This is a genomic window from Streptomyces sp. NPDC058662, assembly GCF_042716255.1.
Lineage (GTDB): Bacteria > Actinomycetota > Actinomycetes > Streptomycetales > Streptomycetaceae > Streptomyces.
In genome coordinates, this window is sequence record NZ_JBHXRU010000007.1 from 1 (window position 1) to 55734 (window position 55734).

Annotated in this window: 53 protein-coding genes (1 of these 53 only partly in view); 22 read left to right on the forward strand and 31 right to left on the reverse strand. The window is 72.9% G+C overall.

Going from position 1 to position 55734, the window contains the following annotated elements:
• Positions 1 to 153 precede the first annotated feature (153 nt).
• On the forward strand, positions 154 to 1839 hold the full coding sequence (locus ACFWUQ_RS04810) for a hypothetical protein (RefSeq protein ID WP_384532811.1): 1686 nt from the start codon (positions 154 to 156) through the stop codon (positions 1837 to 1839).
• Between the two features lie 49 nt (positions 1840 to 1888).
• Here the strand turns inward: ACFWUQ_RS04810 and ACFWUQ_RS04815 are convergent, their stop codons facing one another.
• The gene (locus ACFWUQ_RS04815) at positions 1889 to 3172 is read right to left on the reverse strand and encodes an adenylosuccinate synthase (protein ID WP_384532812.1); all 1284 of its coding nucleotides are present in this window, start codon (positions 3170 to 3172) and stop codon (positions 1889 to 1891) included.
• Between the two features lie 184 nt (positions 3173 to 3356).
• Here ACFWUQ_RS04815 and ACFWUQ_RS04820 point away from each other — a divergent pair, with 184 nt between their 5' ends.
• The gene (locus ACFWUQ_RS04820) at positions 3357 to 4148 is read left to right on the forward strand and encodes a diacylglycerol kinase (protein ID WP_384533071.1); all 792 of its coding nucleotides are present in this window, start codon (positions 3357 to 3359) and stop codon (positions 4146 to 4148) included.
• Positions 4149 to 4267: 119 nt separating this feature from the next.
• Here the strand turns inward: ACFWUQ_RS04820 and ACFWUQ_RS04825 are convergent, their stop codons facing one another.
• The 5 genes from ACFWUQ_RS04825 to ACFWUQ_RS04845 form a co-directional block, all read right to left on the reverse strand.
• Complete coding sequence (locus tag ACFWUQ_RS04825; RefSeq protein WP_384532814.1) at positions 4268 to 5476, reverse strand: cytochrome P450; 1209 nt, start codon at positions 5474 to 5476, stop codon at positions 4268 to 4270.
• A 65-nt stretch (positions 5477 to 5541) separates the two neighbouring features.
• Positions 5542 to 6201 (reverse strand): response regulator, encoded by a 660-nt coding sequence (locus tag ACFWUQ_RS04830; RefSeq protein ID WP_384532817.1) that lies wholly within the window; start codon positions 6199 to 6201, stop codon positions 5542 to 5544.
• A complete protein-coding gene (locus tag ACFWUQ_RS04835; RefSeq protein ID WP_384532820.1) occupies positions 6198 to 7526 on the reverse strand; it encodes a sensor histidine kinase in 1329 nt (442 codons plus the stop codon). The genes ACFWUQ_RS04830 and ACFWUQ_RS04835 overlap by 4 nt, the downstream gene beginning before the upstream one ends.
• Positions 7527 to 7636: 110 nt before the next feature.
• Positions 7637 to 8218 carry a MarR family winged helix-turn-helix transcriptional regulator gene (locus ACFWUQ_RS04840; protein ID WP_384532823.1) on the reverse strand — a complete coding sequence of 194 codons (582 nt, stop codon included), beginning with the start codon at positions 8216 to 8218 and terminating at the stop codon, positions 7637 to 7639.
• Complete coding sequence (locus tag ACFWUQ_RS04845) at positions 8211 to 8840, reverse strand: DJ-1/PfpI family protein (RefSeq protein WP_384532826.1); 630 nt, start codon at positions 8838 to 8840, stop codon at positions 8211 to 8213. Before ACFWUQ_RS04845 ends, ACFWUQ_RS04840 begins: the two co-directional genes overlap by 8 nt.
• Before the next feature lie 204 nt (positions 8841 to 9044).
• Between ACFWUQ_RS04845 and ACFWUQ_RS04850 the strand changes: the two genes are divergently transcribed.
• From ACFWUQ_RS04850 to ACFWUQ_RS04860, 3 genes are all read left to right on the forward strand, one after another.
• Positions 9045 to 10406: an aspartate aminotransferase family protein gene (locus ACFWUQ_RS04850; RefSeq protein ID WP_384532829.1), complete on the forward strand. Its 1362-nt coding sequence runs from the start codon at positions 9045 to 9047 to the stop codon at positions 10404 to 10406.
• A 129-nt stretch (positions 10407 to 10535) separates the two neighbouring features.
• The gene (locus ACFWUQ_RS04855; RefSeq protein WP_384532831.1) at positions 10536 to 11207 is read left to right on the forward strand and encodes a GntR family transcriptional regulator; all 672 of its coding nucleotides are present in this window, start codon (positions 10536 to 10538) and stop codon (positions 11205 to 11207) included.
• Positions 11208 to 11316: 109 nt separating this feature from the next.
• Positions 11317 to 11967 carry a hypothetical protein gene (locus tag ACFWUQ_RS04860; RefSeq protein WP_384532834.1) on the forward strand — a complete coding sequence of 217 codons (651 nt, stop codon included), beginning with the start codon at positions 11317 to 11319 and terminating at the stop codon, positions 11965 to 11967.
• 303 nt (positions 11968 to 12270) lie between these two features.
• On the opposite strand, the gene ACFWUQ_RS04865 is transcribed toward ACFWUQ_RS04860, so the two are convergent.
• The gene (locus ACFWUQ_RS04865; protein WP_384532836.1) at positions 12271 to 13020 is read right to left on the reverse strand and encodes an SLATT domain-containing protein; all 750 of its coding nucleotides are present in this window, start codon (positions 13018 to 13020) and stop codon (positions 12271 to 12273) included.
• A gap of 275 nt (positions 13021 to 13295) precedes the next feature.
• Between ACFWUQ_RS04865 and ACFWUQ_RS04870 the strand changes: the two genes are divergently transcribed.
• The 7 genes from ACFWUQ_RS04870 to ACFWUQ_RS04900 all read left to right on the forward strand — a co-directional run bounded on the left by ACFWUQ_RS04870 (position 13296) and on the right by ACFWUQ_RS04900 (position 19551).
• Positions 13296 to 13643, forward strand: a complete 348-nt coding sequence (locus tag ACFWUQ_RS04870) for a YbaB/EbfC family nucleoid-associated protein (protein ID WP_384532839.1) — start codon at positions 13296 to 13298, stop codon at positions 13641 to 13643.
• 116 nt (positions 13644 to 13759) lie between these two features.
• Positions 13760 to 14359, forward strand: a complete 600-nt coding sequence (gene recR, locus ACFWUQ_RS04875) for a recombination mediator RecR (protein WP_073917308.1) — start codon at positions 13760 to 13762, stop codon at positions 14357 to 14359.
• Positions 14352 to 14999, forward strand: coding sequence for a DUF5063 domain-containing protein (locus tag ACFWUQ_RS04880; RefSeq protein WP_384532842.1), 648 nt, complete (start codon positions 14352 to 14354; stop codon positions 14997 to 14999). The genes recR and ACFWUQ_RS04880 overlap by 8 nt, the downstream gene beginning before the upstream one ends.
• Positions 15000 to 15169: 170 nt before the next feature.
• A complete protein-coding gene (locus ACFWUQ_RS04885) occupies positions 15170 to 16444 on the forward strand; it encodes an aspartate kinase (RefSeq protein ID WP_384532845.1) in 1275 nt (424 codons plus the stop codon).
• The gene (locus tag ACFWUQ_RS04890) at positions 16441 to 17514 is read left to right on the forward strand and encodes an aspartate-semialdehyde dehydrogenase (RefSeq protein ID WP_384532847.1); all 1074 of its coding nucleotides are present in this window, start codon (positions 16441 to 16443) and stop codon (positions 17512 to 17514) included. Before ACFWUQ_RS04885 ends, ACFWUQ_RS04890 begins: the two co-directional genes overlap by 4 nt.
• 169 nt (positions 17515 to 17683) lie before the next feature.
• Complete coding sequence (locus tag ACFWUQ_RS04895; protein ID WP_384532849.1) at positions 17684 to 18454, forward strand: SigE family RNA polymerase sigma factor; 771 nt, start codon at positions 17684 to 17686, stop codon at positions 18452 to 18454.
• On the forward strand, positions 18451 to 19551 hold the full coding sequence (locus ACFWUQ_RS04900) for a hypothetical protein (RefSeq protein ID WP_384532851.1): 1101 nt from the start codon (positions 18451 to 18453) through the stop codon (positions 19549 to 19551). Before ACFWUQ_RS04895 ends, ACFWUQ_RS04900 begins: the two co-directional genes overlap by 4 nt.
• A 31-nt stretch (positions 19552 to 19582) precedes the next feature.
• Here ACFWUQ_RS04900 and ACFWUQ_RS04905 read toward each other — a convergent pair whose 3' ends face one another.
• Positions 19583 to 20446, reverse strand: a complete 864-nt coding sequence (locus ACFWUQ_RS04905; protein ID WP_384532853.1) for an SURF1 family protein — start codon at positions 20444 to 20446, stop codon at positions 19583 to 19585.
• 42 nt (positions 20447 to 20488) lie between these two features.
• Entirely contained in the window at positions 20489 to 22327 is a 1839-nt protein-coding gene (locus ACFWUQ_RS04910) for a S9 family peptidase (protein ID WP_384532856.1), read from the reverse strand.
• 100 nt (positions 22328 to 22427) lie between these two features.
• Between ACFWUQ_RS04910 and codA the strand changes: the two genes are divergently transcribed.
• Together codA and ACFWUQ_RS04920 are read left to right on the forward strand one after the other, a co-directional pair.
• Entirely contained in the window at positions 22428 to 23771 is a 1344-nt protein-coding gene (codA, locus tag ACFWUQ_RS04915) for a cytosine deaminase (protein ID WP_384532859.1), read from the forward strand.
• Positions 23768 to 24352 (forward strand): HD domain-containing protein, encoded by a 585-nt coding sequence (locus tag ACFWUQ_RS04920; RefSeq protein WP_384532862.1) that lies wholly within the window; start codon positions 23768 to 23770, stop codon positions 24350 to 24352. The genes codA and ACFWUQ_RS04920 overlap by 4 nt, the downstream gene beginning before the upstream one ends.
• Positions 24353 to 24482: 130 nt before the next feature.
• On the opposite strand, the gene ACFWUQ_RS04925 is transcribed toward ACFWUQ_RS04920, so the two are convergent.
• Positions 24483 to 24653, reverse strand: a complete 171-nt coding sequence (locus tag ACFWUQ_RS04925; RefSeq protein ID WP_384532864.1) for a hypothetical protein — start codon at positions 24651 to 24653, stop codon at positions 24483 to 24485.
• A 396-nt stretch (positions 24654 to 25049) separates the two neighbouring features.
• Between ACFWUQ_RS04925 and ACFWUQ_RS04930 the strand changes: the two genes are divergently transcribed.
• Positions 25050 to 26033 (forward strand): helix-turn-helix transcriptional regulator, encoded by a 984-nt coding sequence (locus ACFWUQ_RS04930; protein WP_384532867.1) that lies wholly within the window; start codon positions 25050 to 25052, stop codon positions 26031 to 26033.
• A 70-nt stretch (positions 26034 to 26103) separates the two neighbouring features.
• Here the strand turns inward: ACFWUQ_RS04930 and ACFWUQ_RS04935 are convergent, their stop codons facing one another.
• The 12 genes from ACFWUQ_RS04935 to ACFWUQ_RS04990 all read right to left on the reverse strand — a co-directional run bounded on the left by ACFWUQ_RS04935 (position 26104) and on the right by ACFWUQ_RS04990 (position 39859).
• Entirely contained in the window at positions 26104 to 26580 is a 477-nt protein-coding gene (locus ACFWUQ_RS04935) for a rhodanese-like domain-containing protein (protein WP_384532869.1), read from the reverse strand.
• Positions 26531 to 27640, reverse strand: coding sequence for a hypothetical protein (locus ACFWUQ_RS04940; RefSeq protein ID WP_384532872.1), 1110 nt, complete (start codon positions 27638 to 27640; stop codon positions 26531 to 26533). Before ACFWUQ_RS04940 ends, ACFWUQ_RS04935 begins: the two co-directional genes overlap by 50 nt.
• A complete protein-coding gene (locus ACFWUQ_RS04945) occupies positions 27637 to 29277 on the reverse strand; it encodes a methionine--tRNA ligase (RefSeq protein ID WP_384532875.1) in 1641 nt (546 codons plus the stop codon). Before ACFWUQ_RS04945 ends, ACFWUQ_RS04940 begins: the two co-directional genes overlap by 4 nt.
• Entirely contained in the window at positions 29274 to 29930 is a 657-nt protein-coding gene (epsC, locus tag ACFWUQ_RS04950; RefSeq protein ID WP_384532877.1) for a serine O-acetyltransferase EpsC, read from the reverse strand. The genes ACFWUQ_RS04945 and epsC overlap by 4 nt, the downstream gene beginning before the upstream one ends.
• The gene (locus ACFWUQ_RS04955) at positions 29917 to 31125 is read right to left on the reverse strand and encodes an NAD(P)/FAD-dependent oxidoreductase (RefSeq protein ID WP_384532881.1); all 1209 of its coding nucleotides are present in this window, start codon (positions 31123 to 31125) and stop codon (positions 29917 to 29919) included. Before ACFWUQ_RS04955 ends, epsC begins: the two co-directional genes overlap by 14 nt.
• Positions 31122 to 31556 (reverse strand): cupin domain-containing protein, encoded by a 435-nt coding sequence (locus ACFWUQ_RS04960; RefSeq protein ID WP_384532884.1) that lies wholly within the window; start codon positions 31554 to 31556, stop codon positions 31122 to 31124. Before ACFWUQ_RS04960 ends, ACFWUQ_RS04955 begins: the two co-directional genes overlap by 4 nt.
• Before the next feature lie 23 nt (positions 31557 to 31579).
• A complete protein-coding gene (locus tag ACFWUQ_RS04965; RefSeq protein ID WP_384532887.1) occupies positions 31580 to 32917 on the reverse strand; it encodes a SidA/IucD/PvdA family monooxygenase in 1338 nt (445 codons plus the stop codon).
• Positions 32917 to 34320, reverse strand: a complete 1404-nt coding sequence (locus ACFWUQ_RS04970) for a diaminobutyrate--2-oxoglutarate transaminase family protein (protein ID WP_384532890.1) — start codon at positions 34318 to 34320, stop codon at positions 32917 to 32919. Before ACFWUQ_RS04970 ends, ACFWUQ_RS04965 begins: the two co-directional genes overlap by 1 nt.
• Before the next feature lie 18 nt (positions 34321 to 34338).
• The gene (locus ACFWUQ_RS04975) at positions 34339 to 35691 is read right to left on the reverse strand and encodes a SidA/IucD/PvdA family monooxygenase (RefSeq protein WP_384532893.1); all 1353 of its coding nucleotides are present in this window, start codon (positions 35689 to 35691) and stop codon (positions 34339 to 34341) included.
• Positions 35688 to 37205, reverse strand: a complete 1518-nt coding sequence (locus ACFWUQ_RS04980; protein WP_384532895.1) for an ABC transporter substrate-binding protein — start codon at positions 37203 to 37205, stop codon at positions 35688 to 35690. The genes ACFWUQ_RS04975 and ACFWUQ_RS04980 overlap by 4 nt, the downstream gene beginning before the upstream one ends.
• Positions 37206 to 37289: 84 nt before the next feature.
• Positions 37290 to 38576, reverse strand: coding sequence for an acetyl-CoA carboxylase biotin carboxylase subunit family protein (locus tag ACFWUQ_RS04985; protein ID WP_384532897.1), 1287 nt, complete (start codon positions 38574 to 38576; stop codon positions 37290 to 37292).
• Positions 38573 to 39859 carry an ATP-grasp domain-containing protein gene (locus ACFWUQ_RS04990; RefSeq protein WP_384532899.1) on the reverse strand — a complete coding sequence of 429 codons (1287 nt, stop codon included), beginning with the start codon at positions 39857 to 39859 and terminating at the stop codon, positions 38573 to 38575. Before ACFWUQ_RS04990 ends, ACFWUQ_RS04985 begins: the two co-directional genes overlap by 4 nt.
• A gap of 368 nt (positions 39860 to 40227) precedes the next feature.
• Between ACFWUQ_RS04990 and ACFWUQ_RS04995 the strand changes: the two genes are divergently transcribed.
• The 6 genes from ACFWUQ_RS04995 to ACFWUQ_RS05020 all read left to right on the forward strand — a co-directional run bounded on the left by ACFWUQ_RS04995 (position 40228) and on the right by ACFWUQ_RS05020 (position 44778).
• Positions 40228 to 41502 (forward strand): MFS transporter, encoded by a 1275-nt coding sequence (locus ACFWUQ_RS04995; protein ID WP_384532901.1) that lies wholly within the window; start codon positions 40228 to 40230, stop codon positions 41500 to 41502.
• A 77-nt stretch (positions 41503 to 41579) separates the two neighbouring features.
• Positions 41580 to 42215 carry a DinB family protein gene (locus ACFWUQ_RS05000; RefSeq protein WP_384532903.1) on the forward strand — a complete coding sequence of 212 codons (636 nt, stop codon included), beginning with the start codon at positions 41580 to 41582 and terminating at the stop codon, positions 42213 to 42215.
• A gap of 166 nt (positions 42216 to 42381) precedes the next feature.
• Positions 42382 to 43158, forward strand: a complete 777-nt coding sequence (locus ACFWUQ_RS05005) for a 2OG-Fe dioxygenase family protein (RefSeq protein WP_384532906.1) — start codon at positions 42382 to 42384, stop codon at positions 43156 to 43158.
• On the forward strand, positions 43158 to 43622 hold the full coding sequence (locus ACFWUQ_RS05010) for a GNAT family N-acetyltransferase (protein ID WP_384532908.1): 465 nt from the start codon (positions 43158 to 43160) through the stop codon (positions 43620 to 43622). The genes ACFWUQ_RS05005 and ACFWUQ_RS05010 overlap by 1 nt, the downstream gene beginning before the upstream one ends.
• Positions 43610 to 44455, forward strand: coding sequence for an AzlC family ABC transporter permease (locus tag ACFWUQ_RS05015; RefSeq protein ID WP_384532911.1), 846 nt, complete (start codon positions 43610 to 43612; stop codon positions 44453 to 44455). Before ACFWUQ_RS05010 ends, ACFWUQ_RS05015 begins: the two co-directional genes overlap by 13 nt.
• Positions 44452 to 44778, forward strand: a complete 327-nt coding sequence (locus tag ACFWUQ_RS05020) for an AzlD domain-containing protein (RefSeq protein WP_384532913.1) — start codon at positions 44452 to 44454, stop codon at positions 44776 to 44778. Before ACFWUQ_RS05015 ends, ACFWUQ_RS05020 begins: the two co-directional genes overlap by 4 nt.
• Before the next feature lie 110 nt (positions 44779 to 44888).
• Here ACFWUQ_RS05020 and ACFWUQ_RS05025 read toward each other — a convergent pair whose 3' ends face one another.
• Complete coding sequence (locus ACFWUQ_RS05025; protein WP_384532916.1) at positions 44889 to 46325, reverse strand: aminopeptidase P family protein; 1437 nt, start codon at positions 46323 to 46325, stop codon at positions 44889 to 44891.
• 138 nt (positions 46326 to 46463) lie between these two features.
• Here ACFWUQ_RS05025 and ACFWUQ_RS05030 point away from each other — a divergent pair, with 138 nt between their 5' ends.
• On the forward strand, positions 46464 to 46955 hold the full coding sequence (locus ACFWUQ_RS05030) for a MaoC family dehydratase (RefSeq protein WP_384532918.1): 492 nt from the start codon (positions 46464 to 46466) through the stop codon (positions 46953 to 46955).
• 1 nt (position 46956) lies between these two features.
• Here the strand turns inward: ACFWUQ_RS05030 and ACFWUQ_RS05035 are convergent, their stop codons facing one another.
• The 8 genes from ACFWUQ_RS05035 to ACFWUQ_RS05070 form a co-directional block, all read right to left on the reverse strand.
• Entirely contained in the window at positions 46957 to 47919 is a 963-nt protein-coding gene (locus ACFWUQ_RS05035; protein WP_384533074.1) for an ornithine cyclodeaminase family protein, read from the reverse strand.
• A gap of 41 nt (positions 47920 to 47960) precedes the next feature.
• On the reverse strand, positions 47961 to 48980 hold the full coding sequence (gene dmpG / locus ACFWUQ_RS05040; RefSeq protein WP_384532920.1) for a 4-hydroxy-2-oxovalerate aldolase: 1020 nt from the start codon (positions 48978 to 48980) through the stop codon (positions 47961 to 47963).
• Positions 48977 to 49984, reverse strand: a complete 1008-nt coding sequence (locus ACFWUQ_RS05045; RefSeq protein ID WP_384532922.1) for an acetaldehyde dehydrogenase (acetylating) — start codon at positions 49982 to 49984, stop codon at positions 48977 to 48979. Before ACFWUQ_RS05045 ends, dmpG begins: the two co-directional genes overlap by 4 nt.
• A complete protein-coding gene (locus ACFWUQ_RS05050) occupies positions 49971 to 50864 on the reverse strand; it encodes an HpcH/HpaI aldolase/citrate lyase family protein (RefSeq protein ID WP_384532924.1) in 894 nt (297 codons plus the stop codon). Before ACFWUQ_RS05050 ends, ACFWUQ_RS05045 begins: the two co-directional genes overlap by 14 nt.
• Positions 50861 to 52138 (reverse strand): aminotransferase class I/II-fold pyridoxal phosphate-dependent enzyme, encoded by a 1278-nt coding sequence (locus tag ACFWUQ_RS05055; protein ID WP_384532926.1) that lies wholly within the window; start codon positions 52136 to 52138, stop codon positions 50861 to 50863. The genes ACFWUQ_RS05050 and ACFWUQ_RS05055 overlap by 4 nt, the downstream gene beginning before the upstream one ends.
• Positions 52135 to 52923: a cupin-like domain-containing protein gene (locus tag ACFWUQ_RS05060; protein ID WP_384533077.1), complete on the reverse strand. Its 789-nt coding sequence runs from the start codon at positions 52921 to 52923 to the stop codon at positions 52135 to 52137. Before ACFWUQ_RS05060 ends, ACFWUQ_RS05055 begins: the two co-directional genes overlap by 4 nt.
• Before the next feature lie 89 nt (positions 52924 to 53012).
• Positions 53013 to 54215 carry an MFS transporter gene (locus tag ACFWUQ_RS05065; protein ID WP_384532928.1) on the reverse strand — a complete coding sequence of 401 codons (1203 nt, stop codon included), beginning with the start codon at positions 54213 to 54215 and terminating at the stop codon, positions 53013 to 53015.
• 344 nt (positions 54216 to 54559) lie between these two features.
• Positions 54560 to 55734, reverse strand: partial view of a hypothetical protein gene (locus ACFWUQ_RS05070; protein WP_384532930.1) — the 3' portion only. Its footprint extends 85 nt past the window's final position; only the last 1175 of its 1260 coding nucleotides appear in the window; the start codon falls outside the window, past its right edge; it ends in the stop codon at positions 54560 to 54562.

A 55734-nucleotide genomic window follows, 5' to 3' on the forward strand; every position in this document is an offset into this window, starting at 1 on the left:
GTGTTGTCCCCCGGCGCCCGGGGCCGGGCTCCCCGCCGGTCCCGGGGCGCCCCCCTTCCATTGGCCGGGGAAGAGCGTAGATCTGGCGCGTTTCGGTCGGTACCCTGAGCGGGCTTCGAACTCGTTCGCACACCGAGGGAACCTGGGGGGCCGGTGCGCAACCGCCGACTCGTGATGTCCGCTGTCCTGGTCGCGGCGGGTGTGGGCCTCGGCGTCGCCCTCGTACCCGGCGCCGCGCAGGGCGCCGATCCGGCCGAGGGCGCGGCCCGTGGGACGGCCGCTCCCGTGACGGGCCTGGCGCAGGCGCGCGCGGCGAACGTGCGGACCTTCACCAGCCCCGGCGACCGCACCGTCCGCAGCGCCCTGCCCGCGGCCCGCGGCACGGCCGTCGCCCCGCGGGCGTCGGCGGCCGGCGGGAACCAGGGCCTGGAGATCCAGCTCGGCGCCTCCGCGGGCACCGCCCACGGACTGTCGCTGGAGTCCTGGATCACCAGCGAGGACACCGCGCTCGACGTCGTCGTCGACTGGGGCGACGGGACGCAGGACCGGGCCACCGCCTCCGGCTCGACCACGCTGAAGCACCGTCACGTGTACGCGAGGACCGGGCCGTACACGGTCGCCGTCACCGTGACCGACGCCGCCCACAACGTCCGGGCCGTCAACTCGCTCCCGTACGTGACACCCGGATCCGACTTCACCCCGCACGCCCCCACCCGGCTCCTCGACACCCGCGACGGCACCGGCGCGCCGCAGGGCATGGTCGGCGCCTACTCCTCGGCGCGGGTGAGGGTCGCGGGCAACGCCGGAATCCCGGCCGGGGTCACCGCCGTGGCCCTCAACGTCACGGTCACCAACACCCGTACGCCCGGACACGTAACCGTCTTCCCGGGCCGAGGGTACGAGCGGCCGACCACCTCGAACGTCAACTACACCGCCGGCCGGACCGTCCCGAACCTGGTCGTCGTGCCGGTGGGCGAGGACGGGTACGTGGAGCTGTACAACGGCGGCTGGGAGCAGGTCGACCTGATCGCCGACGTCACGGGCTACTACACGCGCACCGCGGCCGCCGGTTACGTCCCGCTGGACCCGGTCCGCCTCGCCGACACCCGCTCGGGCACCGGTACGGCCCGGGGCCCGGTCGCCGGGTACGCCTCCTTCGACCTCCGCATCCGCGGCGAGGCCTCCATCCCGGCCGGGGCCACCGCCGTGGCCCTGAACGTGACCGCCACCGGTCCCAGGGACGCCGGCCACCTGACCGCCTACCCGAGCGGCGGGCAGCTGCCGCGCACGTCCAACGTGAACTACGAGGCGGGCCGGACCGTGGCGAACTCGGTGATCGTGCCGATCGGCGCCGACGGGAAGGTCAGCATCCGCAACGGGGGCTGGGACGCGACCGACGTCGTCGTCGACGTGGTCGGCTACTACAGCCCCGACAGCAACGCCGCCTACATGCCGCTCGCCCCGGCCCGGCTGCTCGACACCCGCTCCCCGGACTGGAGGAAGGGCCCGTTGCGCGCTCGTACCTACGCCTACCTGGGCGTCTCTCCCGACGAGGCGGGCATCGCCGGGTACGTGCTGAACGCGACGGTCACCCACACCCGGGGCGCGGGCTTCCTGTCGGTCTCCCCGGACCCGAACTCGTGGGACGAGAACGAGAACGGCACGGGCGCCGCGCCCGAGCGGCCCGTGTCCTCGGCCCTGAACTGGACGGCGGGCGCGACCGTCGCGAACCTCGTGCAGGCGAGCTCCGGGGACCACGGGGTCGTCGACTTCTGGAACCAGGGCTGGGACGACACCGACCTGGTCGTCGACATCTTCGGCTACTACGAGACGAAGTAGCCGAAGGGGCGGCGCGCCGCAGCGCACCGCCCCTCGCGACCGCTCCCGCTTACAGGAAGGAGTTGATCTCGATGGTCTCGGTGCGGCCGGGGCCGACGCCGATCGCGGAGATCGGGGCGCCCGACATCTCCTCCAGGGCCTTGACGTACGCCCGGGCGTTCGCCGGGAGCTCGTCGAAGGTCTTGGCCTTGGTGATGTCCTCGGACCAGCCGGGGAAGTACTCGTAGATCGGCTTGGCGTGGTGGAAGTCCGACTGCGAGTACGGGAGCTCCTCGACGCGCTTGCCGTCGATCTCGTACGCGACGCAGACCGGGATCTGCTCCCAGCCGGTCAGCACGTCCAGCTTGGTGAGGAAGAAGTCGGTCAGACCGTTCACCCGGGTGGCGTAGCGTGCGATCGGAGCGTCGAACCAGCCGCAGCGGCGGTCGCGGCCGGTGGTCACACCGCGCTCGCCGCCGATACGGCGCAGGTCCTCGCCGTCCTGGTCGAACAGCTCGGTCGGGAACGGGCCCGCACCCACACGCGTGGTGTAGGCCTTCAGGATGCCGATGACGCGGCTGATCTTGGTCGGGCCGACACCGGTACCGGTGCAGGCGCCGCCCGCGGTCGGGTTCGACGAGGTGACGAAGGGGTACGTGCCGTGGTCGACGTCGAGCAGGGTGCCCTGGCCGCCCTCGAAGAGCACGACCTTGTCCTCGTCCAGCGCGTCGTTGAGGATCAGGGTGGTGTCGGCGACGTACGGCTTGATCTGCTCCGCGTACTGGAGCATCTCCTCGACGATCTGGGCGGCGTCGATCGCGCGGCGGTTGTAGAGCTTCGCGAGGAGCTGGTTCTTGCCCTCCAGCGCCGCTTCGACCTTCTGGGTGAGGATCGACTCGTCGTACAGGTCCTGGACGCGGATACCGATGCGGTTGATCTTGTCCGCGTAGGTCGGTCCGATGCCGCGGCCGGTCGTACCGATCTTGCGCTTGCCGAGGAAGCGCTCGCCGACCTTGTCGAGGGTGACGTTGTACGGCGTGATCAGGTGCGCGTTGCCGCTGAGGAGCAGCTTGGAGGTGTCGATGCCGCGCTCGTTGAGGCCGCGCAGCTCGGAGAGCAGGACGGCCGGGTCCACGACGACACCGTTACCGATGACCGGGGTGCATCCGGGGGAGAGGATGCCGGAAGGGAGAAGGTGCAGCGCGTACTTCTGGTCGCCGACGACGACCGTGTGGCCGGCGTTGTTGCCACCCTGGTAGCGCACTACATAGTCAACGGATCCACCGAGCAGGTCGGTGGCCTTTCCCTTGCCCTCGTCACCCCACTGAGCTCCGAGCAGCACAAGAGCGGGCACAGGCGTACACCTCTTCCGGATGGGGCATGTCCAAGGCCAGGGGGCGTACGACGATGTACACCGCAGGCTGAGCCGTCGGACCGGTGCCCCGGAATAGACGAAGGCCCTGGCGCAATAGCGCAAGGGCCTCTTGCACAAAGATGCTACCCGAGGAAGGACCGAGGTGTCGGCTCCAGAGCCCACCATGAGCCACGCGGGCGCGCCGGTAGGCGGCCTGCTCGTGCTCGTCGACCCGGTCGCCCGCCGTCTTGACGGCGAGTCCGTGCGAATCGCGAAGGATGTGTTGTCAGCGGGAGCGGCGGCGAAAATCTGCCTCCCGGATTCGCAGGAGGAATTCGCGCGGGCGCTCGCCCGCCGGGGCCATCGGCAGCCGGTGATCGTCGGCGACGACCGGGCCCTGGTGCGGGCCGTGGGGCTGCTGCACCGGGAGCGGGGGCTGGGGGAGGGCGCCCTGGCGCTGGTGCCGGTGGGTCACGCGGGGTCCTTGGGGCTCGCGCGGTCGCTCGGCGTGCCGCTGTCGGCCGTCTCGGCGGCGCGGGCGGTGCTCGACGGGTCGGTCCGGGTCTGCGACCTGCTGGTCGACGACAGCGACGGGGTGGTGCTGGGGGCGCTGCGGATCCCGCCGGTGCGCTCGGCGGCCGCGCCGTCCGTGTGGAGCGCGTACCGCTCGCTGGTACGGACCCTGGTGGGGCCCGCCGGCGGCGGGCCCCACCGGCTGCGGGTGGAGGCGGACGGGGTGGTGCTGGCGGACGTGGACCGGCCGGTGGCGGACGTCCTGGTGCGCACGCGGGACGACGGCGGGCCGGCGGAGGTGGTGGTCCGGCGGGGCGCGACGGCGGTGACGGCGCGGGCGAAGACGGTGACGGTGTCGGGGGCGGACTTCCGCTACCGCGCCGACGCGGCGGTGGCCGGCCCGGTCCGCCGCCGCACCTGGACCCTGCGCCCCTCGGCCTGGACCCTGACCGTCCCGCACTGACCGGGCCGGGCGCGGCGGCCGGGCCGCCGGCCGTCCCGTACAGCCCGGGCCGCGCCGGCCGTCCCGTACAGCCGGGGCCGCGGCGGCCGCGGCGGCCGCGGCCGCCCGGACGCCGTGCCCTAGAACTCCACCAGCAGTTCTTCCAGCCCCCGGATCACGTACCCGTCCCGCCACCGCGGCTCCTCCACGAGCCGCAGCGGCGGCACCCCCTCGGCCAGCAGCGCTCCGAAGGAGGCCTCCAGCTCCCGCCGCGCCAGGGGCGCTCCCAGGCAGTAGTGGATGCCCGCGCCGAAGGTCAGGTGCGGGTTGTCGGCCCGCAGCAGGTCCAGCGTGTCGGGAGCGTCGAACCGGGCGGGGTCGCGGTTCGCGGACCCGAAGAGCAGCGCCACCTCCGCCCCGCGCGGCACGGTCGTGTCACCGATCCGGATGTCGTCGAGCACCCAGCGTTCGAACATCTGGAGCGGTGTGTCGTACCGCAGGAGTTCATCCACAGCTGTGGACAAGTTCTCGGGATCGCGGCGCCTGCGGAGAGCCGCGAGCTGATCCGGGTGCCGCAGCAGGGTCCACCAGCCGTTCGCGGTGGTGTTGACCGTGGCCTCGTGGCCGGCGTTCAGCAGCAGCACACAGGTGGAGATCATCTCCTGCTCCGTGAGCCGGCCGTCCTCGTCGTGCGCGGCGATCAGCCCCGAGACCAGGTCATCGCCGGGGCGCGTGCGGCGCTCGGCGATCAGGTCCCGCAGGTACGCGCTGAAGTCGATGCTCGCGCGCACCGCACGCCGGGCCGTCTCCTCGTCCGGCCGCAGTTCGAACATGCCGCAGATCTCCGCGGACCAGGGCCGCAGCAGCGCGCGGTCCGCCTCCGGCACCCCCAGCAGCTCGGCGATCACGGCCACCGGCAGCGGTTCGGCGAGGGCGGTGAGCAGGTCCCCGCCGCCCTCGGCGAGCAGGCTCCCCACCAGCTCCCCCGCCATCCGCCGCACGGCGGGCACCAGGCGCTCCACGGTCCGCGGGGTGAAGGCCTTGGCGACGAGCCGCCGCACCCGCGCGTGCGCGGGGTCCTCCAGGTCCAGCAGGCCGTTCCCGTTGAGGACGTGGAAGGGCTCGTGCTCCGGCGGGGGAGCCGTGCGCCCGAACTCCTCGTGCGTGAAGCGGTGCAGGTAGGTCCGCCCCAGCCGCCGGTCGCGCAGCAGCGCGCTCACATCGGCGTAGTGCGGCACCAGCCACTGCCCGGTGGCCTCCCACCACACCGCCCGCCCCCGCTCCCGCAACTCCCGGTAGGCCGGGTACGGATCGGCGACGAACGCGGCATCCCACGGATCAAAGCCCATCCCGGCAGCCTAAGGGCTGTCCGTCGCCCCGGCGGGAGTCGCGCGGGGCGCGGGAGCCGGCGGCGTCAGGACGGGCGCACCAGGCGGGTCTCGTAGGCGAACACCGCGGCCTGCGTGCGGTCCCGCAGGCCCAGCTTCACCAGCACGCGGCTCACATGGGTCTTGACCGTGGACTCCGCGACGACCAGGCGGTCCGCTATCTCCGCGTTGGACAGCCCCTGCGCGATGAGCACCAGCACCTCCGTCTCCCGCTCCGTCAACTCCCCCACCCCCGCCGGGTCGGCCAGCCTGGGCGCCTCGGAGAGCTTGGAGAACTCCGCGATCAGACGCTTGGTCACCGACGGGGCCAGCAGCGCCTCCCCGGCCGCCACCACCCGCACCCCGTCCGCCAACTGCCGGGCCGACGCGTCCTTCAACAGGAACCCGGAGGCCCCGGCCCGCAGGGCCTGGTAGACGTACTCGTCGAGGTCGAAGGTCGTGAGGACCAGGACCTTCGCGTCCGTGTCGGCGGCCACGATCTCCCGCGTCGCGTCCAGGCCGTTCATCACCGGCATCCGGATGTCCATCAGCACCACGTCCGGGCGCAGCGCCGCGACCTGCGCGACGGCCTGCCGGCCGTCGACGGCCTCGCCGGCCACCTCGATGCCCTCCATGGCGTTGAGCAGGACGGAGAAGCCCTCGCGGACCATCATCTGGTCGTCGACGATCAGGACCCTGATCGTCATGCCGCGTCCTGCGCGGGCTCGCCGGCCGGCTCGGGGCGGCCGCGTACCGGTATGAACACCGCCACCTCGTACCCTCCGTCCGCCGTCTCCCCGGCCGTCATCTCGCCCTCCAGCATGGCCACCCGTTCCCGCATGCCGGTGATGCCGTGCCCGGCGCCCGGTGAGGGCCGCGCATCCCCGGTCGCCGCCTCGTTGACGACGCGGACACCCAGGCCGCCCAGTACGTACGAGACCTCCACACCGGCCCGCGCGCCGGGCGCGTGCCGCAGCGTGTTGCTCAGCGCCTCCTGGATGATCCGGTACGCCGACAGCTCCACACCCTGCGGCAGCTCCCGCACCGCGCCCGTCACCGTCTTGTCCACGGGCAGTCCGGCCTCCCGCACGTTGGCCAGCAGCCCGTCGAGCGAGGCCAGCGTCGGCTGCGGGGCGTCCGGGGCCTCGTAGTCCGCGGAGCGCACCACCCCCAGCACCCGGCGCAGCTCCGTCAGAGCGGCCACCGCGTTCTCCCGGATGGTGACGAAGGCGGCCTCCAGCTCCGGCGGCGGATTCTTCACCCGGTACGGCGCGGCCTCCGCCTGGATGGCCACCACCGACATGTGGTGCGCGACCACGTCGTGCAGCTCCCGCGCGATCGTGGTCCGCTCCTCCAGCAGCGTCCGCCGGTCCCGCTCGACGGCCGTGACCTCCAGCTGGGCGGTGACCTTGCGCCGTCCCTGCTCGCGCACGGTGCGGATGCTGACCGCCAGCAGGACGAGGCCGGAGAGGAAGGCCATCGGCCCGAGCTCCACGGACCGGCCCACCACGACGGTCATCGCCGCCCCGAACGCCATGGTGATCAGCCACAGCCACAGGGCCGCCCGGGGCCGGCTGCGCAGGGCCACCACGGCGACGACGACCAGGTGGGGGAAGAAGGTGGCGGGCCCCCAGGGCCAGGTGAAGCCCGTGTCCTGCAGCACGGACAACGGCGCGGTCAGGCCCAGCATCAACCAGAACGCCCCGCAGGGCCGCACCAGCGTCATCAGCACCGGTGTCGCCGCCAGGAGCCCCAGCAGCAGGTTGAAACCGGAGTCCGACCGGCTGTTGACCACAGCGGTGATCAGCGTCACCAGGGCGAGGAAGCCCACCGTCGCATGCGGCAGGAACGCCAGCTTCGGGCGCACCGGCTTCGGCAGCCGCCGCACCACCGGGCCGTCGGTACCCAGGGGTGGCAGCGGCCGGTACGCGAAGGCGTCGGTGACCAGGTCGTCGCGAAGGCTCTGGAGCAGTCCCGTGGCCAGTCGGAACTCAGGCGGCCGGGCTGTCCCCCCGGCGGTCGTCTCTCTCATGTCCGCAACCGTAGGTGCGCGCCCGCCCGGTCCGCGTCGCCGCTGATGGGGATTTCCGGGCCTCCCCCTCAAGTACTACCCCGGCCCGCCCCAGTAGCCCGTCGGGCGGATCAGACCGGTCCCGACAGGGCGTCCAGGGTCTCGGACAGCCGGTCGAGGACGCGGACCGTTTCGGCGAGGGCCGCGTCGCCCAGTTCGTCCGCGAGGCGGGTGGCCGCGGCGGCGTGGCCCGGAGTGATGCGGGAGACGGCCGCGAGCCCGGCCTCCGTGGGGCGCAGGAGCTTCGCCCGCCGGTGGGCCGGGTTGGGGACGTACTCCGCGAGGCCCTTCGCGGCCAGGAGGTCCGCGACGCGCTGGACGCTCTGGCGCGTGATGCCCATGCTGCGGGCGATGCCCGCCACGGGCAGCGGTTCCCTCAGCACCGCGCCCAGTACCTGCCACCACGCCGCCGTCAGGCCCGCCGGCCGGGCCAGCTCCTCCGAGAGGGCGAGGAACTGGCCGTTGAGCCGGAACACCCCGAGCGCGGTGCGGCTCAGCAGTTCCTGCCGGGCGCGGAGCGGCAGCGGGACGCCGGGCTCCGCCGAGTCGGGCGTCCCGTCCGGCCGCTGCGCCGTGCGGGGCGCCGGCCCGTCCGGACCTTTCGCCCCGCCGGCCGCCCGACCGGGGCCGTCCGCTTCGGTGTGCTCAGGCATCGCCGGCCTCCGCCGCCGCCATCAGAATCGGGTACGCGCTCGCGTCCGAGTCGTGGAAGAGGCGGTACCAGGCGTCCAGGACGTCCGGCTTGTACACGCCCAGGCGGGCGAAGACCTCGCGGGCGAAAGCCACCGGTTCCGTCGGACCCGCCGTGATCAGGTCGCCGTCCGTGACCGCGTCGGCCTCGACGTAGTGCTCGGCGCCTGTGTAGCCGGGCTGCGGCGCCAGGTAGAAGGAGGCGCCGCTGGTGTGGGCGCGGTCGTTCAGCAGGCCCTCGCGGGCGAGGCCGGCGGTCGCGCCGCAGATCGCGGCGACCGGGACCCCGGCGTCCAGGAACTGCCGCGCCTTCGCCGCGAAGGGCGCCAGTGCGTCGCCGGTGTCCCAGAGCGAGGCGCCGGTGAGGATCAGGAGCGCGGAGTCCTCGGGGCGGAGGTCGGCGAGGGCCAGGTCGGGCTGGACGCGGACGCCGCCCATGGTGGTGACGGGCGCTCCCGCGACCGGGCCGACCGTACGGATCCCGTGTCCGCGCTGGGTGAGGTGCGCGGTGGTGTGGCCGGTCTCCCAGTCCGCGAAGGTGTCGTAGACGGCGAGGTGCACGGGCTTGCGCGGGGTCTCGTTCATGGTGGTCGCCTCCAGGAGCCGAGTATCTATGACAGAATCCTGTCATTGTGGGAGTGTGCTGTCAATGTCTGTCAGGGTCTGTCGATGCTCGGGGGTTCGGCTGCGGCTCCGGCGCCACGGGCGGACAGATTGCCGAGACCGGCCCCCCACCCGCATACAGTCCGCCGATATCCCTCCCGACCTGCGCACTTCTAGCGTGGCGACATGACCCCTCATGTCACCCCGCACACCCTTGTCGCAGTCAAGGACGCCGACCGGAAGCATGTCTTCCACTCCTGGTCCGCCCAGGCCCTGATCGATCCGCTGGCCGTCGCCGGGGCCGAGGGGTCGTACTTCTGGGACTACGACGGGAACCGCTTCCTGGACTTCTCCTCCCAGCTGGTCAACACCAACATCGGCCACCAGCACCCCAAGGTCGTCGCCGCCGTCCAGGAGCAGGCGGCCCGGCTCTGCACCCTCGCGCCCGGCTTCGCGGTCGACGTCCGCTCCGAGGCCGCACGCCTCATCGCCGAGCGGACCCCCGGCGACCTGGACAAGATCTTCTTCACCAACGGCGGCGCCGAGGCTGTCGAGAACGCCGTCCGCATGGCGCGGCTGCACACCGGACGGCAGAAGGTGCTGTCCACCTACCGCTCGTACCACGGGGCCACCGCCGCGGCCATCAATCTGACCGGCGACCCGCGCCGCTGGCCCTCCGACACGGCGGCCGCCGGTGTCGTGCACTTCTGGGGGCCCTACCTCTACCGCTCCGCCTTCCACGCCGCCACCGAGGCCGAGGAGTGCGCCCGCGCCCTCACCCACCTCGCCGACACCATCGCCTTCGAGGGCCCGCAGACCATCGCGGCGATCATCCTCGAAAGCGTGCCCGGCACCGCCGGGATCATGACGCCGCCCGCCGGCTACCTCGCTGGCGTGCGCGAGCTCTGCGACCGCCACGGCATCGTCTTCGTCCTGGACGAGGTGATGTCCGGCTTCGGCCGCACCGGCGCGTGGTTCGCCGCCGACCACTGGGGCGTCACCCCCGACCTGATCACCTTCGCCAAGGGCGTGAACAGCGGTTACGTGCCGCTCGGCGGTGTCGCGATCTCCGGCGCCATCGCCGAGACCTTCGCCACGCGCCCCTACCCCGGCGGGCTGACGTACTCCGGTCACCCCCTGGCCTGCGCCGCCGCCGTCGCGACGATCAACGCGATGGAGGAGGAGGGCGTCGTGGAGCACGCCGCCCACCTCGGCGAGAACGTGCTCGGCCCGGCCCTCGCCGAGATCGCCGAGCGCCACCCCTCGGTCGGCGAGGTGCGCGGCCTCGGTGCGTTCTGGGCGCTGGAGCTCGTACGGGACAAGGAGACGCGCGAGCCGCTCGTCCCGTACAACGCCTCCGGCGCGGCGAACACGCCGATGGCCGAATTCGCGGCCGCCTGCAAGGCCTCCGGCCTGTGGCCCTTCGTCAACATGAACCGTACGCACGTCGTCCCCCCCTGCACGATCACGGAGGCGGAGGCCAAGGAGGGCCTGGCCCTGCTCGACGAGGCGCTGTACGCGGCCGACCGGCACACCACCGCCGGCTGACGGCGGGCCACGGCCCGTTCCCGTCCGGGTAACGGGCCGTACGTCCGTATATCGGCCATGAACCGATCGGTTTCGGCCTTGCTGTCTGGCCTATGGTGTCCGGAGTCGTACGACAGGAGACGGACCCCTATGCCAGGCAGCGGCGCTGTCACCCGCAACACCCTCCGCCAGCAGATCGCGGACGCGCTGCGCGACGAGGTGCTGGCGGGACGGCTGCCGCCGGGGACCGAGTTCACGGTCAAGCAGATCGCCGAGCAGTACGGGGTCTCCGCGACCCCGGTGCGCGAGGCGCTGGTGGACCTCTCCGCCCAGGGCCTGCTGGACCTGGTCCAGCACCGGGGCTTTCGCGTCCGCGCCTTCTCCGTGGACGACTTCCGGGGCATGGTCGAGGCCCGCTCGCTCGTCGTGGACGGGATCTTCCGCCGGGTCGCCGAGCGCGGCACCGTGCCGGGCGCGGGCGAGATGCTGGTGTCGGTGCGGCGCCGGGCCGAGGAGGCGCGGCGGGCGGCGCGCAGCGGTTCGCTCGAAGTGCTGATCGGCTACGACCTGCGGTTCTGGCGCGAGCTGAGCGGCCTGGTCGGCAACAGCTACATCTCCGACTTCCTGCACCGCGTCCGGGTGCAGTGCTGGGCCTTCGCGGTGCCCCACCTCCAGCGGGAACCGCAGCTGCGGGCGGCGCTGTGGGACGGGCACCGGGAGCTGGTGGACGCGGTGACGCTGGCGGACATCGACCTGGCGCGGCGGCTGGTGGCGGAGTACAACCAGCACGGGCTGGACTGGGCCGCGCGGCTGCGGGGGTGAGGGCGGGCGGCCGCTCCCGCGCGCGGGCCGGGTTCTGCGCAACCCTTCGCGGAGCGTGTCCGGAGCACTACGCTGGCCGGATCGGCGGCATCGACTGATCGGAGTCCGCGTGGCCTGTGACCTGTGGCTGGTCCCCCTTGTCGACGTGCTGTGCCACAGCCCCGACAACCCGTTCGCGGAAGAGATCGCCTCGTACGACAAGGCGCTGGGCGAGGCCGGACTGCCGTCCGTGCCGGTGTTCCAGTACATGCCCGGTCTGAGCGGGGACGTCGCCCCGGTCGCCGGCTTCGACTACGACGCCCTGCACTTCCTGCGGCGGGCGTACCTGCTGCAGATCTGCGGCCTGCCGGTGACCCCGGTGGACGAGCTGGGCGGGGACTACGAGCAGCTGCTGGAGATGTTCGAGTCCACGGCGCAGCAGTCGCACCTGGTGTGGCACTACGACCACGCGGGAGCCTACGTGCCGGTGGACTTCCCTGTTCCGCTGGCGAACGAGGAGCTGCTGGGCGGGGGCGGGCCGCTGGGGTCCGCGCAGGGGCTGCTCCGGGAGCTGGCGTTCGTCGCGCCGGCGATCGGGATAGACCCGGGGAATCCGCCGGCCGCGCCGGCGCCGCCGGGGCGGCCGACGTCGCTGGAGGAGCCGGCCGGGCCGATTCCGTACGACGACAGTCCGTTCGCTCGGGAGCGGCATGTGTGGCTGGGGCTGCATGCGGCGGCTACGCGGAGTCTTGGGCAGGGGTCGATGATCATCTTCAGCTAGGGCCGGGGGGTGGGGCCGGTGCCGGGTGCGGGGTGCGGGGTGCCGCTGCGCGGAGCTGGTCCCCGCCCCGCCCTTTCTCCGTTTCCCGGGGGCTCCGCCCCGGACCCCTCAACGGCGCTCCGCGCCCGCGCCTCAAACGCCGGCGGGGCTGGGGGCGTAGCTCCGCCCCGGACCCCCTACGGCGCTTCGCGCCGCGCCTCAAACGCCGGCGGGGCTGGAGGTGGCGGGGCTGGGGGTGGCGCTTCGCGTTCGCCTCAAGCGGCGGCGGGGCTGGGGGTGTGGCGGCGGGGCTGGGGGGTGTGGTCAGCGGGGTTGTTCCGGGGGGCGTTGGCGGGGCATGTTCGGGCGGGTGCCCGGGGGCATCGGGAAGCGGGCCGGGGGGATGCCCGCGTCCGTGCGGGGGGCGGGGGCGCCCAGTGACTGCATGGCCAGCGGGGCGGGGCCGGAGCGGAATTCCACCATCCAGTCCGCCGTCTCCGAGCGCACCAGGTCCGTGACGTCCTCGGAGAAGCGCCGCAGCACGGTCAGACAGCGCTCGGCGGCCTCGCTCGCCGTGCCCTCGGTGGGCCCCAGCACCTCCCGCACGTTCTCCGACGCCCAGTCGAACTGCAGCGTCTGGAGGCGGCGCTGCACCGCCTGCGCCGTCGCCACGTTCCGCATCCAGCCGGACGTGAGCCCGAAGAACCGGTCGCAGGCCAGCGCGGCCGCGCCCAGCAGCAGCGCCAGGTACCCGTACGCCGAGGCGTTCGACACCGAGCCCGTCAGCTCCAGGAGCGGCATCGCGGCGCCCGTGACGGCGCCCGCGGCCGCGCAGACCCGCAGGACGCGCGCGCCCCGACGCTTGCGGGTCCGGTCGGCCAGATACCACTCGGCGGTGCGCAGCGCATCGGCCTCGACGCGCCGGTACAGCTCGTCGAGCCGCTCGGCGGGCTCGCCCCAGTCCCCCAGGGGGAACGGCAGGCCGGTCAGATCGCCCGGTGCCGTCGGCCCGCTGCCCTCCCCCTCCCGGGGGTCCCGGGGTGGCCCCTCGGGCTGCATCTCCGGCTGGCTCACCCGGCACTCCCTCTGCCTGCGCTGACGTGTGGTGGTGCGCGTGTGCGCAATGGTGCGCATGCTCTTCCTACCTTCGAATGACGCCGGCTGGACGACGAATCCCGGGATTTCCGCCCGCAAGGAGGTCTCCATCAGGTACGCGTACGCCTCGACTCTCACTCGAAAGAGTTGGTCCTCACGGCGTAGGGCGCCGCGCCCGGGGAGCACGTAGGCTCGGATTGACCAAGCGGACCGCGAGGTCCGGCGTCCGGTTCTACGTATGGAGTGAGTGCCCTGTGATTCCCGGTGGTGGCCAGCCCAACATGCAGCAGCTGCTCCAGCAGGCCCAGAAGATGCAGCAGGATCTCGCGGCCGCTCAGGAGGAGCTCGCGCGCACCGAGGTCGAGGGCCAGGCCGGGGGCGGTCTGGTCAAGGCGACCGTGACCGGTTCCGGTGAACTGCTCGCGCTGGTCATCGACCCGAAGGCGGTGGACCCGGACGACACCGAGACCCTCGCCGACCTGGTGGTGGCGGCGGTCCAGGCGGCCAACGAGAATGCCCAGGCGCTCCAGCAGCAGAAGCTGGGCCCGCTGGCCCAGGGCCTGGGCGGCGGGGGCACCGGCATCCCCGGCCTGCCGTTCTAGCCCGTGGTTCCCGTAGTCCCGTAGTTCCGGCAAGACCCGCAAGACCCGCAAGACCCGCAAGACCCGCAGGGACCCCGCGGTGACCGTGGTGACCCGTACCGAAAGAAGGCAGTCCGTTGTACGAAGGCGTGGTCCAGGACCTGATCGACGAACTGGGCAGGCTGCCCGGCGTCGGGCCCAAGAGCGCGCAGCGGATCGCCTTCCACATCCTGCAGGCCGAGCCCACCGACGTCCGCCGCCTCGCGCACGCGCTGTTGGAGGTCAAGGACAAGGTCCGGTTCTGCGCGGTGTGCGGGAACGTGGCGCAGGAGGAGCGGTGCGGGATCTGCCGCGACCCCCGCCGCGACACCACGGTCATCTGCGTCGTCGAGGAGCCCAAGGACGTCGTCGCCATCGAGCGGACGCGCGAGTTCCGGGGGAAGTACCACGTCCTCGGCGGCGCCATCAGCCCGATCGAGGGCGTGGGCCCGGACGACCTGCGCATCCGCGAGCTGCTGACGCGCCTGGCGGACGGCGAGGTGACCGAGCTGATCCTCGCCACCGACCCGAACCTGGAGGGCGAGGCGACCGCCACGTACCTCGCCCGCATGATCAAGCCCATGGGCCTCAAGGTCACCCGCCTGGCCAGCGGGCTCCCCGTCGGGGGAGATCTGGAGTACGCGGACGAGGTCACGCTCGGGCGGGCCTTTGAAGGAAGGCGACTTCTCGATGTCTGACGCAACGCTGCACGCCTTGGGCCAGGACCCGGACGACTTCGCCGTCCAGATCGCGGACCAGATCGAGTCCTTCATCGTCGCGGTCACCGAGGTGGCCAAGGGCGAGGACCCGGACAGCGCGGTGCCCTTCCTCCTCCTGGAGGTGTCGCAGCTGCTGCTGGCGGGCGGGCGGCTGGGCGCGTACCAGGACGTACTGCCCGACGAGCGCTACGAGCCGGACCTCGGCCCTGAGCCGGACGTGGACGACCTGCGCGAGCGGTTCGCGCTGATGCTGGAGCCGGTCGACGTGTACTCGGAGGTCTTCGACCCCTACGAGCCGCGCAAGGCCCCGGTCGCGCACCGGATCTCCGACGACCTGGCCGACGTGGTGGCGGACCTGCGGCACGGGCTCGCCCACTACCGGGCCGGCCGGACGACCGAGGCGCTGTGGTGGTGGCAGTTCTCGTACTTCACCAACTGGGGGCCGACGGCCTCGGCGACCCTGCGCGCCCTGCAGTCGCTGGTGGCCCACGTGCGGCTGGACCAGCCGCTGGCGGCCCTGGACGGCCTGGACACGGACGAGGACCTGACGGAGGACGAGCTCGCCGAGCAGGCCGGACAGGTGATGGCCGAGGAGCTCGGCCGCCTGGGACGCCCGTAGGCCCGGCCCTGTGAGCGTGGCCCGACGCCCCTCGGCGCGGCCCTAATCGGCCGCTCCCCGAGGGAACCCATCCGTTGATCGTTTCGTCTCATGATGTGGTACGAAGCGGTCGGATCGCGGCTGCTCGTTACACTGCACCAGCAATGATACGGACTGAGCGAGGAGCGCACGTGGGCCTTGTCGTGCAGAAGTACGGAGGCTCCTCCGTAGCCGATGCCGAGGGCATCAAGCGGGTCGCCCAGCGGATCGTGGACGCCAAGAAGAACGGCCACCAGGTGGTCGTCGTGGTTTCCGCGATGGGCGACACGACGGACGAGCTGATCGATCTCGCCGAGCAGGTGTCGCCGATGCCTGCCGGGCGCGAATTCGACATGCTGCTGACGGCGGGAGAGCGGATCTCCATGGCCCTGCTGGCCATGGCGATCAAAAACCTGGGCCACGAGGCCCAGTCGTTCACCGGTAGCCAGGCAGGTGTGATCACCGACTCGGTCCACAACAAAGCGCGCATCATCGATGTCACGCCGGGCCGTATCCGCACCGCGCTGGACGAGGGCAACATCGCCATCGTCGCCGGCTTCCAGGGCGTGTCCGCGGACTCCAAGGACATCACCACCCTCGGCCGCGGCGGCTCGGACACCACCGCCGTCGCGCTCGCCGCGGCGCTGGACGCCGAGGTGTGCGAGATCTACACCGACGTGGACGGCGTGTTCACCGCCGACCCGCGCGTGGTGAAGAAGGCCCGGAAGATCGACTGGATCTCCTCCGAGGACATGCTGGAGCTCGCCGCCTCCGGTTCCAAGGTGCTGCTGCACCGCTGTGTCGAGTACGCACGCCGATACGACATCCCGATCCACGTCCGCTCGTCCTTCTCGGGACTTCCGGGCACGTGGGTCAGCAACGAGAATCCGCAAGGGGACGAGCAGGTGGAGCACGCCATCATCTCCGGAGTCGCTCACGACGTCTCCGAAGCCAAGATCACGGTCGTCGGCGTTCCGGACAAGCCGGGCGAGGCCGCGGCGATCTTCCGCGCCATCGCGGACGCCGAGGTCAACATCGACATGATCGTGCAGAACGTGTCGGCGGCCTCGACGGGCCTCACCGACATCTCCTTCACGCTCCCCAAGACCGAGGGCCACAAGGCCATCGACGCCCTGGAGAAGGCGAAGGGCGCGATCGGTTTCGAGTCCCTGCGCTACGACGACCAGATCGGCAAGATCTCCCTGGTCGGCGCGGGCATGAAGACCAACCCGGGCGTCACCGCCTCCTTCTTCCAGGCGCTGTCCGACGCGGGCGTCAACATCGAGCTGATCTCCACCTCCGAGATCCGCATCTCGGTCGTGACCCGCCAGGACGATGTCAACGAGGCCGTCCGCGCCGTGCACACGGCCTTCGGCCTCGACTCCGACAGCGACGAGGCCGTCGTCTACGGAGGCACCGGACGATGACCGCGCCCCGGTCCCCCGGCCCGGCGCTCGCCGTGGTCGGGGCGACCGGAGCCGTCGGTACCGTCCTGCTCCAGATCCTGTCCCAGCGCAAGGACGTCTGGGGCGACATACGCCTGATCGCCTCCGCGCGCTCGGCCGGCCGCGTGCTGGCCGTCCGCGGGGTGGAGACCGAGGTGACCGCCCTCACCGAGGACGTCTTCCACGGCTTCGGTCCGGGCGACATCGCACTCTTCACGACCCCGGCCGAGGTCTCGGCCCGGTGGGCTCCCGCCGTCACCGCGCGCGGCGCCGTCGTCGTGGACCAGTCGGCCGCCTTCCGGGAGGACCCGGAGGTGCCGCTGGTGGTGCCCGAGGTCAACGGCCATGCCCTACGGGTCCGGCCGCGCGGGATCGTCGCGGGCCCGGACTGCGTGACCGCCGCGATGATCGCGGCCGTGGGCGCGCTGCACGCCGAGTACTCGCTGGCCGAGCTGTCCGTCTCCTCGTACCAGGCCGCCGGCGCCGCCGGCCGGGCCGGCGCGGAGGCGCTGCGCCGCCAGCTGTCCCTCGTCGCCGGCACCGCCCTGGGGGAGCAGCCCGGCGACGTGCGCCGGGCGGTGGGCGAGGACACCGGGCCCTTCGCGGCGCCGCTCGCGCTCAACGTCGTACCGTGGTCCGGCGAGTTGCGCGACGGCGGCTGGTCCTCGCACGAGCTGGCCGTACGGGCGCAGACCCGCCGGATCCTGCAGCTGGAGCGGCTGCCGGTCTCCGTGACCTGCGTGCAGGTCCCGGTGCTGACGGGGCATTCGCTGACGGTGCGGGCCCGGTTCGAGAACGCCGTGGACGCCGCGCACGCGCGGGAGATCCTGGACGCGGCCCCCGGCGTGGTCCTCGTGGACGACCCGGCGGCGGGGGAGTTCCCGACCCCGGTGGACGCCGCCGGTACGGATCCGGCCTGGGTGGGACGGGTCCGGTCCTCACTCGACGACGGGCACGCCCTGGAGTTCTTCGTGTGCGCCGACAATCTCCGCAAGGGCGCGGCCCTGAATGCCGCGCAGATCGCCGAACTGATCGCAGATGAATTTGCGTAATTCGCTTTGTAGGATCAGTGCGGATCCCTTGATCAAGGTGATGGCCCGACCGCCGTCTCGATGGACGGGGCAATCGGGAAGAGCGGGTACGCATGAGGGCAATGGGGATTTCGCGGGTGAGGTTGCCGCGCGCGTACAACCCTGACGGGGGGACGCGTGTCCTACAGGCGTGGCAGAGGCACTGCTCGACATCGCCGTCCTACCGGCGCGCTCCGGGATCGCTCCGTCGCGCCGGATCCCCCGCACGCCCGGCGGCGGTCTTCACGTGATCGTGCCCGTCCCTCCCGCGGGGCCCTCCGAGGTCCCCGTACGGGCCGCGGTACCGCCCCGGAGCGGCCGCGTGCCCGCGCCGCGCGACGGCGCCGAGGCGGATCCCGGCAGCGTCGCCGTGCCGTCCGGGGCGGTGGCCGGGGCGGGGAGCGGGGCAGCGGCGGACGTGGTGGCCGGAACCACGGTCGACCACCTCACCGAGACCTACCAGGCCCACTACCGCTCGCTGCTGGGGCTGGCCGCCCTGCTCCTCGACGACACCGCGTCCTGCGAGGACGTCGTCCAGGAGGCGTTCATCCGCGTGCACTCGGCCCGGAGCCGGGTCCGGGACCGCGAGAAGACGCTGGCGTACCTGAGGCAGACCGTCGTCAACCTCTCGCGGTCCGCCCTGCGCCGCCGCATCCTCGGCCTCAAGCTGCTGTCGAAGCCGATGCCGGACATGGCGAGCGCCGAGGAGGGCGCGTACGACCAGCTGGAACGCGACGACCTGATCAAGGCGATGCGCGGTATCCAGCGCCGCCAGCGCGAAGTGCTCGTCCTGCGCTACTTCGCGGACATGACGGAGGCCCAGGTCGCCGAGACGCTGGGCATATCGCTCGGCTCGGTGAAGGCGTACGGATCGCGGGGTATTGCCGCGCTGCGGGTGGCGATGGAGGCTGCGCAATCATGATGGACGACCACACTCCGCGGGGCGGGGCGAGCGACGAGGAAGCGCTGCGGGGCATGCTGCGCGGCGCCGTAGAGGGCATCCGGCCCGCCGACGGCGCCCTGGAGCGGCTGCGGTACGCGGTCCCGGTGCGGCGGACCCGCAGGCGCCAGGCCCTCGTGGGGGCCGCGGCGGTCGCGCTGCTCGCCGGTACGGCGGTCCCGGCTGCCGTGCACATGAACCTGATGGGCTCCGAGGGAGCCGCCACCCACCGGCCGGCCATGGCCGGGCACGACCGGCCCGGCGCCAGGCCGGGCGCGGACCCCTCCGACCCGCACCAGAACGGCCACGGGCTCCCGCCCAGGTCCACCCGGTCCGGTACGCCCGACGCGGGCGGCACCGCCGGGCAGCCCCAGCCGGCGGCGAGCAGCTCCGCCCCGGCCGGCGGTACGACGGCCGGGCCGTCGAGCACCGGGACCACGGCCGGCCCGTCCGGCGCGGTGGCCGCGCCGGGCCCGCTGCCGCCGCTGTCGGTGCCGGGCGTGCCGGGATGCGGCGCGGACCAGCTGGGCGTGGTGGGGTCGGCCCGTGTGCCGGAGGCGGACGGCAAGGTCTACGGCAGCTTCACGGTCACGAACGTGTCGGCGCGGGGCTGCGCGCTCTCCGGTCCGGACACGGTGACGGCGGCCGCGGTGACGGCGGCCGTTCCCGGCCCCGGCTCCGCCGTCCCCGTGGTCGGCCACACGGCGGGCGATCCGGCGAGCGGGCTGCTCCCCGACCCGTCGGCGGCGGCGCCGGTGCTCGTGCTCCCGCCCCGTACGGCGTACGAGGTGCGCTTCGCGTGGGTGCCGTCGGGGCAGCCGTGCCCGGCGGAGACGACGGCCGGCGGGACGGGTTCGAAGCCGGCGGACGGCGTCTCGGGCACGCCGTCGGGACCGGACGGGGACGCGGGCCGGGCCGCCGAGCCGCCGGTGTCCGGTACGCCCGCGGAACCGGCCGGGGTGGCGGTGTCGCACACCCCCGGGGCGGGCGCGCCGACGACCCGGACGACGATTCTTGCGGCCTGCGGTGGAACGGTCTACCGGACGGGCACCATCCCGCTGGACGCCGCCGCGCCGTGACCGGGCGGGGCACCCCGGCGGGGGTGCCCGGTCAGGCCCGGGGGGCGGCGGACGCGGCGGGGGCTTCCGAGGCGGTGGCCGTGTCCGATCCGGCGGGAGCATCCGAGGCGGTGGGAGCGTCCGATCCGGCCGGACCGGTCGCGTCCGGGAGCAGGCCCGCCTCCGTGTCGCGCAGGGTCTCCACCTCGCGCCGGTAGAGCCGGAACCACATGAAGAGCAGGAACGCGACGAAGACGAACCACTCGCCGGTGTAGCCGAGGTTCTGGAAGGCCTTGAGGTCGAGGCCCGTGTTGTTCGGGGCCCGGGCCGGCACCGGAACCATCCCGTCCGCCGGGGTCTGCACGGTCAGCCAGGCGTCGTACAGGTCGTACGGGACGATGTTGACGAGCGAGGCGGCCCCGATCACCCCGAGCTGCCCGGCCGGCAGGCCGCCCACCGCGCGCACCCCCTTGGTGCCGGAGTTCTCCGACGCCTGCAGGGCCCCGGTGACCTCGACCCGGCCGGTCGGCGCGGCCGGCGCCCTCGCGGCGTCCGCCGCACCCGGCAGCCAGCCCCGGACCACCGGGACGGCCTTGCCGGAGTCGGTCCGCAGCACGGTCAGCACGTAGAAGCCGGACTCGCCGTCGAGGCGCCGCTCGGGCACCAGCAGCTGCTCGCCGTACACGCCGGCGACGGAGGCGAGCCGCCCGGACGTCTCCTTGTCCACCGGGAGGAGGGAGTCCAGCGGCGCGGCGGCCCGGTCGGCCGGGCGCGCGGACGTCGCCTCCTTGTGGCTGTCGACGCGGTCCTCGAAGCGGCCGAGCTGCCAGGAGCCCATGAACAGGCAGAAGGGGACGGCGAGCGCGACGAAGACGTTGATCCCCCACCAGCGCGGGGTCAGGAGAAACCGGTGCACCCCACCACCGTACGGGGGGTGCACCGGTTCATGTGTCCCGGGTCAGCGCGGAAGGTGCTTGAGGGCGAACTCCAGGTCCATCCGGATCTGCTTGATGCGCTCCTCCACCACCAGCGAGCCGTGGCCGGCGTCGTAGCGGTAGACCTCGTGGACCGCCCCGCGCGCCGCCAGCCGGTCGACGTAGTTGTCGATCTGCCGGATGGGGCAGCGCGGGTCGTTCACGCCCGCCGCGATGTGGACGGGGGCCACCACCCGGTCCACGTACGTCAGCGGCGAGGACGCCTCCCACAGCTCCGGGACCTCCTGCGGCGTGCCGCCGAAGAGGGTGCGGTCCAGGGCCTTCAGCCCCTCCATCTCGTCCTCGTACGAGGCCACGTAGTCCGCGACCGGTACGGAGGCCAGCCCCACGGCCCAGGCCTCGGGCTGCGTGCCCAGGCCCAGCAGGGTCAGGTAGCCGCCCCACGAGGAGCCCGACAGCACCAGCCGCGCCGGGTCCGCGAGGCCGTGGGAGACGGCCCAGTCGCGGACGGCCGCGATGTCCTCCAGCTCGATCAGGCCGATCCGGTGCTTGAGCGCGTCCGTCCACGCCCGGCCGTACCCGGTCGAGCCGCGGTAGTTGACCCGGACCACCGCGAAGCCGTGGTCCAGCCAGGCCGCCGGGGTCGCGGCGAAGGTGTCGCTGTCGTGCCAGGCGGGACCGCCGTGGATCTCGAAGATCGTCGGGAAGGGGCCGTCGCCGTGGCCCACGGGCCGCTGCGCGAGCGCGTGCACGCGCCCGCCCGGGCCGTCCACCCACACGTCCTCCACCGGTACCGAGCCGGGCGCCTTGGCGCCGGGCGGGTCCAGGACGATCCCGCCCGCGGTGGACCGCACGGTCTGCGGTTCGGCGGCCGAGGACCAGGTGTACTCCACCGTCCCGTCGGGCCGCGGCGTCGCCTCCACCACCGACCCGGGCGGTGTGTCCAGCCGTACGCACTCCCGCGCGGCCAGGTCGTAGCGCCACAGCTCGCCGCGCGCCTCGAAGGTGTGGGAGAGCAGCAGCGCGCCGCCGTCCGGGTACCACTCGGCCTGGACCTCGCCGGGCAGGTCGATCGCGAGCTCCTCCTGCGCCCCGGTGGCCACGTCCCACACGATCGGCTCCCACCGGCCGCGGCGCTGGTGGCCGACCAGCAGCCGGGTGTCGCCCGGGACGGGCGCGAAGCCGAGCACGGCGAGGCCCAGTTCCTCGGTGCCGCCGCGGGTGTCGTCCAGTTCGGCGACGGTCGCGCCGTCGAGGGTCAGCACGCGCAGGGAGGAGTGCATGGCGTCGCCGTGCTCGGTGTGCTCGACCGCGATCAGCGTCCCGTCGCGGGACAGGTCGCCGACCCCCGCGGACTCGCGGTGGCGGTAGACCACGGTGGGCGGGCTGCCGTCCGCACGGACCACGTGGAGGGTGGAGCCGTCCTCGTCGGTGGAGCGCCCGATGACGGCCGTCCCGTCCCGGCCGATGGCCAGCCCGGCGGGGTAGGCCGGCTCCAGACCGGGGGCGGCCGGCTCGTCGGGGCCGCCCGCGAAGGGCTGGCGGACCCAGGTGCCGAACTCGTCGCCGTCGGTGTCGGAGAACCACCAGATCCACTCGCCGTCCGGCGACAGGGCGCAATCGGTGGTGCCGCTGGGGCGGTCGGTGGCCTGCCGCTGCGCGCCGGTGGCGCGGTCCCAGGCGTAGACCTCGAAGGTGCCGGTCGCGTTGGACACGAAGAGCGAGCGGTCCGGGGCGTCCTGCGCCCACTCGGGCAGCCCGACGCGCGGGGCCCGGAACCTCTTCTCCCAGTCGGGCACGGCGGGGGGTGTCACAGGGGGTTCGGGCGTCTCGTCGGTGGTCGCATCGCTGTCGCTCGTCATGCCCCCATTCTTGCCGGACGGGGCGGCGGGATGCCGAGCGCTGTGGACAACGGCCCACGGCCTCCCCGGAAGCCGGGCCCCGCGTGCGTACGCTGGCGGCATGCGGATGATCGTCCGGGGCGCCCGGCTGTGGACCGACCAGGAGACCGACCGGAAGCAGCCCGTCGCCCGCGACGGCCTGTCCGACGTCGAGGTGGGTGAGGACGGCCGGATCGCCCGGGTCCTCGCGCACGACGACCAGAAGGAACCGCCGGCCACCGGCGTGCTCATCGAGGCGCACGGCAGCCTGCTCACCGCCCCGTTCGTCGAACCGCACATCCACCTCGACACGGCCCTGACGGCCGGCGACCCGAGGCCCAACACCTCCGGCACGCTGTGGGAGGGCATCGCCTGCTGGAGCGAGCGCAAGGCGACGCTGACCCGCGAGGACGTGGTCGCGCGCGCCACCGAGGTGCTGCGCTGGCAGGCGGCGCAGGGAGTCCTGCACGTGCGCACCCACTGCGACATCACCGACCCGTCCCTCACCGCGCTCGACGCGCTGCTGGAGGTGCGCGACCGGGTGCGCGACGTCATGACCCTGCAGATCGTGGCCTTCCCGCAGGAGGGCGTCGTCTCCTACCCGGACGGCGAGGCGCTGCTGCGCGCGGCGGTGGCCCGGGGCGCGGACGTCGTGGGCGCGATCCCGCACTTCGAGGACACCCGCGAGGACGGGGTCGCGTCCCTGGGCATCGCCTTCGCGGTGGCCGAGGAGCACGGGCTGCGCGTGGACGCGCACTGCGACGAGATCGACGACGAGCAGTCCCGGTTCGTGGAAGTGCTGGCCGCCCTCGCGCTGCGGTCGGGACTGCGCGGGCGAGCGACGGCCTCGCACACCACGGCGATGGGCTCCTACAACGGCGCGTACAGCTTCAAACTCCAGCGCCTGCTGTCCCGTTCGGGCATCAACCTGGTCGCCAACCCCTTCGCCAACCTCACCCTCCAGGGCCGCTTCGACGCCTATCCCAAGCGGCGCGGCCTCACCCAGGTCAAGGAGATGCTGGCGGCCGGAGTGAACGTCGCCTTCGGGCACGACGACGTGATGGACCCCTGGAACGCGCTGGGCACCGGCAACCCGCTCCAGACCGCCCTGGTCGGGCTGTACGCGGCCCAGCTGACCGGCGCCGCCGAGATCCCGACCGCCTTCTCGATGGTGACGCACCGAGCGGCCCGGGTGCTCGGCCTGGACGGTACGGAGTACGGGATCACCGAGGGCGGGCCCGCCTCCTTCGTGCTGCTCCCCGCGCCCTCGGCCGAGGAGGCGATCCGGCGCCAGGTGCGGCCCCGGTACGTCGTCTCGCGCGGCACCGTCCTCGCCGAGACGCCGCCCGCCCCGACCAGGCTGTCCTGGCCGGGCGAGGCTCCGGCCGACATCGACTTCGCCAGCACCTACGCTGGGGCCCCATGACGTGGACACTGGACACCGACTCCGCCCGGGCCGCCCTCGACATCGCGTCGGAGTACGCGGACCCGGCGCTGCTCCACCACTCCGTGCGCTCGTACGCCTTCGGGGCGCGGTACGCGGCCGACCGCGGTCTGGTCTACGACGCGGAGCTCCTGTGCGTGTCGGCCCTCCTGCACGACCTGGGACTGACGCCGCCGTTCGACAGCCACACCCTGCCCTTCGAGGAGGCGGGCGGGCACGTGGCCAATGTCCTGACGGCGGGCCTGGGCTGGACGGCCGCCCGCCGGGCCCGCGCCGCGGAAGTGATCGTGCTGCACATGCGGGACGACGTCACCGCGGCCGAGGACGTCGAGAGCCATCTCCTCCAGGTCGGTACCAGCGCGGACGTGTCGGGGCTGCGGGTCGCCGAGTTCGATCCGGAATTCACGGCCCGCCTGCTGGCCGACCACCCGCGGGCCGGTTTCGGGGAGTCCTTCCTGGCTCTGGTGGAGGACCAGGCGCGGCGCAAGCCCGCGTGCGCGGCGGCCCGCTACGTCGCGGGGGGCGCGGCGGCCCGGATCGCGGCCAACCCGCTGGACGCGTGAGGCGGCACACCCGTGCCGCCGGGTGTGCGCCGCGGTGCGGCGGGCCCGAAACGCCGACAGGGCCCGATCCGCGGTGCGGATCAAGCCCTGCAACAGCCTCGTGCCGCGGCTTCGCCGCCCAGCCGGTGGACTAGGACCAGCCCGGGTCCAGCTGCGCCAGCGGCTTCGGGGCCGACCAGCCCGGATCCGCCAGTACAGCGGTGTTCGTGGACTGCTGCTCGGTCTGCTCCCCGGTGTTCGTGGCGATGACGGCGAGGGCGGCGGCGGTGACGAGGACCAGGGAGGCGAGCTTGCGGCGCATGGTGGGATGCCCTTTACGGATCGGCGTGAGCGGCTGTTGTTTTGGCCGGTTCGTTCGTCCCGGCGTGCAGCCATCGTGTCCAGGCGGGGCACCCCCTGTCGCGGATTTCGAGTGGCACAAAGAGATCTGACACATCCATGCCACAGAGCCGGGTCCACAAGGGCTCCGACGCGGTACTTTGTGCCTGTCGCACCCGCCGGGCTCGCGGCCGGTACGGACATGTCCGCGTAATGGACGGTGTTTGTGCTGGCGGAGCGCGGTCAGGAGAATCCGGGGTGCGTGATCGACCTCGGAGTGGCGCCGCCGAGACCCGGACCGAGTCCGAGCCTCACCCCGCCGCCAACGCTGCCGGTATCCGTCCTTCGCCGCTCCGAACCGCGAGCTGGGGGGCTCCTGTTGCTGCTTTCTCTTGGACTGACGGAGCGCTCCGACGCTCTTTACCGACTGATACTCAAACGGCCGGATCTCGCGGTCACCGACGTCGCCGCGGAATTGGGGCTTCCGGACGACGAGGTACGCGAGGACCTGGCCGAGCTCACCGAGCTCTCACTGCTGACGCCGTCCTGGCGCACCGGCGGTCAGCTGCGGGCGGTGAACCCGAAGGCGGCCCTGGACTCGCTGCTGGCCCACCAGCAGGCGGAGATCGCCCAGCGGCACCGGGTGCTCGCCGAGAGCCAGGCCGCGGCCAGCCAACTCCTGTCGCGTTACGCCGAGTTCCACCCGGCGCAGCCCACGAACGAGGCGGAGCGGTTCCAGGGGGTGGACGCGGTCCGGGCCAAGCTCGCCGTGCTCAGCTCCCGCACCCGCCGCGAGTCGATCTCCTTCCACCCCGGCGGCCCGGTGCCCGCGTCGCAGTTCAAGGCCAGTGAGCCGCTCACCGAGGACCTCATCGCGCGCGGCGTGAAGATCCGCACCATCTACCAGGACTCCATCCGCAACGACGTCGCCAGCCTCGACCACGCGCGCTGGCTCACCGAGCGCGGCGGCGAGGTGCGGACCGTGCCCGCGCTGCCGATGCGGATGGTGATCTCGGACGGCGAGTCCGCCCTGATGCCGATCGACCCGACGGACAGCGCCCAGGGGGCGGTGCTGCTGCGGGAGCCGGGCGCGGTCGCCGCCTTCTGCGCGCTGTTCGAAGCGGTGTGGGAGACGGCCACCCCCTTCGGTGCCCCGCCGCGCCGCCGGCTGGACGACCCGGGCTCGCAGCCGCGCGAGCTGCTGCGGCTGCTGGCCCTCGGCTACACGGACGAGGCCGCCGCCCGGCGCCTGGGGATCTCCCTGCGCAGCGAACGGCGGCTGATCTCCGAGCTGATGGAGAAGCTGGACGCGCAGAGCCGGTTCCAGCTCGGGCAGCGCGCGGTCGAACACGGCCTGCTCTGACGCCTGTTGGGCGGGCGGGGGCGGGTTCGGACCCCGGGCGCCGGGTCGGCGCTCGGGTCGGGTACGTCCGTCAGCAACCGCAGTTGTCGCCGGTGACCGGGGCGGTCAGCGGGTCCGGGGCGGAGCGGCGCTGACCGTGCGCGTCCTCCACGGTGAAGCCCTCGCGGGACCAGTACTCGAATCCGCCGAGCATCTCCTTGACCCGGTAGCCGGCGGAGGCGAAGGCGTGCGCGGCGCGGGTGGCGCCGTTGCAGCCGGGTCCCCAGCAGTAGGTGACGACGACCGTGCCCGCCGGCACCAGCTCGGCCGCGCGGGCGGCGATGTCGTCCGTCGGCAGGTGCACGGCCCCGGGGATGTGGCCCTGCTCCCAGGCCTCGGCGCTGCGGCTGTCGACGACGACGAAGCCCTCCGCACCGGACTCGACGTCGGCGTGGACGTCGGCGACGTCGGCCTCGAAGGTGAAGCGGCGGTGGAAGTGGGCGGCGGCCTCGGCGGGGTCAGCGGGCGGAACGCGCAGCACCTTCGAGGGGGCGGTGACGGTGGTCATGGCGGGTGGGCTCCTTGCGGGGTCGGGGGCGGCGAACGGCCGCGACGGCGATGAAGAGGTAGATGGCCGCGGTGGCGGTACCGGGGCCGATGAGCAGAGCGGGTGTGCCCCACCCGGCGAGCCGGGCGAGGAGCAGTGCGGCGAGTGCGACGGCCGCGCCGGCGAGGATCCCGGCGCGTTGGCCGGCCGCGGTCAGCTCGCTCCAACGGGCGCCTGTGGCAAGCAGGTTGGTACGGCAGTAGGTCCAGCAGACGGCGGCGGAGGCGAGGCCGAGCACGAGGAGCACCGCCGGGTGCGGCGCCGGCAGCCAGCCGGCGGGCCGCAGCAGCAGTCCGTACAGTCCGGCGGCGAGCACGAGGCCCAGCAGGGTGGCGCCGAAGTGCTGTGCGGGCGGGGCCGTGCCGGCGGGTCCGGCTTCCGGGCCGGAGACCGGACGCGGGCCGCTCCCGCCCGTTTGGCGCAGGGCGGGTACCGCCGACTCCAGTCCGACCCAGCCGAACAGCAGCGGTACGGTCAGCAGGACCGGCGCCCAGTCGGACGGGGCGGCGGTCGGACGGCCCAGCAGCCACCAGGCGGCCGCGAGGCCGAGGACCGCGCCGAGCCGCAGCCGGCGGGCTCCGGCCGAGAGCGGGTACGGGGTGTACGCGGCATGCCCGGCGGCGGTGGCCAGGACGGCGGCCGCCAGGGCGAACACCCCCCAACCCGACTCGTCGAAGGAGGAGTTGCCCCAACCCGAGTCGCTTCCGCCACCCCACCCCGGGCGGCCGGCCGCGAACTCGGCGGCGGCCAGCGCCACCGCGGCCTGCCCGGTGGCGAACCCGCCGAAGTAGAGCGCGGTCACCGCACGGGCGGGCGCGGGGCCCAGCCGGTCCCGGACGAACGCCACGGGCCCGGCGCGCGCGGTGCCTCCCGAGGCGGCGACCAGCAGGCACCAGCACGCGAGCCCGCCCGCCAGTACCGTCACCGTCCAGGGGTCCGCCGGGGCGAGCGCCGCCGGCAGGACGAGCACGCCCAGCCCCAGCACCGCGCCCAGTGTCCGGGCCGGGCCGGCCGCTCTCACGACAGCTCGTGGAAGAACAGCGGCGTGGAGCTCGGCAGCCGGGCGCCCTCGGCGAGCAGCCGGCCCTCGCCGTCGGCCCAGTGCGGCATCCGCGTGACCAGGTCCACCGGCAGGCCCAGGTGGCCGGCGATGAAAGCGGACCAGCCCGGCATCAGCGGCGCGGCGGCGACGGCGACGGCGGCCAGCAGCTCCAGGTGCGCGGCCAGCCGACCGGCGTACGCCTCGGCCTCGCCGGAGGCGCGCAGCAGGCCCAGCTCGCGCAGGTCCGCGTTGGCCCGGTCGACGGTGGTGGCCAGCGCGGCCGCAGCCCGCTGCGGGGAGAAGGCCTCGGCGCCGAGCGCTGCGGCGATCTCGCCGGGGAGCGCGGCGCGCTCGGCGACGAGCTCACCGGCTGGAGCGGCGGCGGGCACCACGGAGTCGAAGTCCTGGCCCAGCAGGTCCAGTACGGTGTCGGTCCAGCGCTCGATGCCGCCGGCCAGCACGGTGGAGACGGTGTCGGCGAACTCCTTCATGGAGAAGTTGTTCTGCTCGCGCTCCGGCCCGGTCAGGCACAGGTGGAAGCGCAGGGCGTCGGCGTTGACCCGGCGCAGGAACTCCCCGCCCCAGATGGCGTGCCCGCGGCTGGTGGAGAACTTCTCGCCCTCCAGCCGGTAGAACTCGTTGATGACGACCTGCGAGGGCAGGGTCAGCTCACCCTGTGCCAGCAACAGCGCGGGCCAGAGCACGGCGTGCGAGAAGGAGCAGTCGAACCCGATGAAGTTGACGATGCGTGTCTGCGGGTCGGTCCACAGTCGTTCCCATTCGCTCTTGTCGCCGTTCGCCTCGGCCAGCCGGGCGGTGCCCGCCGCGAAGCCCCAGATGCCGCTGAACCACGTGTCGAGGATGTGTCCCTCCCAGCCCTTCAGCGGGACCGGGATGCCGTAGTCGGCCTCGCGGCTGATCGGGGTCGCGGGGAGCTCCCGCTCGAAGAGGCCCTCCAGGTAGGAGATCAGCCGGGGACGCCACTCGGCCTTCGACTGGGCGTCCGCGTAGTACGCCTCCAGCCGCTCGCGCCAGCGCTCCAGCGGGAAGACGATCCGGCGCAGGGTCGTGGTCTCGGGGGTGTTCCAGCAGGCGGTGCACTTGGGGTCGGCGAGGCTGCCCGAGGTCTGCGGCAGGCCGCAGGCCTCGCAGTAGATGCCGTCGGAGGGCTCGGCGCAGAAGTGGCACGCGCCGCGCACCTCGGACTCGTACAGGTAGCGCTCGCACGGCTCGCAGCGGAAGACGGGCAGCTCCTGGACCTCCAGGGCGCCGGACTCCCACAGCTCCAGGAAGAAGCGCTGGACGAACTCGGTGTGGGTGCTGTCGGTCAGCGGACGGGTGAACCAGTCGTGGTGCATGGCGCCCATGGAGAGGGTCTCCTCCATGCGGTCGCCGAACAGTTTCGCGGTCGGGTATGCCGTGGAGCCGATCTCCGCCGCCCGGCGCGGTACGTAGGCCGAGTGCTCGTCGGAGTAGCCGACGTAGTGGACGTCGTTCCCGCGCTGGCGCAGGTGGCGGGCGAGCACGTCCGCGCCGAGGAAGGGGCCGGACAGGTGGCCCAGGTGGAGGTCGCCGTTCGGGTTCGGCGGGGCGCTGGTGATCACGTAGGAGGTCATGACGCGTGGGTTCCTTCGGGGAAGCGCAGGGAAGAGGAGTCGAGCGGCGCCGTGTCGAGCGGCGTCGTGTCGAGCGGCGGCAGCGCGTCGGAGGCGGCCGCGACGACGCGGCTGTGCGCCGGCAGGTCGTCGAGGACGATCGAGTGCGCGCCGATCCGGCAGTCGGACCCGACGGTGACCGGGCCGAGCACGCTCGCTCCGGTGCCGATGATCACGCGGTCGCCGACGGCGGGGTGGCGGCGCGAGCCCGAGGGGCGGCGCAGGTCCTTCCACCAGCCGACCGAGCCGAGCGTGACCTGGTGGTAGAGCATCACGTCCTCGCCGATCTCCACCGTCTCCCCGATCACGACCGCGGTGCCGTGGTCGATGAAGAAGCGGCGGCCGATCGTGGCGCCCGGGTGGATCTCGATGCCGGACACGGCGCGGGCCAGCAGGGACAGGGCCCGGGCGCTCACGCGGTGGCCGCGCTTCCAGAGCCAGTTCGCCATCCGGTAGGTCCACAGGGCGTGGATGTGCGGGTAGAGCAGCACCTCCGCGCGGGACCGGGCGGCCGGGTCCTTGGCCAGGACCGTGGCGACGTCCTCCCGCAGCTTGGCGAGGAGGGAGAGCGGCTTCTCGCCGTTCCCGGCCGGGTTTTCCTCACATGTGGTCATAGGGGGCCTCCGGGCGGATCGGGCGGCCCGCGAGGAACCGCTGCGGACGGTAGGGCTCCAGCAGTTCCTGGACCGCCTTGCCGGGTACGGCCCCGCCTTCGAGGATCTCCTTGGCGGCGAGCTCGGCGACGGCGGGGGCCAGCTTGAAGCCGCCGCCGCTGAAGCCGAGTGCCAGGTACAGGCCGTCGGGGCCGGCGGCGCCCACCACCGGCCGCTTGTCCGGGGTGTAGCCGTCGAGTCCGGAGCGGGTGCCCGCGAGCGGGGCGGTGGCCGCCGCCGGGACGCGCCCGGCGATGGCCTTGATCGCCGACTCCAGCTCGGCCTCGGTCAACGGCTCGACGTCGCGGCCCAGTTCGGTGTCCGGCTTGCTCGGTACGCCGAAGTAGAAGCGGTCCAGGCCGTCGGGCCGGAAGTAGCTGCCGGTGGTGTCGTCGATGCAGGTCGGGACGGAGGAGGCGGAACCGCGCCGGCCCGCGCCGGGCAGCTCGGCCTGGGCCAGGCCGATCCGGCGGGCGACGACCGGGATGTGGATGCCCAGGTACTCGGCCGGGGCGGAGCCCCAGGCCCCGCCGGCCAGCACGACCAGCGGGGCGTCGATGCGGCCGATGGAGGTGAGTACACCGGTCACGGTGCCCGCGTGTTCGAGGACCTTGACGGCGCGGATCCCCTCGGAGGGGGAGACGCCGAGCCGGTAGGCGGCGGTGAGGAGGGCGGCGGACGCCATCATCGGATCGGCGTAGCCGCCCTCCGGCTCGTACGCGGCGAGTGCCACGCCCTCGGTGCGCAGGCCCGGGTAGAGCTCCTTCAGCTCGGCGGGGTCGATGACCTCGACGCGTCGGTAGCCGGCGGCGTCGCCCGCCCGGGCGGCGTTGTCGCGCAGGTCGTCGGCGTGGTTCTCGCCGACGATCATCACGAAGCCGGTGCGCCGGTAGCCGCAGTCGCCGCCGATGACGTCCGCCCACTGCTCGAAGACGGGCATGCTGCGGGCGGCGAGCCGGATGTCGGCGACCGACGTGTGGTGCAGCCGCAGCAGTCCGCCGGAGCGGGAGGTGGCGCCCTGGGCGTTGACCCTGCCCTGGTCGCACAGGACGATCCGGCCGAGGCCGGCGAGGGCGAGCTGGTGGGCGATGGCCGCACCGATCACCCCGCCGCCGACGACGACGGCGTCGGCGTGCGCGTGGACGATGGGGCTCATTCCGGCACCGCCGTGTCCGCGGCCGGCACGGCCGCTCCCGGGTCCTCGATGCCGAACTCGGCCGCCCACTTGGCGCGGTCGCGGGCCAGGGCGTCGGCACCGCCCCACCAGATGGTGATGAAGCGCAGCGTCACGTCGCCGTCGTTGGTCAGGTCGTGGTCCTCGAAGGGCGTGATGAAGACGGTCTCACCGGAGCGCACCCGGGTGGTCTCCTCGCCGATGCGGATCAGGCCGGAGCCCTGGACGATGAAGAACATCTCGTTCTCGTCGTGGTGGTGCAGGGTGGAGGTGGCACCGGGCGCCACGTCGACCCAGGCGCCGCCCCAGTTGGGTTCGGCGACGGCCTCGGGCCAGGGGAAGATGCGCCGACCGCTGACGTTGTAGAGCTCCTCGAAGACCATGTCGTCCTCGTGGGCGGTGAAGATGTGCATGTGTACGGTCCAATCGGGAGCGGTCAGGCGGCGACGGGCTGGCGCAGGCGGCTGCGCAGGTCACGGTGGATGGTGTCGGCCTTGGCGGCCATCTGGCTGAAGGAGGTGGCGCTGCCGATGCCGTGGCGCCACTCGGTGAGTCCGTCGAGGTAGATGCCGACCTCGCAGTCCTCGGTGGTCTCGGCGCGGTAGGCGCGGGTGACCTCGGGGCGGCCCTCGGCGTCGAGCCGCAGGTACGGGGTGAAGGCGGCGAGCGCCTTCGGCAGGGCGGCTTCGCGGTAGCCGGTGCAGATGATCACGGCGTCGGCCTCGATGAGCCCGCGTTCTCCCGTGAACACCTCCTCGGTGCGCAGGAGCACCCCGCCGTCGGCGGTCCGCTCGACCTCGGTCACCTCGGTGCGCTTGTGCATGTGGAGCCGCTGCCGGCCGGTGAACCGGTCCTGGTAGACCGCCTGGTAGAGGGCGGTGGAGACGTCCGGGTCCACGGCGGCGTAGTTGGTGGCGCGGGCCTGGGCCAGGGCGCGTTCGCGCTTCTCGTCCTCCAGCCCGTAGAAGTAGTCGGTCTCGTCGGGGAAGTACACCTCGTTGCTGAAGTGGCCGAGCTCGTACATCCGGAAGCCCGCGTGCCGCACCAGGGAGTGGATCTCGGCGTCGGGGTCCTGCGCGGCCAGGTGCAGGACGATCTCGCCCGCGGTCTGTCCCGCGCCGATCACCGCGACCCGCTTCGGCGGCCGGTCGCCGAGGGCGGCCAGGCTCGGCAGCAGCTGGGAGGCGTGGAAGACCCGCTCGCCCAGGTGCGGGCGGAACAGCTCGGGCACGTACGCCTCGTGGCCCGTGGCCAGCGCGATGTTGCGGCCGACGGAGGAGTGCAGGGAGCCGTCGCGGGTGTCCCGGCTGACGACGCGGGCGGCGCGCACCCGGCCGTCGCCGCCGGCCACGGGCTCCACGGAGACCACCTCGCGGTGGTAGTCCACGGGGCCGCGCACCTGGCGGGCGGCCCACTGCACGTAGTCCGACCACTCCAGGCGGCTGACGTAGCCGCCCATCAGCGTGAAGGGGTAGAAGCGCCCGCTCTGCTGGAGGTAGTGGGGGAAGGTGAAGCGGGACCGGGCGTCACGCGGGGTGGCGAAGTCGCGCAGGAAGTGGTGCTGGATGTCGGTGCCGGGCAGGACCAGGTTGGGCTGCCAGGCGGAGTCGGCGGCCTTCTCCAGGTAGCGGGCGGCCAGCGGGGCGCCGCCGGCCTCGTCGTCGTGGTCCTCGACCGCGGCGGCCAGCGCGATCCCGGAGGGCCCGAAGCCCGCCACGACCAGGTCCAGGGCCGCGGCGCCGTCCTCGGGGCTCCCGTGGGCGGAGTACGTCATCACACGCCCGCCTTCGAGGGCGTGGTCGCGGCCACCGCGGCGATGAGCGACTGGCGGATGATCTGCCCCGCCTGGTCGATCTGCTCGGCCGTGCAGTTCAGCGGCGGCAGCATGCGCACGACGCAGTCGTCGCGGCCGCCGAGCTCGATGATCAGACCGCGGCTGACGGCCTGCCACTGCACCCGCTTGGCGAGGTCCGAGGCGGGCTCGCCGGTCTCCGGGTCGGACAGCTCGACGCCGGTCATCAGACCGAGGCCGCGCACGTCGGCGACGTAGGGGCTGATCTCGCGCAGGCCCTGGAGGTGGACCATCAGCTGGTCGGCGCGGGCCCGGACGTTCTCCAGGACGCGGTCGCGCTGGACTACCTTCATGGTGGCCACACCGGCGGCGAAGGCGGGCTGGTTGCCGCGGAAGGTGCCGGAGTGCGCGCCGGGCTTCCACTGGTCGAGCTTCTCGTCGTAGAGGATCACCGAGGCGGGCAGGCCCATGCCGCTGAGCGCCTTGGAGGCGCAGACGACGTCCGGTTCGATGCCGTACTGCTCGAAGGCGAACCAGGTGCCGGTGCGGCCGCAGCCGCTCTGCACCTCGTCCACGATCAGCGGGATGCCGAGGCGCTTGGTGACCTCGCGGATCCGCTGGACGAACTCGACCTCGGCGGGGATCACGCCGCCCTCGCCCTGCACCAGCTCCATGATCACGGCGGCCGGCAGCGTGATGCCGCCGTTGACGTCGGTCAGGGCCTTCTCCAGGAAGGCGGCGCAGTTGACCTGGCAGCTGTCCCGCTTGAGGCCGAGGGGGCAGTTGTGGCAGTTGGAGTACGGGAAGAAGTGCACGCCCGGCATCCGGCCGCGGACCGGCTCCTTCTGCTCGACCAGGCCGGTGACGCTGAGCGCGGCCAGCGTCGCGCCGTGGAAGCCGCCCTGGAAGGTGATGATCTCCTCGCGCCCGGTGGCGGTCTTGCAGAGCTTGAGGGCCGCGTCCACGGCGTTGGCGCCGGTCGGACCGCAGAAGTGGATCCGGGTGCGCTCGCGCATCGGCTCCGGCAGCATCTTGATGGTCAGGTCGGTGAACTCGTCCTTGATCGGCGTGGGGAAGTCCAGGCCGTGCACGAACTCGTCGAGCTGGCGGTGGGCGGCGGCCAGCGGCTCGGGGTGGTTGTGGCCCAGCGAGAGCACGCCGGCGCCGCTGAGGAAGTCGAGGAAGACGTTGCCGTCGAGGTCCTCGACGTAGGAGCCTCTGCCGCGGCGGATGGCTATCGGGAGTTTTCGCGGATACGAGCGGGAGTTGGACTCCCGTCCCGCCTGGCGGTCGAGCAGCTCGGCGCTGCGCGGACCGGGCAGCGGGCCGGTGATGACCGGAGCCGTGTAGACCGGCTCGACCGGGGTGTCGATGGTGGCAGTCATGGGTTCGCGTCTTTCCGGTCAGGCGGCGGCGAGTACGGCGCTGCGGTCGGTGGCGGCCGCGGTCAGGCGGACGGTCAGGGCGTCGGCGAGGGAGGCGGCGCGCAGCGACAGCAGGCTGAAGGAGCCGGCGTCGCCGATGCCGTGGCTGGACTCGCACAGCCCGTTGAGGAAGAGCGGCGGGGTGCCGTCGGCGACGGCGGTGAGCGTGTAGTCGGCGCAGACCCGGAGCCGGCCGTCCGGTTCGGTCGCGAAGAGGTTCGCGATCGGGGCCATCAGCGGCGGGCAGAGCTCCTCGTGCGGGCCGGGGCCCATGTTGCGGAAGCCGGTGGCCAGCACCGCGAAGTCCACGGACTCGGTGCTGTGCTCGCCGGTGATCCGCTCCAGGAAGTCCAGCTCGACCCGGTCGCCGGCCTCGCGGACGGCGGTCGCCTCGTGGCTGCCGCGCAGGAACACCCGCTGCTCGCCGTCGAGCTCCTGCTCGTACATGGTCACGTAGAGCTCGCGCAGCACGTCGCCGTCGGCCGAGGAGTAGTTCGTGCCGTGCATGTAGCCGTCGAGGGCGTTCTTGCCGGCGCGGTCGGCTCGGAAGTAGTAGTCGGTGAACTCCGGGAAGTACCCCTCCTCGCTGAAGGGGCTGGTGTCCTTCAGCCGCAGCGAGTGCGAGCGGGTGTAGGTGGTGACCTTGGTGCGCGGGAAGCGGCGGCTCAGGTCGAGGGCGAGCTCCACGGCGCTCTGGCTGCCGCCGATGACGGCCACCGACTCCGGCTCGCGGCCCTCGCCGGCCAGCTCGGCCAGCCGGGGCAGGTACTGCGTGAGGTGGAAGACGCGGGGGGTGCGGACGGAGTCGTAGGGGGCCGGGACGTACGGGGTGCGGCCGGGGCCCATCACCAGGGTGCGGCCCAGGTAGCGGCTGCCGGTCATGGTGGTGACGGCGTAGACGCGCTCGCCGTTCTCCTCGACGACCTCCACGCCGGCGGCCCGCTGGCTGCAGTCGACCAGGTGCGAGAAGAAGCCCGCGGCCCAGCGGATGTAGCCCGCGTACTCCTTGCGGAGCGGGAACTCGCCCGGCACGTTCAGGTGGCGCAGCAGCCGGCCCTGCTCGTGCAGGTAGTTCAGGAAGCTGTAGCGGCTGCGCGGGTTGCGCAGGGTGACCAGGTCGCGGCTGGGGTGGTTCTGGATGTCGGAGCCGTCGAGCAGCATGCCGGGCTGCCACTCGGGGGTCGGCCGCGCCTCCAGGAAGCGGGCGGTGAGCGGGGACTCGCGCTCCTCCAGAGCGATGGCCAGGGCCAGGTTCGCCGGGCCGAAACCGATGCCGAGGATGTCGTACACCGGAGCCGCCGTGGTCGACGTGGTCGCAGTGGTGGCGCTCATCGTGTGGTGCTCCTTGCCGTAACAGTGGTCAGAGTGGGATTTCCGTCGAAGTCGATGCGCAGGCCGTCGATCCGGTCGGCCGCGTGGACCCGCTGGTCGGTGCGGTACCAGAGCGGGATCAGGGCCAGGTCAGCCATGGCGGTCCGGTCCGCGCGCCGCCAGGAGTCGGCCCGCTCGGCCGGGTCGGTCGAGGCGCGGGCCCTGGCCAGGAGGGCGTCGAACTCCGGGTTCACGTACCGGCCCTCGTTGTCGCCGTGGGCGGTGCCCTCGGCGTCGGGGGCGGTGCAGGAGGAGTGCAGCAGCGGGAAGAGCATGTTGTCGGGCGTCGGGTAGTCGCAGGCCCAGCCGGCCCGGCAGAAGCCGGTCGCCGCGATCGAGGTGCGGTGGTCGACGAGGCCGCGGGCGTCGGTGCGCAGCAGCTCGATCCGCCAGCCCAGCACCTCCTCCAGGCCCCGCGCCAGTGCCTGCACCCAGTCGTCGTGGCCGGCGCCGGTGTTGTAGGCGAACTCGATCCGGGTGCCGGGCGGCAGGCCGGCGCGCAGGGCCGCGGCCCGCGCCCGCTCGGGGTCGTACGAGGTCCAGTCGGCGTCGGTGTCGGCGGAGGCCGGGCGCGGGGTGTGCGCCTTGCCGAACCAGGGGGAGAGCAGCGAGTGCGCGGCGCTGCGGCGGCCCTGGAAGTAGGTGTCGATCAGCCCCTGGCGGTCGATGGCCGAGGACAGGGCCCGGCGGGCGTCCAGCGTGTCCATCGGGGCCTGGTGGCAGAAGGGGATCAGGTAGAAGAGGCCGGCGCCCTCCTGCTCCAGGAAGCCGGGGTGCCCGGCGGCCTCGGCGGTGCGCGCCGGGGGGATCCGGGCGTAGTCGTACACGCCGGCCAGGAAGCGCTCGTACTCGTCGTCCAGGCCGGTGACGGCGTCGAGGATGTCGATGCGCACCTCGCGGACCTCGGGGGCGGGGCCGAACCAGAGGTCGTTGCGCAGCAGCGTGATGGACTCGCCGTGGATCCAGGGGCCGGCCAGCAGGAAGGGGCCGTTGCCGATGGGCCGGTCGTTGTACTCCGGGTCGAGGGCGGGGCCCGCGACCGAGGGCACCGGGCTGAAGATGGGCTGGAGGGTCTTCAGGTCGAACTGCACGTCCGGCTCGCCGAGCTCCACCCGCAGGGTGGCGTCGTCGACCGCGGTGAAGCTGCGGACGCCGGCCAGGTGGTAGGCGGTCTCCGTGTTGGCCTCCGGGTCCAGCGCCCGCGACCAGCCGCGGACGAAGGAGTGCGCGGTGACCGGCTCGCCGTTGCTGAACACCGTGTCGGTGCGGAGGGAGAAGGTCCAGGTGGTGGCCGTCTCGTCGCTCTCCCAGGAGGCGGCGGTGGCCGGGATCAGCGCGCCGTCCTCGTCGAGGGCCAGCAGCCCGGTGAACAGGGCCTTGCAGACCAGGATTCCCTCACCTTCCTGGGCCTTGTAGGGGTCGATGGCGGTGGGCTCCGTGATTCCCATCCGGAACACGGGGTCATTGGCGTGCACGTGGGGCTCTTTCCGCGGTGGTGGGCTGGATGGCGGGGTGGACGGGCTGCCGGGGGCCGGGCCGCCGGGCGGGTCCGCGCCGGATCAGGCGGCCCGGACGGCCGGGACCACGACCACGTCGAGCCGCTCGTCGAGTTCGGCGGCGATCCGCTCGACCCGGTCGATGTCCTCGACGGACCGGTAGGGGGCGGCCACCGCGAGCGATCCGGCGATCTCGTACCAGCCCTCGGGGGCGCGCCGCAGCCGGGCGCCCGTCTTGGAGGCGGGGATGTACGAGCGGAAGTACGGCGAGTGGTAGGCCTCGCCGGGGTTGTTCTTGACCAGCGTCCCCGTGCGGTAGGCGAACTTGATGCAGGTCGCGGCGCGCGGGGTGGCGGCGCGGGGCACCTCGCCGTCGGTGACCGAGGCGGCGGCCCGCTCGTCGTCGCCGGCGAGCACGGCCTTGGTGTACAGCTTGACCGCGTCGATGCCGTGGACCTCGCGCAGGTTGCGGTAGTTCTGGCCGCCGCTCATGCGGGTGGCGAACTCCACGACCCGGTAGGTGCCGTCGGTGTCCTGCCGGAACTCGGCGTTGAACAGGCAGTGCTCGACGCCCAGGCCCTTGACGATGCCCTCGGCGACGGCGACCAGGCCGGGCTCCTCCTGCGGGGTGCGGAAGGGGAGGGTGTAGAAGTCCTCCTCGAAGTACGGGCCGGGCATCTGCATCTTGTTGGTGACGCCCACCAGGTGGAAGACGCCTCCGGTGACCACCCCGTCGAGGGTGACCTCCTTGCCCGGGAGGAACTCCTCCAGCAGGGCGATCTCCGGTCCCTCGGTGGGGAAGTAGCCGCCCCACTCCGCGGCGAGGCGCTCCACGTCGGCCAGCGCCCGCTCCAGGCCCTCGCGGTCGTGGACGAGACTCACGCCGATGCTGGCGGCCAGCCCGCTGGGCTTGACGATGAAGGGGAACGAGAAGGCCTCGGCGGCGGCCAGGCCCTCCTCGACGCTGGAGACGCTCGCGAATCCGGGGCAGGGCAGGCCGTTGTCCTGGAGGAAGGAGCGCTGGAGCTTCTTGTCGCGGGAGATCTCGTCGGCCTCGGGCCGCGGCCACTGGTGGCCGAGCAGCTGGTTGGTCTTGGAGGTGACGGCGATGTCGCTGTCGTAGAAGGTGATCGCCGTGGCGATGCCGAGCCGGCGGGCCTCGGCCGCGCAGAACTCGGCGAGGGCCGTTCCCTCCCGGTCGCCGACCGGGATGACCGAGGCGAAGCGGCCGTCGTCGGAGGCCTGGGCGACGGAGGTCGCGAGGTGGATCTCCAGGCCCATCCGCTCCAGGGTCTCGATGTGCTCGCGGTGCCACGCGTACGTGTTCCGCATGATCAGCAGGATCTTCACGACTGGGCCTCTTCGGTGGTGGTGCCGGTGGTTGCGGTGGGACGGGTGACGATGGAGACCTTCTCCAGGAGCCGCTCGGCGGCGGCGACGGCCGCCTCGGTGTCGGCGCCGGTCACCAGGACCTGGCCGATGCGGTCCCAGTTGCCGCGCAGTTCGCCGACGGTGTCGCCGGGCTTGACGGTGGTCTCGATGTCGATGACCCCGTCCAGGGCCAGCGCCTCGTCCTTGCCCTGGACCTCCTCGACCGTGCCGGGCTGCGCCGACAGGAAGCGGGTGGCGGCCGACCGGAGCGGCACCGGGCGCTCGGTCAGCGCCGGGATCAGACCGAACTGCCAGGCCGGGATCCACTCCTCCAGGTCGATGCCGTAGGCAGCGATCAGGAGGTCGAAGATCCGGTCACCGCCCATGCGGTTGTGGCTCTCGATGATCTGCGGACCGGTGGGGGACAGCCGCACCTCGGTGTGGGCGGCGCCGTCCTTGAGGCCCATCGCGTCGAGGAAGAGGGAGACCGCCTCCTCGATGCCGCGCTCGACGTCCGGAGCGAGCCGGGCCGGCAGGGCGTGGCCCAGCTCGATGAAGCCCTCCTGGCCGCCCGTGAGCTTCTCGGTCACCGCGAGCACGATGTGGCGGCCCGCGAAGGAGAAGCTCTCGATGCTGTACTCGGGGCCCTCGATGTACTGCTCCGCGATGAAGCGGCCGATGTGGAAGAAGGAGCCCCACTGGAGGTCGGTACGGGCCCGCAGGGCCTCTACCGCCTCCCACGCCTCGGCGGCCTGCTCCGGTCCGTCGATCCGTGCGACGCCCAGGCTGGCGGTGGCGTCGGCGGGCTTGAGCACGAACGGGTAGCCGTGCTCGGCGCCGAAGGCGACCAGGGCGTCGGCGTCCTCGACCTCGGCGGCGGCCACGGACAGCGCCCGCACGGCGGGGGAGTCGGAGGCGGCGAGGTGGCGACGCATCGCGTACTTGTCCCGCAGCAGTTCGGCGACCTCCTCGGAGGTGTTGCCGAGCCCCAGGAGGTCGCTGATCCGGCCGGCGGGCACCAGGCCCGGCTCGGTGATCGAGGCGACGCGGGTGAACCCGTACGCCTTGTGCGCGGCCTCCACCAGGGGGCGGGTGACGTCCCAGTCGGTGTAGTCCGCGATCAGGACGGCTTCGGCGAGTTCGGCCGACTCGGGCACGAACTGGTCCTTGTGCTGGATCAGTACGAAGCGGATTCCGAGCGCCGCCGCCTTGCGCAGCGTCTGTATGCGTCCGCCGACGACGAGAAGCTTGTGTTCGGTCATGGCCAGAACTCTGCCGCATGAATTCCGGCCCGGAAATGCTTTCGGGGTGGCACAACCGTGCCCGGCATGAAAGACGCGGCCGGCCGCTTCCGCCCGACGGGACGGAGGCGGCCGCCCGGTCTGTGCCTGAGGGAGTTTCAGGTAGCATCCGGGCAGGTCAGGGCGGGGAGTCACGGGCGGTGTGCGGGCAGGAATGTGCCCGGCCGCTTCGTGCCAGCCCGTTTCCCTTCTCAAGGCGTCGGCCGGTGGGTTCCATGGTGCCCATCACCTCATCCCTTGACTAGAAGGAGCCCCTCATGGCCAGCGAGGAACCCTTGCGCCGACGATTGCGTGAACTTCCCAGAAGCGCCTGGGTCATCTTCGCTGGAATGTTCCTCATCAAATTCGGCAATTTCCTCAACGTATTCCTGGTGCTCTTTTTGGTGTCCCGGGGATATTCCGCCTTCGAGGCGGGTGTGGCCCTCGGCGTCGTCGGCGTCGGCGCCTTCATCGGAAACGCCGTGGGCGGTACGGTCGCCGACCGCTTCGGCCGGCGCACCGCCATCGCCGTGTCGATGTTCGGCAGCAGCGCCGCCACGGCGCTCGTCCCGCTCACCGACGGGCTCTTCACCACCACCGCCCTGGTCGGCGTGGTGGGCGTCTTCGCCCAGCTCTACCGGCCCGCGGCCGGCGCGCTCCTGGTGGACCTGGTCCCCGAGAACCAGCGGGTGATGTCCTTCGCCGTGCTGCGCCTCGCGATCAACGTGGGCATGGCCGTCGGCCCGCTCGTCGGCGGTCTGCTCAGCGGGATGTCGTACACCTACCTCTTCCTCGGCGACGCGTTCTTCGCCTTCTCCTTCGGCGCGCTCGCCCTCCTGACGCTCCCGGGCGGACGCCCGGTCCAGGTGCAGCCGGCGGACACCGCCGTCGAGGGCAAGAAGGCCAGGGGCGGCTACCGCCAGGTGCTGTCCGACCGCCCGTACGCGCTGTTCCTCGGCTCGATGGTCGCCGCGACCTTCGTCTACGGGCAGTCCACCGTGACCCTGCCGCTGCACGTCACCGACGCGGGCTTCGACAACAAGGTCTACGGCCTGCTGCTCGGCCTCAACGCCCTGCTCTGCGTGCTGATCGAGCTCCCGATCACCAAGCACACCGAGCGCCGCAACCCGCGCCGGGTGATCGCCGCGGGCCTGGTCCTGCTGGGCGTCGGCATGGCCCTCACGGGCGCGGCCAGTGCGATCTGGCTGCTGGCCGTGACCGTCGTGGTGTGGACCGTCGCCGAGACCGTCTACACGCCGATCGCCAACGCCTACCCCGCCGAGTTCTCCCCGCCCCACCTGCGCGGCCGCTACCAGGGCGCCGAGGGCATCGCGCACACGCTGGGCGGCGCCCTCGGGCCGGCCGTCGGCGGTCTGCTCTACGGCATCTCGGCCCCGCTCCACTGGGTGGTCCTGGCGGCCGTCGCCGTCCTGGGCGCCCTGCTCGTGCTCGGCGCCAACCCCGGCGACCGGGGCTACGTGGGCGACTCCGCGAAGGCCGCCGAGGCCGAAGCCGAGGCCGAAGCCGTGGCCGAGGCGGATGCCGCGATCACGACCGCGGCGCCGACCGCCCACGCGGCCGACGCCGGGCCCGGCTCCAAGCCCCAGCCCGCCGCCGCCAACTGACCACCCGCGCACCGGGCCGGTCCGCCGGCCCCTCCATCCACCGCACCACCGACCGAGAACCGAAAGGCACATCCCGCATGACCACGCAGACCACGGCCACGAACGACTCCGCCCCGGCGGACGCCGACGTGCACCGCATCGACATCCCCTCGGCGACCGAGGACCCGGCGGCCTACGTCACCGCGCTGCTCGACGTGGCCGGTGACCGCGACGCCTTCGACGTCCTCGCCAAGACCCCGGTCTGGGCCGCGGCGCTCTTCGCCGACCTGCCGACCGAGCTCGCCGAGACCGTCCCCGAGCCGGGCGAGTGGCCCGCCGCCTTCGTCGTCGGCCACCTCTTCGACGTCGACATCGTCTACGGGTTCCGCTGGCGCCTGGTCGCCACCGAGGACAACCCCGTCTACCCCGGCTACGACGAGCAGCTCTGGGCCCCGCTGCCCCGCCTGCCGTTCCGCCAGATGCTCGACGCCTGGACCGGGCTGCGCGCCTCCAACGTCGCGCTCCTCGCCTCGTTCTCGCCCGAGGACTGGCAGCGCACCGGCCGCCACGGAGAGCAGGGCGGCGAGACCATGGAGGTGATGATCCGCAAGGTCATCGGCCACGACATCGCGCACATCAACCAGATCTACCGGGCCATCCGCCTCGTCCGCCAGGCCGCCGGCCTGGAGGTGGCCGAGCTGGACGCCACCTACGCCTCGCTGGGCCTGCGCTGATCCCCGCCGCCGGGTCCTCCCCGTACCGAGGACCCGGCGGTGCCCCCGGGCCGCCAGGCCCCCGCCCGCGCGTCCTTTGCTCCCCGACCGGGCGCCGTCAACCGTCCGCACACCGCTCCCCCTTGGCAGACCCGACGCCCCCACCACCGAAAGCGAAGTACCCCCTGTGACCACCGTCGCCCTCGCCCCCGTCCCCGAGACCATCTCCGCGGTCGGCCCCGACCTCCGCGACCAGCTGCGCGAGCAGCGCTACGCCCTGGTGTCGGCCGCCGACCTGAGCCTCTCCCCGGAGCTCGCCGCCGCCTTCGACGGCCTCCAGGCGTCCTGGGGCCGGCTCACCCCGGACGTCCACTTCGGCGGCGCCGACCGCGCCGTGCGCACCCGCCGCTACAGCGACTTCACCTACGTACCGGCCACGGGCGAGCTGGAGCCGCTCGACCACACCGCGTACTTCCAGAGCGAGGCCATGAACTCCTTCGTCGGCGGCGTCGTGCGCCACTTCGGCGACGTCGAGGAGTCCACCCACAGGAACCCGCTCTTCCAGGCACTGGTGCGCTACGACTTCGACAACCTCCCGATCGAGGACGGCTACCGCGACGCGCAGTGGGTCTGCCAGATCCACCAGATCCGCATCGAGATCAACGCGGGCAAGTACAACGAGCTGGTCCCCGAGGGCATCCACTCCGACGGCTACCCGTGGGCGGGCCTGCACCTGATCTCCCGCGTGGACGTCGAGGGCGGCCACAGCACGGTCTTCACCTGGGACGAGGAGCCGCTCGCCAGGGGCACCTTCCTCACCCCGCTCGACACCCTGATCTTCGAGGACCGGGCGATGAAGCACCACGTCACGGGATTGAGCGCGGCCGAGGACAAGGGCGGCTACCGCGACGTCCTCGCGATCTCGTTCTCCCTGCCCGGATCCCCCTACGAGACACTCGTCTGATGAGCGCCGCAGCCCTGGCCCTCGCACCGGACGAGGTACCGGTCCGGCAGGTCTCCGAGCCGATGAGGCCGTCCGACACCGCCCAGGTGATCGGACTGCTCAAGGCCGCTCCGTCGGCCGCCTACTGCGAATGGGAGGACGAGCGCCTGCTCGGCGCCCACCTCGCGCACTCGTCCGACCTGTGCCGGGTCGTACGCTCCTCCTCCGGCGAGGTGGTGGCGGCGCTGGTCGCCGGCTCCTACGGCGTACGCGGCACCATCAGCCACGCGGTGGTCGATCCGGGCCACCGCAGGCTGGGGCTGGCCCGGGTGATGGCGGTCGACACCCTCACGGCGTTCCGCCGCCGGGGCGTCAACCGGATCTTCCTGGCCGTGCTCGACGGGAACGACGCCGCGACCGGACTCTGGACGGGCGTGGGCTTCCGCCCCGCCCTCGGGGAGAGGACCTTCGAGTGCGACCTGTAGCGGTCAGCGCCCCGGCCCCCGCGCCGGACACCGCCCTGGACCCGGCTCCGGACGCCGCCCCGGACCCGGCTCCGGCGGCACCGGCCGCCGGGGCCCCCTGGGCGGCCGGCTTCGGGCAGGCCGTGCCCGTGATGCTGGGCTACGTCCCGGTGGCGTTCGCCTTCGGAGTCCTCGGCCACACCGCCGGCCTGCCCTGGTGGGCGATGGTCGGCATGTCCCTCTTCGTCTACGGCGGTTCCTCGCAGTTCGCGGCCCTCCAGCTGCTCGCGGTCGGCGCCGCCCCCTACGCGATCGTGCTGACGACCTTCGTGGTCAACCTCCGGCACCTGCTGCTGTCCGCCGCGATCGCCCCGCGCCTGTCGGGATGGCGGCGGCGGGAGCAGGCGCTCTTCGCGTACGAGCTCACGGACGAGGCGTTCGCGGTGCACTCGGCGCAGTTCGCCGAACGCGGCGTGCGTCCGAAGGCCGAGGTGTTCGCCTTCAACACCGCCGTGCACGGCTCGTGGGTGGCGGGCACCCTCATCGGGGTCCTGGCCGGAGACCTGGTCACCAACGTCGAGGCGCTGGGCCTGGACTACGCGCTGCCCGCCATGTTCATGGCCCTGCTCGCGGCGGGCATCATCGCGGACCGCCGGGGGCTCGCCGTGGCCGTCGTCGCGGGCGCCGGCGCGGTGGGCCTGACCGTACTGGGCCTGCAGTACTGGGCGGTCCTCGTCGCGGCGGCCGTCGCCGCCACCTTCGGCCTGGCCATCGCACCCCGCGGGCACGACGCAGCCGGCACCGACGACGCCGAGCGGGAAGCCCCCGACACCCAAGGAGCGCCGCGCCGATGAGCGACCTCACCCTCGCCGCCACGATCGCCGGCATGGCGGCCGTCACCTTCGGACCGCGCCTGCTGCCCACGCTGTTCCTGTCGGCCGCCGCCCTGCCGGCCCCGGTGGTGGTGTGGCTCCGGCAGGTGCCGCCCGCCGTGATCGCCGCCCTGCTGGCCCCCTCGCTGTTCGCCCCGGCGGGCGAACTGGACCTCGGCTTCGGCAACCACGGGCTGTGGCTCGCGGGCCCGACCCTGCTGCTGGCCTGGCGGACCCGGAACTTCTACCTGACCATCGCCTTCGGCATCGGATCACTCGCCCTGCTCCGCATGCTGACCGGCTGAGGGCAGGGTGCGCCGGCGCGGTCCCGACGGCCCCTACGCGAAGGGCCCGACCCGCGCGCGGCGCGGACCGGGCCCTGCGTACGGCGGCCGCCGGCGTCCCGGCGCCCCGGTCAGCCCTTGAGGCCGGCCATCCAGGCCTCGACCTCGTCCGAGGTCCGGGGCAGGGCGGCCGACAGGTTCCGGTTGCCGTCCTCGGTGACCAGGATGTCGTCCTCGATGCGGACGCCGATGCCGCGGTACTCCTCGGGCACGGTCAGGTCGTCGGGCTGGAAGTACAGGCCCGGCTCGACGGTGAGGCACATGCCGGGCTCCAGCGTGCCGTCGACGTACGCCTCACGTCGGGCGACGGCGCAGTCGTGGACGTCCATGCCGAGCATGTGGCCGGTCCCGGTCATCGTCCAGCGGCGCTGGAGGCCGAGCTCCAGGACGCGCTCGACGGGGCCCTCCAGGAGCCCCCACTCCACCAGCTTCTCCGCCAGCACGTGCTGCGCGGCATGGTGGAAGTCCACGTACTTGGCGCCCGGCTTCACGGCCTCGATGCCGGCCGACTGGGCCTCGTACACGGCGTCGTAGATCTGGCGCTGGATCGGCGAGAACGTGCCGCTGATCGGCAGCGTGCGGGTGATGTCGGCGGTGTAGAGGGTGTGGGTCTCCACTCCGGCGTCGAGCAGCAGCAGGTCGCCCGGTCGCACGGGGCCGTCGTTGCGGACCCAGTGGATGGTGGTGGCGTGCGGGCCGGCGGCGCAGATGGAGCCGTAGCCGACGTCGTTGCCCTCGACGCGGGCGCGCAGGAAGAAGGTCCCCTCGATGTAGCGCTCGGAGGTGGCCTCGGCCTTGTCGAGGACCTTCACGACATCCTCGAAGCCGCGCACGGTGGAGTCGATCGCCCTCTGCAGCTCGCCGACTTCGAACTCGTCCTTGATCAGCCGCAGTTCGGAGAGGAAGACGCGCATCTCCTCGTCGGTCTCGGCGACCGCCTTGTCGGCCAGCGCCGCCTCGACGCCGGCGTCGTGCCCGCGCACCACCCGCACCGGGCCCCCGGCCGCGCGCAGGTGCTCGGTGACGGTCCGGACGTCCCGGCAGGGGATCCCGAACAGGGCCTCGGCCTCGGTGAGGCTGTGCCGGCGGCCCGCCCACAGCTCGCCCTGGCCGTCGAGCCAGAACTCGCCGTTCTCCTTGTTGGAGCGCGGCAGCCGGTACAGCAGGGCCTCGTGGCCGCCGTCCGTCGGCTCCAGGACCAGGACCCCGTCCTCCTTGACGTCACCGGTGAGGTACGCGTAGTCCGTGGCCGCCCGGAAGGGGTACTCGGTGTCGTTCGAGCGGGTCTTCAGGTTGCCCGCGGGGACGACGAGGCGCTCGCCGGGGAACCGCGCCGACAGCGCGGCACGGCGGGCGGCGGTGTTGGCGGCCTGGGCGATCGGCTCCAGGTCGGCCTCGGTGTCGGCCCAGCCGGACGCCATGTTCTGCGCGAGCTCCTCGGAGACGCCCCGTGACAGGCCGTTCTTCCGCTGCTTGACGGTCTGCTCCTCGGCTGCGGCCTCTTCCACGGGTTCCTCCTTGTATGGCGAACTGATGTGCGCCGTCCATCATATGGACCGGCGGTGTAACGGAAAGGCCCGCCGAGGGCCCCCGCGTACGCTGTCACGCCCTGTCCGTCCTGAGTACCGCACACGGGAGAAAGACGCATGACACTGCGCCACGTCGGAGACAACGAGTACGTCGAGGAACACGGCGGGGACTACGAGGACTTCACACCCGGAATGGTGATCCGCCACTGGCCGGGCCGCACCATCTCCGAGGCCGACAACACCTGGCTGACGCTGCTGACCATGAACCAGCACCCGCTGCACTTCGACCGCCACTACGGCGAAGGCGCCGAGTACGGCCAGATCCTCGTCAACAGCGGGATAACCCTCTGCCTGGTCGGCGGCATGACCGTGCAGGCCCTGTCGGCCCGGGCCGTGGCCAACCTCGGCTGGGACAAGGTCCGCCTCAAGGACCCGGTGTTCGTCGGTGACACGCTGTACGCGACGAGCCGGATCCTCGGCAAGCGGCTGTCCGCGTCCCGGCCGGGGCAGGGGATCATCACGGTCGAGACCACCGGCACGAAGTCGACCGGGGAGGACGTCATCGTGTTCGAGCGGTCCTTCATGGTGCGCTGCCGCGAGGCCGCCTGAGTCAGCCGGCGGCGCTCGCGGCCTCGTGCAGCGCCGCCGCCGCGGCCGTGTCCTCGATGGCCATGCCCACGCAGCGGAACACCGAGATACGCCCGCCCGCCCCGGAGCGCCCGCCCGGGGCGGGCCCGTCCACCAGGGTGCCCAGCTCGTGCAGGGCGCTCTCGGTGATCAGTCCGGCAGCCAGCGCGGCCCGTACCTCGCCCGCCTCCGCGACCGCGGCGGCCCGTTCCTCCACCATGACGAAGGCGTCCGCCAGCAGGGCCGGATCGACCTCCAGCGCGTCCTCGTGGGTCCCGCCGATCACGTTGACATGCGCCCCCGGCGCCACCCACTCGGCCGCCACCAGCGGGGTCCGGCCGCTGGTGGAGGTCGTCGTGCAGACGACCTGGGCGCCGGTGACGGCCTCCTCGGCCGTGCCGCAGACCGTCACCGAGACCGGGCCCGGGGACGTGTCGCGGATCCACCGCGCGAACTCCTCCGTACGCGCCGGAGTGCGCGAGAACACCCGCACCGTGCGGATCGGCCGGACGGCGGACACCGCCCGGACCAGCGCCCGCGCCTGCACGCCCGCGCCGATCACGGCCAGGTCCCGCGCGTCCTCGGGCGCGCACAGCCGGGTCGCGAGACCCGCGACCGCGCCGGTACGCACGGCCGTCAGCTCGGCGCCGTCCAGCAGCGCCGTGATCCGGCCGGTCTCCAGGTCGGTCAGCACGACCACGCCGTGGATCAGCGGCAGCCCGCGCTCCGGGTTGTCCGGGGTGAGCGTGGTGATCTTGACGCTGCCCACCCCGCGCCGCTCCCAGACCGCCGTCCCGGCCAGCAGCTCCCGCTGCGGGCCGTGGGAGACGACGGTCCGGGGCGGGGACGAGGTCCGCCCGGCCGACAGGTCGCCGAACACGTCGGCGAGCGCGTCGATGACGCGCAGCAGCCGCTCCGGCCCCGCCATCCGCTCGGCGCCGATCATCAGGGGGCCGGCGGCCGGTCGGCCGGTCGTCGCAGGGGCGCTCACGCGGCGGCCGCCTTCCTGGCCCCCAGTTCGGCGACCACGTCCACGATCAGGTCCTCCTGCCCGGCGATGGCCTGGCGCCTGCCGAGCTCGAAGAACACGTCGCGCGGGTCGACCCCGGCGCGCGCGGACAGGTCGAGCACCTGGTGCTTGAAGCCGGAGAACACCCCGGCCAGACCGCTGACGATGCCCACCGAGCCGGTCACCGGCGGCGCCGGCATGAGCTCGCGCTCGGCGAACTCGGCCGCGTCGAGCAGCCCGTACAGGTCGATGCCGGTGCGGAAGCCGCTGCGCTCCAGTACGGGCACGAGCACCTCCAGCTGGGTGTTGCCCGCGCCGGCGCCGAAGCCGCGCGCGCAGCCGTCGATGATCGTGGCCCCGGCCCGGGCGGCGGCCACCGAGTTGGCGACGGCCATGCCGAGGTTGTTGTGCCCGTGGAAGATCACCGGGACTCCGGGCCCGACCGCCTCGGCGATCGCGCCGATCCGCTCGGTGACGTCCTCGGGCAGGAAGTGGCCCGCCGAGTCCATGATCCCGACCGCCCGGGCCCCGTACCCGACGACGAGCGCGGCGTGCTCGGCCAGCTCCGCCGGCGTCGCCATGTGGCTCATCATCAGCACGCAGTGCGCGTCCGCACCGGCCTCGCCCAGGAAGCCGAGGTGGCGCTCGGCCAGCGAGGTCTCGGTGCAGTGCACACCGATCCGGATCACGTCCGCGCCGTGCGCGACCGCCTTGCGCAGGTCGTCCGAGGTGCCCCAGCCGGGCAGCATGAACACGCCCATCCTGCTGGTGCGCAGGGCCTCGCGCACGGTCGACAGCATCAGGTCGTCGCTGACGGCGGACCGGCCCACCTGGAGGGAGGAGGCGCCCAGGCCGTTGCCGTGCCCCACCTCCACCACCGGTACCCCGGCCGCGTCGGCCGCCTGCGCGTACCCGCGCAGCGCGGAGACCCCGAGCTGGTGGCGGACCGCGTGCTGGCCGTCGCGCAGCGTCGGATCGTGGATGACCACGTCGCTCATCGGTACGCCCCCGTCCCGGCGGCCGGGACGAGCCGGGCCGCGTGCTGCTCGGCGACCATGACGGCCGCCGAGTTGATGATGTCCAGGTTCCCCGCGTACGCCGGGAGCACGTCGCTCTCGGCGGTGACCTCCAGCGAGACGACGACACGGTCGCCGTCCACCGCGCAGCCGAGGACCTCGTAGCCGGGCGCGAAGGCGCGCACCCGCTCGGCCGCCTCGGCGACCACGGCGCGCACGGCCCGCTCGTCCGCGCCGGGGACGACCGCGTGGACGGCCGTGCGGAAGGTCGCCGGGGGCACGGCCGGGCTGATGTTGAGGATCGCCTTGGTGTCGCGGACCCCGGAGAAGGTGGCGATGGCGTGCTGGGTCGTCGCCACGTACTCGTCGAGGTTGAGGCGGGTCGCGCGGCCCGCGATGCTGCTGGCCACCGTGGAGACGACCTCGATGTACTCCACGTCGAAGTGCTGGGCGAGCGCGTGGGCGATCGGGCTCGACGCCTGCCCGCCGCAGCTGATCATGCTGACGTTGCGCGCGGTCGGCGCGCCCGTCCCGGTCACGGTCGGCACGACCATCTGCCCGACCCGGCTGGGCGTCAGGTCGATCAGGAGCGTCTCCAGCGGCTGGAGCAGCCGCCAGTGCTCGGCGTGCGACATCGCGTTCGTGGCGTCGAAGACCACGGCGAAGGGGGTCGGGGCGGAGACGACGGCGTCGATCCCGCCCGCGGTGGTCGGGTAGCCGAGGGCGGCGGCGTGCCGCAGCCCCGCCGACTCCGGGTTGCGGCCGGCGACCAGCGCGCACTCCAGTACCGGGGACCGGTGGATCTTGCTGACCAGGTCCTGCCCGATGGCCCCGGTGCCGATGACGGCGACGCGTACGGGCGGCCCGGTGCGGCGCCCGGAAGCGGTGCCGGTGCCGGTGCCGGGGCCTGTGGCTGTCCCGGTGCCCGGGCCCGTGGCGGTGCCGCCGCGCGGCCCGGTGGCCGGTACGCCCTCAGTGACGGTCATCGCCGGCCTCCCCGCGCTCGTCGCCGTCCCCGCCGTACTTCCCGGCCCAGGCATCCCCGAGCGCCACCGCGGCGCGGGCCATCCGGGCGAACGGCGGGCCCACCATGTTCCCGTCCAGCACCGCGATCCCGCCGTCCGCCGCCCGTACCGCCTCGGCGACCCGGCGGGCCTCCGTCAGCTTCTCCGGGCTGGGCCGCAGGGCCCCGTTGATCGCGTCCAGCTCGCTCGGGTGCACGGTCGCCTTGCCGTGGAAGCCCAGCTCGCGGATCCGGTCGAGCTCCTGCGCCAGTACCTCCGGCTCGGACAGCCGGTAGTTGGCGGTGTCGATACAGGCGGCGCCGTGCCGGGCGGCGGCCAGGGCCATCGCCTGCCGGGCCGCGAGCAGCCCCGCCCAGGTGATCTCGATGGCCAGGGTGGCCGCCAGGTCCGCCGAGCCGAACAGCAGCCCGTCGCTGACCTCGGCGATCGCGTCGATGCCGGTCACGCACTCGACGGTCTCCACGGTCACGTAGATCTCCGGGTGCGATCCGGCCGCGGCCAGGGTGTCGCGCAGCAGCGTCACCTCGACCGCTGAGCGCACCATCGTCATCACGACGATGCCGGGCGCGACCGGCGAACCGGTGAGCAGCACCAGGTCGTGCACCGCCTCGACCGTGCCCAGCTCGTTGACGCGCACCGCGGTGCGCGCCGGGTCCGGCGCCTTCTCCAGAGCCTCGCGGCACACCAGTCGCGCCGCGGCCTTGGCCGCCGGTGGGACGGAGTCCTCCAGGTCGATCAGGTGCACGTCCGCGTCGTACGACCAGGCCTTGACGACCCGGTCCAGCGACAGCGCGGGCGTGTACAGGATGCTGCGCGGGATCGCCCGGGCCGCGCCCGTCATCGGGCCACCCCGTCTGGCAGCGGCGGGACCGCCGTCTCGGCGCCCACCTCGGCGAGCACCGCGCACAGCTTGCGGACCTGCTCCTCGGTCTGGCCCGCGCGCATCATGACGCGGAGCCCGGCCGTGCCCCGCGCGACGATCGGGAAGAACACGGGCGAGACGTAGAAGCCGGCCTCGAACACCCGGCGGCCCGCCTCGATCACCGTGGAGTCGCTCATCGGCACGAGCCGGATCGGGAAGGTGCTGCCGGCCTGCTCGGTGCGGATCAGCGAGTCGAAGAGGGAGATGTTGCGGTAGAGCTTGTCCTGGAGGTCGGTCAGCTCGGAGGTCCGGTGGATCTCCGCCGACGCCAGGCCCGCGCCGACCGCGGGGGTGTTGAGCAGCTGCGAGTAGTTCAGGGCTCCGCCGAAGCGCTCGATGATCCGCAGCGTCTCCTTCTCGTACCCGTCGAGCACGATCGCCGCGCCGCTGGTGCCGAAGGCCTTGTTCAGGGTCATCACGACGATGGTGCGCTCGTCCAGGACCGGGCTGTGCGAGCGGACGTAGCCCACGCCCCGGTTCCCGTACGCCGACAGCGAGTGGGAGTCGTCGTAGTAGACGAGCAGGCCGTACCTGTCCTGGAGCTCCGCCAGCTCCTTCACCGGCGCGTACCCGCCGAGGCTGTCGCTGCCGTCGCAGACGTAGGCGACCCGCTCGTACTTCTTGCAGGCGTCCTCGATGAAGTTGAGGTCGTGGTGCGGGGAGGTGACGACCTCGGTCTCGTCGGCGCAGACGGGCTTGAGGTTGGCCATCGACACGTGGGCGTTCTTGTCGAAGATCATCAGCGGCCGCTTGCCGTTGCCCAGGTGCCCGGAGGCGATCAGCGGCAGCAGCCCGAAGGTCGCGGTGCTGGCGGCGATGGAGCAGACCACGTGCGCGCCGAACAGCTCGCCCAGCGAGGTCTCCAGCTCCAGCATCGCGGGTATCTGCACCCGGCTGCGGGCGATGCAGTGGTCGAGCACGCCGTAGCGCCGCAGGGCCTCGATACCGCCCTCGATGACCTTGGGGTGCGAGTCGAGGTCCAGGTACGAGCAGCAGCTGAAGTTGATGAACTCGTGGCCCGCCTCGATGAACTCGTGGCTGGCGTCGGTGGTCAGGACGCCCTGGCCGTAGTCGGCGACGATGCCGGCCAGTCCGTTGCGCTCCGACATGTCCCAGAACTCGTTGCCGATCCCGATCAACTTGTCGTTGTTGCGGTAGCGGTGCGTGGGGGTGATGGACGTGAGCTCGGTCATGACGCTGCCTCTGCGGGCTCGTAGTTGTAGACGCCCTTGAGCTTGCGGAACACGGCGGTGTAGATCGCCACGCCCAGCACGTAGGGCCTGCGGAAGATCTTGGGATCGCGCAGCCAGAAGTTCATGTTGATGTTCATCTCGTCCAGCGACTCGGCCTGGTGCCACCAGCCGAGCGGGAGGTAGAGCATCTCGCCGGGCTCCAGGATCAGCTCCCGGCGCTGGGCCAGCTTGGAGGCGAGCTTGGGGTAGCGCGCCCAGTCCACGTCGTCGAAGTCGAAGACCTGCGACTTGTCGCCGAAGCCCTGCTTGAGCGACCTCGGGTAGTACTCCCAGAAGCCGGGGGGCGCCAGGACGAACCGCTTGCGGCCCTCCAGGGCGATGTTGAAGTTCTCCAGCTCGTCGAAGTGGCTCTGCGTGAACACCCCGCGGTGGCTGATCCACAGGTTGGCGGCGTTCATCGCGCGCCGGTAGTCGAAGAGCTTCTCCGCGTCGAAGCCGAGGATCGCGTTGACGTCCGCCGGGCTGTTGCGGAAGTTCGACACGATGCGGTTCCACGTGCCGGGGTCGCCCTGGAGGTCGGCGTCCTCGAAGAACTCGCGGAGCCGGATCTCGCGGGTGGTCCACCGCTGCGAGTTCTGCTTGTTGCTCGGCTCGGTGAACAGGGTCACCATCATCTCGCCGAGGCGCTCGGCCACGCCGTCCCGGCCGAGGCCCTGAGACCCCTTGGGCAGGGTGATCACCACCGGGACGTCGGCCCGGATGAGGGCCGAGCGGCCGAAGGCCATGAACTCGTCGAACGAGATGCGCGGGACGGGGAGTCCCCCGAGAGCGCCTCGCTCGTCGGCGGGGTGTTCTCTGCTCACAGCTTCAACCCTCACTTTTCTAGTGGTGCCATGTCCGATGCCGGATCCGGAGCCGGCTCTCCCTTCCGCAGGGCCCGCTGGCCCGCGAGGCTCAGGGCCAGGGCGAAGGCCCCGCCCGCGACCCCCGCCCACGCCGCGTGCGTGAAGTCGCCGGCGTCGGCGAGCTGGCCGCCCGCGGCGGTGCCCGAGGCGATACCGAGTGCCCCGGCGCTGGTGAGCCAGGAGAAGGCCTCCGAGAGCGAGCCCTTGGGAGCCAGTGATTCGAGCAGCGTGCTGCCCCCGATCAGCGCCGGGGAGATCGCGATCCCCGCGACGACGGCGCACAGGGCCATCACCGGGGCGGAGTCCGCGAAGACGAGGGGGACCGCGCCGACGGTCAGCAGGAAGGTGGTCACCGACAGCAGCCGGGCTTGCGGCAGCCGCCAGTTCACCGCCCCGTAGGTCACGCCGGCGATCAGGCTGCCCACCGCGATGAGCGAGATCAGTACGCCGGCCAGCCCGGGCGTGCCCCGCTCCTCGGCGAACGCGATCATCGTGACGTCCACCGCGCCGAACTGGAACCCCATCCCGGCGTAGGCGAGCGTCAGCACCCACACACCGGGAACGGTGATCGCGCGCCGGGGGGTCCGGCCCGGTTCCGGCTGGTGCCGGGCGGGCTCGGAGCGGCGGTGCAGGGCGACGAACACGGAGCCGACCGCGGTCATCGCCAGGCAGACGACCAGTCCCGCCGCGGGGTGCACCGCCGACGCCAGCACGGTGACCAGCAGCGGTCCGAGCAGGAACATCGTGTCGTCGAGCATCGACTCCATGGCGTACGCCGTGCGCAGCGCCCCCTGGTCGACCATCACCGCCCACCGCGCCCGCATGAACGAGGTGAACGACACCGCGGTGCACCCGGTGGCGACCGCCGTGACGACCAGGACCCACAGCGGGGCCTCCAGCACGATCGACACGAGCAGCAGCGCCATCCCCGTGACGTGCGCCAGGCACGCCGTGAGCAGCACGCGCCGCTGACTGTGCCGGTCCGCCATCCGCCCGAGCACCGGGCTGGCCACGCCCTGCGAGACGAGCATCGCCGCCGCCACGATCCCCGCGTTCCCGAGCGAGTCGGTGACGGCGGAGACGAGCATGAGGATGCTGATGGCCCGCATCGCGATGGGGAAGCGGCCGATCATCCCCCAGAACGCCAGTGATCCGGCGCCCGGCGCTCTCAACAGCCTTAAGTAGGACCCCAGTCCGGAGTCGGACCCTGATGCCAGCCCCGAGCGTCAACGGTCGCGAGGGAGATGCGTCAACATCGGGCGTCGCGGATGCCGTTGCCGGGCGACGGGTCAGGGCCGCCGACGTGCGGCTCTCCGTACGGGGGGTGTTGGCCGCACCGGCGCGGCCGACGTTTGCCAACCGCCGTACTCCGTAGATCCATTCGGGCCACGACCGCCCCGCTCCGGCCCGCTGCCGCGCCATGCCGAGGACCCCCGGCCGGATGCGGCCCGATGCGGCCGGGGGAGGGCCGGGGCGGTGGCGGGGCGGGGGTCGGGGCGGCGAATCCGTCAGGTCGTCAGACGGCGACGACGCAGTTGTCGGAGCTGCGGGTGCCGAGGATGCTGACGATCCCGTCGGTCCCGTCGCCGAAGAACCGCGAGAAGACGCCCGCCGGCCGGCCGCCGAAGAGCAGCGGCCCGAAGACCGGCGCCACCTGGGCGTCGTGCGGCTCGTCCGCTCCGTCGGCGATCATCGCCAGCGTGCAGGTGCGCGGTGCCACGAACTCCTGGACGATGCTGGTGCCCGTGGCCACGGCCGCCGCCACCGCCGCCTCCCAGTCCGCCGGCTCGGTGTCCCGGCCGATGAGCACCTGCTTGCCGCTCATCCCGATGGCCTCCTTGAGCACCAGGCCGGCGCGGTGGTCCAGCGCGTACCGGACCAGGTCGACCTTGCGCTCCCCGCGCGTCGTCGACCGGTCGCCGACGATCCGGGTCCACGGCAGGTACCGGTCGACCAGCGCCCGCTCGGCGCCGCTCATCCACGGCCGCCCCTCCGACAGCATGCCCATGGTCAGCTTGCTGGACAGGAAGGTGGAGGTCTGCGTGGTCACGAGCAGGCAGCCGTTGTCCAGGGCCGCCTGCACCGGGGCCGTGTCGATCCCGAGCTCGGCCCAGTCCGGGATGGTGAAGTCCCGCAGCCCGATCGGGTAGCGCAGCTGCGGCGGGCAGTCCCAGGCCTCGTGCAGGTCCTCCGGCTCGAAGAACCGCGCGCTCAGGCCGTGGTGGTTGAGGTAGTCCGCCTGCACGTCGAAGTACCGGGTGTACCCGCCCTGGTCGCGGGCGCTGCCCAGCAGCGCGACCCGGGGCGCCACCCCGAGCTCGGCGCTCAGGTGCTTGAACATCGCGGCCCGCGCGGCGAAGGAGTCGTGGTAGGCGAAGGGCAGCCGGCCCTGGCCGTCGTCGTACAGCTGGCGCCACACCTCCATCCGGCTGTGCGTCTCCATGGTGCCGCCGAGCGCCCCGCTGACGTTGAACTCCAGGAAGCGCGGCCCGTCCGGCCCGATCACCACGTCCGGCCGGACCACGCAGTCCGCGTACCGCTCCTCGACGAAGGGGTCGTCCACGAACAGCTGGTGCTCGTTCTCCGGCATCCGGTACGCGGCCAGCCGCCCGGCGGTGGTGTTGGCGGCCTCCAGCGCGGTACGCCGTACGAGCTCCGTCAGCGCGGCACTGACCCGGAACAGCTCGGCGT

Coding starts and splice junctions, on each gene's coding strand:
- ACFWUQ_RS04820 (WP_384533071.1), top strand. CDS start 3,357: ATGAGCCACGCGGGCGCGCCGGTAGGCGGCCTGCTCGTGCTCGTCGAC.
- ACFWUQ_RS04825 (WP_384532814.1), bottom strand. CDS start 5,476: ATGGGCTTTGATCCGTGGGATGCCGCGTTCGTCGCCGATCCGTACCCG.
- ACFWUQ_RS04830 (WP_384532817.1), bottom strand. CDS start 6,201: ATGACGATCAGGGTCCTGATCGTCGACGACCAGATGATGGTCCGCGAG.
- ACFWUQ_RS04835 (WP_384532820.1), bottom strand. CDS start 7,526: ATGAGAGAGACGACCGCCGGGGGGACAGCCCGGCCGCCTGAGTTCCGA.
- ACFWUQ_RS04840 (WP_384532823.1), bottom strand. CDS start 8,218: ATGCCTGAGCACACCGAAGCGGACGGCCCCGGTCGGGCGGCCGGCGGG.
- ACFWUQ_RS04845 (WP_384532826.1), bottom strand. CDS start 8,840: ATGAACGAGACCCCGCGCAAGCCCGTGCACCTCGCCGTCTACGACACC.
- ACFWUQ_RS04850 (WP_384532829.1), top strand. CDS start 9,045: ATGACCCCTCATGTCACCCCGCACACCCTTGTCGCAGTCAAGGACGCC.
- ACFWUQ_RS04855 (WP_384532831.1), top strand. CDS start 10,536: ATGCCAGGCAGCGGCGCTGTCACCCGCAACACCCTCCGCCAGCAGATC.
- ACFWUQ_RS04880 (WP_384532842.1), top strand. CDS start 14,352: ATGTCTGACGCAACGCTGCACGCCTTGGGCCAGGACCCGGACGACTTC.
- ACFWUQ_RS04890 (WP_384532847.1), top strand. CDS start 16,441: ATGACCGCGCCCCGGTCCCCCGGCCCGGCGCTCGCCGTGGTCGGGGCG.
- ACFWUQ_RS04900 (WP_384532851.1), top strand. CDS start 18,451: ATGATGGACGACCACACTCCGCGGGGCGGGGCGAGCGACGAGGAAGCG.
- ACFWUQ_RS04910 (WP_384532856.1), bottom strand. CDS start 22,327: ATGACGAGCGACAGCGATGCGACCACCGACGAGACGCCCGAACCCCCT.
- codA (WP_384532859.1), top strand. CDS start 22,428: ATGCGGATGATCGTCCGGGGCGCCCGGCTGTGGACCGACCAGGAGACC.
- ACFWUQ_RS04920 (WP_384532862.1), top strand. CDS start 23,768: ATGACGTGGACACTGGACACCGACTCCGCCCGGGCCGCCCTCGACATC.
- ACFWUQ_RS04925 (WP_384532864.1), bottom strand. CDS start 24,653: ATGCGCCGCAAGCTCGCCTCCCTGGTCCTCGTCACCGCCGCCGCCCTC.
- ACFWUQ_RS04935 (WP_384532869.1), bottom strand. CDS start 26,580: ATGACCACCGTCACCGCCCCCTCGAAGGTGCTGCGCGTTCCGCCCGCT.
- ACFWUQ_RS04945 (WP_384532875.1), bottom strand. CDS start 29,277: ATGACCTCCTACGTGATCACCAGCGCCCCGCCGAACCCGAACGGCGAC.
- epsC (WP_384532877.1), bottom strand. CDS start 29,930: ATGACCACATGTGAGGAAAACCCGGCCGGGAACGGCGAGAAGCCGCTC.
- ACFWUQ_RS04955 (WP_384532881.1), bottom strand. CDS start 31,125: ATGAGCCCCATCGTCCACGCGCACGCCGACGCCGTCGTCGTCGGCGGC.
- ACFWUQ_RS04960 (WP_384532884.1), bottom strand. CDS start 31,556: ATGCACATCTTCACCGCCCACGAGGACGACATGGTCTTCGAGGAGCTC.
- ACFWUQ_RS04965 (WP_384532887.1), bottom strand. CDS start 32,917: ATGACGTACTCCGCCCACGGGAGCCCCGAGGACGGCGCCGCGGCCCTG.
- ACFWUQ_RS04970 (WP_384532890.1), bottom strand. CDS start 34,320: ATGACTGCCACCATCGACACCCCGGTCGAGCCGGTCTACACGGCTCCG.
- ACFWUQ_RS04975 (WP_384532893.1), bottom strand. CDS start 35,691: ATGAGCGCCACCACTGCGACCACGTCGACCACGGCGGCTCCGGTGTAC.
- ACFWUQ_RS04990 (WP_384532899.1), bottom strand. CDS start 39,859: ATGACCGAACACAAGCTTCTCGTCGTCGGCGGACGCATACAGACGCTG.
- ACFWUQ_RS04995 (WP_384532901.1), top strand. CDS start 40,228: ATGTTCCTCATCAAATTCGGCAATTTCCTCAACGTATTCCTGGTGCTC.
- ACFWUQ_RS05000 (WP_384532903.1), top strand. CDS start 41,580: ATGACCACGCAGACCACGGCCACGAACGACTCCGCCCCGGCGGACGCC.
- ACFWUQ_RS05010 (WP_384532908.1), top strand. CDS start 43,158: ATGAGCGCCGCAGCCCTGGCCCTCGCACCGGACGAGGTACCGGTCCGG.
- ACFWUQ_RS05020 (WP_384532913.1), top strand. CDS start 44,452: ATGAGCGACCTCACCCTCGCCGCCACGATCGCCGGCATGGCGGCCGTC.
- ACFWUQ_RS05030 (WP_384532918.1), top strand. CDS start 46,464: ATGACACTGCGCCACGTCGGAGACAACGAGTACGTCGAGGAACACGGC.
- ACFWUQ_RS05035 (WP_384533074.1), bottom strand. CDS start 47,919: ATGATCGGCGCCGAGCGGATGGCGGGGCCGGAGCGGCTGCTGCGCGTC.
- dmpG (WP_384532920.1), bottom strand. CDS start 48,980: ATGAGCGACGTGGTCATCCACGATCCGACGCTGCGCGACGGCCAGCAC.
- ACFWUQ_RS05045 (WP_384532922.1), bottom strand. CDS start 49,984: ATGACCGTCACTGAGGGCGTACCGGCCACCGGGCCGCGCGGCGGCACC.
- ACFWUQ_RS05050 (WP_384532924.1), bottom strand. CDS start 50,864: ATGACGGGCGCGGCCCGGGCGATCCCGCGCAGCATCCTGTACACGCCC.
- ACFWUQ_RS05055 (WP_384532926.1), bottom strand. CDS start 52,138: ATGACCGAGCTCACGTCCATCACCCCCACGCACCGCTACCGCAACAAC.
- ACFWUQ_RS05060 (WP_384533077.1), bottom strand. CDS start 52,923: ATGGCCTTCGGCCGCTCGGCCCTCATCCGGGCCGACGTCCCGGTGGTG.